The 57,671-nt window shown below is 50.2% G+C and carries 49 protein-coding genes and 2 tRNA genes (2 of these 51 only partly in view); 45 read left to right on the forward strand and 6 right to left on the reverse strand.

The genetic code is table 11. The features are described from left to right. The 25 genes from C7E00_RS06350 to C7E00_RS06470 form a co-directional block, all read left to right on the forward strand. Nucleotides 1-2,189, forward strand: the 3' portion of a protein-coding gene (locus tag C7E00_RS06350) for a YfhO family protein (RefSeq protein ID WP_105303495.1). 388 nt of this gene lie to the left of the window's left edge; 2,189 of the gene's 2,577 nt are visible here — the last part of the coding sequence; its start codon lies off the left edge, out of view; its stop codon occupies nt 2,187-2,189. Nucleotides 2,190-2,243: 54 nt separating this feature from the next. Continuing rightward, nucleotides 2,244-3,173, forward strand: a complete 930-nt coding sequence (locus C7E00_RS06355) for a glycosyltransferase family 2 protein (RefSeq protein ID WP_105303496.1) — start codon at nt 2,244-2,246, stop codon at nt 3,171-3,173. Between the two features lie 18 nt (nt 3,174-3,191). After that, nucleotides 3,192-4,010 carry a hypothetical protein gene (locus tag C7E00_RS06360; RefSeq protein ID WP_105303497.1) on the forward strand — a complete coding sequence of 273 codons (819 nt, stop codon included), beginning with the start codon at nt 3,192-3,194 and terminating at the stop codon, nt 4,008-4,010. 2 nt (nt 4,011-4,012) lie between these two features. Continuing rightward, nucleotides 4,013-6,139: an LCP family glycopolymer transferase gene (locus C7E00_RS06365; protein ID WP_105303498.1), complete on the forward strand. Its 2,127-nt coding sequence runs from the start codon at nt 4,013-4,015 to the stop codon at nt 6,137-6,139. A gap of 129 nt (nt 6,140-6,268) precedes the next feature. Further along, nucleotides 6,269-7,171, forward strand: coding sequence for a glycosyltransferase family 2 protein (locus tag C7E00_RS06370; RefSeq protein ID WP_105303499.1), 903 nt, complete (start codon nt 6,269-6,271; stop codon nt 7,169-7,171). Next, complete coding sequence (locus C7E00_RS06375; RefSeq protein WP_105303500.1) at nt 7,168-9,231, forward strand: hypothetical protein; 2,064 nt, start codon at nt 7,168-7,170, stop codon at nt 9,229-9,231. The genes C7E00_RS06370 and C7E00_RS06375 overlap by 4 nt, the downstream gene beginning before the upstream one ends. A 17-nt stretch (nt 9,232-9,248) precedes the next feature. Further along, the gene (locus C7E00_RS06380) at nt 9,249-10,160 is read left to right on the forward strand and encodes an NAD-dependent epimerase/dehydratase family protein (RefSeq protein ID WP_167836495.1); all 912 of its coding nucleotides are present in this window, start codon (nt 9,249-9,251) and stop codon (nt 10,158-10,160) included. After that, nucleotides 10,157-11,329: a UDP-galactopyranose mutase gene (glf, locus tag C7E00_RS06385; RefSeq protein WP_105303502.1), complete on the forward strand. Its 1,173-nt coding sequence runs from the start codon at nt 10,157-10,159 to the stop codon at nt 11,327-11,329. The genes C7E00_RS06380 and glf overlap by 4 nt, the downstream gene beginning before the upstream one ends. A 68-nt stretch (nt 11,330-11,397) precedes the next feature. Then, the gene (locus C7E00_RS06390; protein ID WP_105303503.1) at nt 11,398-12,846 is read left to right on the forward strand and encodes a flippase; all 1,449 of its coding nucleotides are present in this window, start codon (nt 11,398-11,400) and stop codon (nt 12,844-12,846) included. Further along, entirely contained in the window at nt 12,839-13,825 is a 987-nt protein-coding gene (locus tag C7E00_RS06395) for a glycosyltransferase family 2 protein (RefSeq protein ID WP_105303504.1), read from the forward strand. Before C7E00_RS06390 ends, C7E00_RS06395 begins: the two co-directional genes overlap by 8 nt. A gap of 3 nt (nt 13,826-13,828) precedes the next feature. After that, complete coding sequence (locus C7E00_RS06400; protein ID WP_105303505.1) at nt 13,829-14,896, forward strand: glycosyltransferase family 2 protein; 1,068 nt, start codon at nt 13,829-13,831, stop codon at nt 14,894-14,896. A gap of 90 nt (nt 14,897-14,986) precedes the next feature. Continuing rightward, on the forward strand, nt 14,987-16,120 hold the full coding sequence (gene rffA / locus C7E00_RS06405) for a dTDP-4-amino-4,6-dideoxygalactose transaminase (RefSeq protein WP_105303506.1): 1,134 nt from the start codon (nt 14,987-14,989) through the stop codon (nt 16,118-16,120). Nucleotide 16,121: 1 nt separating this feature from the next. Beyond that, nucleotides 16,122-17,066, forward strand: a complete 945-nt coding sequence (locus C7E00_RS06410; protein ID WP_105303507.1) for a glycosyltransferase family 2 protein — start codon at nt 16,122-16,124, stop codon at nt 17,064-17,066. Then, the gene (locus C7E00_RS06415; RefSeq protein ID WP_105304885.1) at nt 17,053-17,409 is read left to right on the forward strand and encodes a DMT family transporter; all 357 of its coding nucleotides are present in this window, start codon (nt 17,053-17,055) and stop codon (nt 17,407-17,409) included. Before C7E00_RS06410 ends, C7E00_RS06415 begins: the two co-directional genes overlap by 14 nt. Next, nucleotides 17,402-17,752, forward strand: coding sequence for a DMT family transporter (locus C7E00_RS06420; protein ID WP_105303508.1), 351 nt, complete (start codon nt 17,402-17,404; stop codon nt 17,750-17,752). The genes C7E00_RS06415 and C7E00_RS06420 overlap by 8 nt, the downstream gene beginning before the upstream one ends. An 11-nt stretch (nt 17,753-17,763) precedes the next feature. After that, entirely contained in the window at nt 17,764-18,177 is a 414-nt protein-coding gene (locus C7E00_RS06425) for a GtrA family protein (protein WP_167836496.1), read from the forward strand. 21 nt (nt 18,178-18,198) lie between these two features. Further along, complete coding sequence (locus C7E00_RS06430; protein WP_105303509.1) at nt 18,199-19,881, forward strand: HlyD family efflux transporter periplasmic adaptor subunit; 1,683 nt, start codon at nt 18,199-18,201, stop codon at nt 19,879-19,881. After that, nucleotides 19,874-20,608, forward strand: a complete 735-nt coding sequence (locus C7E00_RS06435) for an ATP-binding cassette domain-containing protein (protein ID WP_105303510.1) — start codon at nt 19,874-19,876, stop codon at nt 20,606-20,608. The genes C7E00_RS06430 and C7E00_RS06435 overlap by 8 nt, the downstream gene beginning before the upstream one ends. Then, the gene (locus tag C7E00_RS06440) at nt 20,601-21,803 is read left to right on the forward strand and encodes an ABC transporter permease (RefSeq protein WP_105303511.1); all 1,203 of its coding nucleotides are present in this window, start codon (nt 20,601-20,603) and stop codon (nt 21,801-21,803) included. Before C7E00_RS06435 ends, C7E00_RS06440 begins: the two co-directional genes overlap by 8 nt. A 46-nt stretch (nt 21,804-21,849) precedes the next feature. Next, the gene (locus tag C7E00_RS06445) at nt 21,850-22,815 is read left to right on the forward strand and encodes a glycosyltransferase family 2 protein (protein WP_167836497.1); all 966 of its coding nucleotides are present in this window, start codon (nt 21,850-21,852) and stop codon (nt 22,813-22,815) included. Then, a complete protein-coding gene (locus C7E00_RS06450; protein ID WP_105303513.1) occupies nt 22,782-24,368 on the forward strand; it encodes a polysaccharide biosynthesis protein in 1,587 nt (528 codons plus the stop codon). Before C7E00_RS06445 ends, C7E00_RS06450 begins: the two co-directional genes overlap by 34 nt. Beyond that, complete coding sequence (locus C7E00_RS06455; RefSeq protein ID WP_105303514.1) at nt 24,365-26,317, forward strand: LamG-like jellyroll fold domain-containing protein; 1,953 nt, start codon at nt 24,365-24,367, stop codon at nt 26,315-26,317. The genes C7E00_RS06450 and C7E00_RS06455 overlap by 4 nt, the downstream gene beginning before the upstream one ends. Continuing rightward, nucleotides 26,317-27,693 (forward strand): NAD(P)/FAD-dependent oxidoreductase, encoded by a 1,377-nt coding sequence (locus tag C7E00_RS06460; RefSeq protein ID WP_105303515.1) that lies wholly within the window; start codon nt 26,317-26,319, stop codon nt 27,691-27,693. The genes C7E00_RS06455 and C7E00_RS06460 overlap by 1 nt, the downstream gene beginning before the upstream one ends. A gap of 359 nt (nt 27,694-28,052) precedes the next feature. Beyond that, nucleotides 28,053-29,414 carry an RNA-guided endonuclease IscB gene (gene iscB, locus C7E00_RS06465; RefSeq protein ID WP_105303516.1) on the forward strand — a complete coding sequence of 454 codons (1,362 nt, stop codon included), beginning with the start codon at nt 28,053-28,055 and terminating at the stop codon, nt 29,412-29,414. 31 nt (nt 29,415-29,445) lie between these two features. Further along, the gene (locus C7E00_RS06470; RefSeq protein ID WP_105303517.1) at nt 29,446-31,935 is read left to right on the forward strand and encodes an LTA synthase family protein; all 2,490 of its coding nucleotides are present in this window, start codon (nt 29,446-29,448) and stop codon (nt 31,933-31,935) included. Here the strand turns inward: C7E00_RS06470 and C7E00_RS06475 are convergent. Next, a complete protein-coding gene (locus tag C7E00_RS06475; protein WP_105303518.1) occupies nt 31,929-33,374 on the reverse strand; it encodes a glucosyltransferase domain-containing protein in 1,446 nt (481 codons plus the stop codon). The two genes, C7E00_RS06470 and C7E00_RS06475, sit on opposite strands and share 7 nt — an antisense overlap. Before the next feature lie 96 nt (nt 33,375-33,470). Beyond that, a complete protein-coding gene (pta, locus tag C7E00_RS06480; RefSeq protein ID WP_105303519.1) occupies nt 33,471-34,478 on the reverse strand; it encodes a phosphate acetyltransferase in 1,008 nt (335 codons plus the stop codon). A gap of 139 nt (nt 34,479-34,617) precedes the next feature. Between pta and C7E00_RS06485 the strand changes: the two genes are divergently transcribed. Beyond that, nucleotides 34,618-36,402: a DUF3329 domain-containing protein gene (locus C7E00_RS06485; RefSeq protein ID WP_105303520.1), complete on the forward strand. Its 1,785-nt coding sequence runs from the start codon at nt 34,618-34,620 to the stop codon at nt 36,400-36,402. Nucleotides 36,403-36,515: 113 nt separating this feature from the next. On the opposite strand, the gene C7E00_RS06490 is transcribed toward C7E00_RS06485, so the two are convergent. Together C7E00_RS06490 and C7E00_RS06495 are read right to left on the reverse strand one after the other, a co-directional pair. Next, a complete protein-coding gene (locus tag C7E00_RS06490) occupies nt 36,516-37,685 on the reverse strand; it encodes a hypothetical protein (RefSeq protein ID WP_105303521.1) in 1,170 nt (389 codons plus the stop codon). Beyond that, nucleotides 37,670-38,692 carry a phosphodiester glycosidase family protein gene (locus C7E00_RS06495; RefSeq protein ID WP_239928537.1) on the reverse strand — a complete coding sequence of 341 codons (1,023 nt, stop codon included), beginning with the start codon at nt 38,690-38,692 and terminating at the stop codon, nt 37,670-37,672. Before C7E00_RS06495 ends, C7E00_RS06490 begins: the two co-directional genes overlap by 16 nt. A gap of 95 nt (nt 38,693-38,787) precedes the next feature. On the opposite strand from C7E00_RS06495, the gene C7E00_RS06500 reads away from it, so the two are divergent. From C7E00_RS06500 to gltS, 10 genes are all read left to right on the forward strand, one after another. Continuing rightward, nucleotides 38,788-39,594: an HAD family hydrolase gene (locus C7E00_RS06500; protein WP_167836498.1), complete on the forward strand. Its 807-nt coding sequence runs from the start codon at nt 38,788-38,790 to the stop codon at nt 39,592-39,594. After that, nucleotides 39,591-40,412: an aldose 1-epimerase family protein gene (locus tag C7E00_RS06505; RefSeq protein WP_105303523.1), complete on the forward strand. Its 822-nt coding sequence runs from the start codon at nt 39,591-39,593 to the stop codon at nt 40,410-40,412. The genes C7E00_RS06500 and C7E00_RS06505 overlap by 4 nt, the downstream gene beginning before the upstream one ends. 2 nt (nt 40,413-40,414) lie before the next feature. Beyond that, entirely contained in the window at nt 40,415-42,343 is a 1,929-nt protein-coding gene (locus tag C7E00_RS06510; RefSeq protein WP_105303524.1) for an LTA synthase family protein, read from the forward strand. 89 nt (nt 42,344-42,432) lie between these two features. Continuing rightward, nucleotides 42,433-43,158, forward strand: coding sequence for a glucosamine-6-phosphate deaminase (nagB, locus tag C7E00_RS06515; RefSeq protein ID WP_105303525.1), 726 nt, complete (start codon nt 42,433-42,435; stop codon nt 43,156-43,158). A gap of 64 nt (nt 43,159-43,222) precedes the next feature. Then, complete coding sequence (trxA, locus tag C7E00_RS06520) at nt 43,223-43,537, forward strand: thioredoxin (RefSeq protein ID WP_105303526.1); 315 nt, start codon at nt 43,223-43,225, stop codon at nt 43,535-43,537. 115 nt (nt 43,538-43,652) lie between these two features. Further along, a complete protein-coding gene (locus C7E00_RS06525) occupies nt 43,653-44,441 on the forward strand; it encodes a hypothetical protein (protein WP_105303527.1) in 789 nt (262 codons plus the stop codon). Nucleotides 44,442-44,649: 208 nt separating this feature from the next. Further along, nucleotides 44,650-45,978 (forward strand): MATE family efflux transporter, encoded by a 1,329-nt coding sequence (locus tag C7E00_RS06530; protein ID WP_105303528.1) that lies wholly within the window; start codon nt 44,650-44,652, stop codon nt 45,976-45,978. A 135-nt stretch (nt 45,979-46,113) separates the two neighbouring features. Then, the gene (locus tag C7E00_RS06535) at nt 46,114-46,752 is read left to right on the forward strand and encodes a uracil-DNA glycosylase family protein (protein WP_167836499.1); all 639 of its coding nucleotides are present in this window, start codon (nt 46,114-46,116) and stop codon (nt 46,750-46,752) included. A gap of 23 nt (nt 46,753-46,775) precedes the next feature. Continuing rightward, entirely contained in the window at nt 46,776-47,729 is a 954-nt protein-coding gene (locus tag C7E00_RS06540) for a TAXI family TRAP transporter solute-binding subunit (RefSeq protein ID WP_105303529.1), read from the forward strand. After that, nucleotides 47,729-48,901: a sodium/glutamate symporter gene (gltS, locus tag C7E00_RS06545; protein WP_105303530.1), complete on the forward strand. Its 1,173-nt coding sequence runs from the start codon at nt 47,729-47,731 to the stop codon at nt 48,899-48,901. The genes C7E00_RS06540 and gltS overlap by 1 nt, the downstream gene beginning before the upstream one ends. A gap of 45 nt (nt 48,902-48,946) precedes the next feature. Here the strand turns inward: gltS and C7E00_RS06550 are convergent, their stop codons facing one another. Further along, entirely contained in the window at nt 48,947-49,156 is a 210-nt protein-coding gene (locus tag C7E00_RS06550; protein ID WP_105303531.1) for a helix-turn-helix transcriptional regulator, read from the reverse strand. Further along, nucleotides 49,153-49,647: a hypothetical protein gene (locus C7E00_RS06555; protein WP_105303532.1), complete on the reverse strand. Its 495-nt coding sequence runs from the start codon at nt 49,645-49,647 to the stop codon at nt 49,153-49,155. Before C7E00_RS06555 ends, C7E00_RS06550 begins: the two co-directional genes overlap by 4 nt. Before the next feature lie 299 nt (nt 49,648-49,946). On the opposite strand from C7E00_RS06555, the gene C7E00_RS06560 reads away from it, so the two are divergent. The 9 genes from C7E00_RS06560 to C7E00_RS06595 form a co-directional block, all read left to right on the forward strand. Beyond that, entirely contained in the window at nt 49,947-50,486 is a 540-nt protein-coding gene (locus tag C7E00_RS06560) for a helix-turn-helix domain-containing protein (RefSeq protein WP_105303533.1), read from the forward strand. A 27-nt stretch (nt 50,487-50,513) separates the two neighbouring features. After that, a complete protein-coding gene (locus C7E00_RS06565; RefSeq protein ID WP_105303534.1) occupies nt 50,514-52,091 on the forward strand; it encodes an ABC transporter ATP-binding protein in 1,578 nt (525 codons plus the stop codon). Then, entirely contained in the window at nt 52,088-52,876 is a 789-nt protein-coding gene (locus C7E00_RS06570; protein WP_105303535.1) for an ABC transporter permease, read from the forward strand. The genes C7E00_RS06565 and C7E00_RS06570 overlap by 4 nt, the downstream gene beginning before the upstream one ends. Next, nucleotides 52,876-53,688 (forward strand): ABC transporter permease, encoded by an 813-nt coding sequence (locus C7E00_RS16460; protein ID WP_239928538.1) that lies wholly within the window; start codon nt 52,876-52,878, stop codon nt 53,686-53,688. The genes C7E00_RS06570 and C7E00_RS16460 overlap by 1 nt, the downstream gene beginning before the upstream one ends. Further along, complete coding sequence (locus tag C7E00_RS16465) at nt 53,663-54,778, forward strand: ABC transporter substrate-binding protein (protein ID WP_239928539.1); 1,116 nt, start codon at nt 53,663-53,665, stop codon at nt 54,776-54,778. Before C7E00_RS16460 ends, C7E00_RS16465 begins: the two co-directional genes overlap by 26 nt. A gap of 71 nt (nt 54,779-54,849) precedes the next feature. Next, entirely contained in the window at nt 54,850-57,132 is a 2,283-nt protein-coding gene (locus tag C7E00_RS06580; protein WP_105303536.1) for a glycoside hydrolase family 9 protein, read from the forward strand. Between the two features lie 87 nt (nt 57,133-57,219). Next, nucleotides 57,220-57,293: transfer RNA gene (locus C7E00_RS06585), tRNA-Cys, on the forward strand. 16 nt (nt 57,294-57,309) lie between these two features. Continuing rightward, nucleotides 57,310-57,393, forward strand: a tRNA-Leu gene (locus C7E00_RS06590). A 50-nt stretch (nt 57,394-57,443) separates the two neighbouring features. Beyond that, on the forward strand, nt 57,444-57,671 hold the start of the coding sequence (locus C7E00_RS06595; protein WP_135358178.1) for a hypothetical protein. Its footprint extends 1,308 nt past the window's final position; only the first 228 of its 1,536 coding nucleotides appear in the window; it begins with the start codon at nt 57,444-57,446; its stop codon lies off the right edge, out of view.

Consider the following 57,671-nt stretch of genomic DNA (forward strand, 5'->3'; position numbering starts at 1 on the left):
CCCGGATCACGGGATCGCTGATCATGGCATTTTCCGGCTGGATGATGTACTGGATGCATTTCTATAATTACCAGGAAGCCTGGGTTTATCTGACCATTCTCCTTTACAGCATGGAGTGCCTGATGGAAGGAAGGAAGAAGTGGCTGTTTCCGCTTATGATCTTTCTGATCCTTCTTCTTGATATCTACTTTTTCTACATGGCCTCCTGGCTGATTCTGTTTTATCTGGCTACCCGTTTCCGGATGAGGCAGGGAAAACTGACCTTCAGAGCACTGCTGAAAGATCTGAAAGAGCCATTTCTCCTGTATCTGCTCGGAATCGGGCTCGGAGCGTTCATTCTGATTCCGGAAGCTTATGAACTGCTTTCGGCAGGACGTGTTTCTTCCAATATTCCGAAACTGCTGAAAGATCCCTCCAACCTGCTGGTCAATCGCCATGGTCTGTTCCGGCTGCTGACAGCACTTTTCTCGCCAGTCGGAAATGACTATGACTATAACCTGTTCTCGACTCCATTCGATGAGAAGAGCATGCATTCTTATGCCCTCTATATCTACAGCTTCATGCTTTATCCATTGCTGCTGCCTCAGGTTAGGAAAATCTCTTTCCCCGGTAAGAAAGCATTGCTTCAGATGCTGGGCATTCTGTGCGTCTTCGCATTGATTCCGGATTTCTATATCCTGCTGAATGGAAATATCACCGTCCGCTGGTGCTTCTTCTTCATCGTTTTCCAGGTGATCCTTTCTGCCGAACTCCTCGATCAGGAAGAGCAGCTCGATCCTGTTCTGCTGAAGAAGTCCTGTGCCGGGGTGATCTTGCTTCTGCTCTGCTTTTCTGCGATTGGATTGTTCGGGAAAACTGCTTCAGCGATGAATCAGAAAGGGATCCTGTGGATTGTTCCATGCCAGATCCTGCTGGTGCTCGGATATACCCGGGCCCTGAATCAGAAAAAAGGGAAGAAGGGATATCTTCTCGTTATTCTTGCTGAATGTCTTCTGGTCTGTGCCTGCCGTCTGGTTAACGGCACTTCTCTGACGGTGAAACGTGGCGAAGCTGCGGAACAGTATGAAAACGCAATTGCAGATACGGAAGTCTATGACCGGATTCAGAGACAGGATGACGGCTTCTATCGGATCGTCACGGATGATCCGGCGGCTGAAAACTATCTGGTGCCGATGGCAAAGAATTTCAGGTCCGTGTCGTTCTATAACGGCGTTTACAACCGGGCGAATGATAACTACTATGACCGCAGGATCACCGGAACCTGGTTCATTCCGTATTGTCCTTCCAAATTCCTGTCGTATTCGATGTTCGGAACAAAATATCTCGTTACCTGGCGAAGCGATTCGTTTGTCCCATTCGGATATCGGAAAATCATGGAGTATGACCAGAACTGGTACGAGCCGGGTACACCGGTCACTGTTTACGAAAATGAGCTGGATATCGGTCTTGGCTATGCAAGCGCTGATACCTGGAGTGAAGCAGATTCTGACAGTCAGGATAAGTCGGTTCAGGATTTCCAGATTCTGACGGGAATTCTGACCGGGCATTCCGGAAATCATTATCAAGAGAATCCTGTCTTCCGGAAAATCGGCACAGATGTGAACAATGAAGCCATTGACTATGAAATCATGGAACCAGGAACTTTATTCTTTGATTACAGCCAGACAAAGCCTGACAGCAAGGGCTCCGTTGAGCTCTGCAAGGATGGAGCGCAGATTCTGTACCAGGAGTTTCAGGAATACGGTTTCTATGCTGTGCATGTGACAGAAAAAGCTGATTCAATCGGAATCTACTGCAGAAATGCTGCCTTTGAAAATGAACCGGTTCCATGCAATATCTACTGGATCAGCGACAGAGACCTGGAACAGATTTATCAGAATGTTCAGAAAGCAGACCGGATCACTTCTGCCAGGGCAGATTCCTTCACAGCTTCCGGAGATATCACGATCACGAAGAAGAATGAGATTCTCGCAACCACCATTCCTTTCAACAGAGGGTGGCAGGTCTATGTGGATGGCGTGAAAACAGATTATCAGATGGTCAATACTTCTTTTATCGGATTGCCATTAGCAGAGGGAACGCATCATCTGGAATTCGTATTTATTCCGCAGGGACTGAAGACCGGGCTCACCATCAGCATTTCCTGTCTGATTCTCTCCATCCTGCTGATGATCCGCAGGCGAAGATGAGGTTTGTTACTCACTGAGGCGTGTAATATAATAGAACCGTTTTACGGAGGTTTTATGAAAGCTTTACTTTCGGTCGTGGTTCCCTGCTATAACGAAGAGGAAACAGTAGACCTGTTCTACAAAGCAGTAACAGAAGTGCTGAATCAGATGGAGATGGATCACGAGATCATCTTCGTGAATGATGGTTCCCGCGACCATACCCTTGATAAGATGCTCGCATTATATGAAGCTCATCGCGGGGAAGTAAAGGTCGTCAATTTCAGCCGGAACTTCGGCAAAGAAGGAGCTCTTCTTGCTGGCTTGAAAGCCGCGAGGGGGGACTATGTCACGGTGATGGATGCAGATCTTCAGGACCCTCCGGAATACCTTCCGAAGATGTTCGAGCTCATGGAGAAGAATGGCGACGATGTCGTCGGAACCAGACGTGTCACCCGCAAGGGGGAACCGGCGCTTCGTTCCTGGTTTGCCAGACAGTTCTACAAGCTGATCAACCGGTATACGGAAGTCGAGATTGTTGACGGTGCCCGTGACTACCGTCTGATGACCAGGCAGGTCGTTGACTCCATCCTTTCCCTGAAAGAATACGGAAGATTCTCAAAGGGACTGTTTGTCTGGGTGGGCTATCAATGCGAATACCTGGAATATGAGAATGTTCAGCGCGTGGCTGGCGAGACGAAATGGTCTTTCTGGAAACTGTTCCGCTATGCGCTGGACGGCATCATCGAATATACGAATGCTCCGCTTCGCGTTGCCGCATGGGCAGGGGGAGCATTGTCCCTTGTCATGGCAATTGAGCTGATTGTTCTGCTGATTCTTTCGCTTGCCGGAAAGAGCATCACCGGAACTGCTCTCACGATTTCTCTTGTTCTGTTCCTCGGAGGAGTGATCCTGCTTGCCCTTGGGATTATCGGAGAATATCTTGCTAAAACGTATGATGAAGTACGGCATCGGCCGAACTACATCGTCAAGAAATTCTATGAATAAGCCATTCGGAGGTAATGAATGACAGATAGACCTAACCAGACTTCTTCCGGTGCCCGGAAAAAAGTGCGGAAAATCGATCCGGTGAAGAAAAAGCACCGGAAGATGAATCAGCGCATGATCCTGACTCTGCTGATTGTTTCAGCAGTCACGATTGTTGCATTTGTGTTCAATATCATCAATGTTGCACGCCGAACCACTTCCTCTTCTTCTGAAACAAATACCTCGCTTTCTTCGAATACCGATCGTTCGATGAAGAATGATCTGTATGAAATCGGAAATAATCCTACAGACTTTGAAAAGCAATGTTTCCAGGAGCTGAGTGATGCGATGCAGGGAACCGATCAGAATACATACGCAACCGCATTGGTAAAATGCTTTGTGTCAGACTATTTCACGTGGACCAACAAAGACGGAAACTATGAAGTAGGCGGTCTGCAGTATATTTTCGGAGAGAAATACACGACCTTTGAAGAATGGTCCCGCTACAATTACTACGAAAACATGGATCTCTATATCAGCCAGTACGGCAGAGAGAATCTGCCTGAGGTTACTTCCATCACGACTGAAAAGGATACGTTTCAGACGGATGACTATACGATCAATACGATTGATCCGGCACAGACCTATCCATGCTACCAGGTGCAGGTATCCTGGACCTATACGATGGGATCTTCCCTGAATGCGTCTGATTTTGTGAACGACATGCGTTTTCTCGTAGTTGATAACGATGGCAGAATGGAAATTGCAGAATTCTATGATATGAATTCCGTCAATGCCTGGGAAGCAGCCAACGGAACAAGCAGCAATGCAGAAGCGACTGCTTCTGCGGAGGGCTGATCATGACAAAAAAGATGAAAAAAACAGATCAGACCAGATTCCGCCGGGACATGACGCAGACGAATCTCATCATCACGATTCTTACGGTTCTCACCAACCTGCTGGTCATTTACACGATGATGAACAGTACCAGGTTTTCCAGCCTTTCCAAGAAGGACTTCATCCTTGTAAATGTGCTTTGTCTTATAGTCCTGCTCGTGATGAACGCTGCGGTGATGTATGGCATTCGCAGAAAGAAGAAGACCGTCTATATCACCGGGATTGTTCTGATGTGCGTGTTCCTTGTCATCGGCGCCTATGGCACGTATGCAGTGACGAGAGTGAATTCCAGTGTCAACCGCATCACCAGCACGACTACAACGGAATCTGTATCAACTTCCCTGGTGGTTTACAGTGAAACGGGAACGCAGGAAATCACTGATGTGAGCCAGCTGGATGGGAAAACCGTAGGCTATGCGACCGGAACCAATACCGCCGAACTCGGAAAGAATCAGATCAGTGCCAAAGGCATCAAGGTCAATTATGAGGAGTTCACGGACTATTCTTCTGAACTGCTCGCATTGTTCAACAGCGAAATTCAGTGTGCCATCCTGCCGACCAATTATCAGAGCATGTTCCAGAATGAAACCAGCCTGGCAGATCTGCTTGCCAATACGGCTTCGATTCTCGACTTTGAAGATAAGGTCACGGTGGAAAATGACAGCGGTTCCGATATCGATATCACGACGACTCCGTTTACGGTTCTTCTGATCGGAAATGCAGATGGTCTCTCCGATACGCTGATTCTCTGTTCGGTTAACCCGATTTCGATGAAGGTCACGATGACTTCCATTGCCCGTGACTCCTATGTTCCGATCAGCTGCTACAATGGAGCTTCTTCGAAAATCAATTCTGCTCATGCGGTCAGTGTTGGCTGCACGATTCAGACGGTTGAAGATCTGACTGGTGTCAACATTGATTACTATGTCGATACGAACTTCCAGGGCGTGGTGGATATCGTCGATGCGCTAGGCGGAATCGTCGTGAACTCGCCGCTGGAATTCGTCGGTCAGACTTCTTCCAGCACCCGCGGAACCTATACAGTGTGGGTTCCGGCAGGAGATAACGTGCTGCTTAATGGCGAACAGGCACTTGCCTTCGCCCGGGAACGGCATGCATTCGCTACCGGAGACTTCGCTCGTCAGGAACACCAGCAGGAAGTCATTGAGGCAATTGTCCGCACGATTCTCAGGACCAGAGACATCAATACGTTCCTGAATGTGCTAGACGCTGCCGGCGATAATATTCAGACCAATCTCTCTGTTGAGCAGATGACAAGCTTCGTCTCCTATGCGCTGCAGAAGACCAACCGCTACTACGACAGCGAGCATCCGGAGAATGTGTTCAATATCCAGTCCGGCCGGATTACCGGATATAACTCCGGGCTCTGGGATGAAAGCCTTCAGATTTCTCTTTCGATCGTCCGGATCTGGCAGGGAGCACTGGCAGATGCCAAGGCAGTCATTGAACGCAATATCGATATGACGACTGCCATCACGCCGATGACGAGTGTGCAGTGGTCCGCAAACTGGATCTTCGAAATTCCTGCAATCTGCCAGGAAACCTATAACGAAACAATGGTTCAGGATACCATGCCTACTACCCTCGGAAATTATGTGGGCAGAGACATCGGAACCTTGCAGTCCTTCTGCAATTCCTATGGTCTGACGCTGAATATCAGCTATGTGCAGGACAGCAGTCAGGCAAATGGCGTGATCGTTAACCAGGATCCTGCGGAAGGAACCGCGATTGACAGTATTTCGGCAGTCAATGTGACGGTGGTGGACAACTCGGCTGCGGCAACCCCGACGCCGACGGCAACTCCGGATACAACAACTGAAGAAGGCTGCAGGATTTCTGGAATGTACTGGTATAACAATACCTGCAATTCCTCTCCGCAGGAGACTGCAACCCCAACGCCTTCTCCGACATCTACACCGACTCCTTCCACGCCAGAGCCGACGCCAGAGCCGACGCCAACTCCTTCAACCCCAGAGCCGACACCGGTACCACCCTCGGCTCCGGAGCCTACTCCAACCCCTTCAGATCCTCCTGCTGGTCAAAGTACAGGAAATGAAGAGAACAATTAAAAAGGCACCAGGTTCCTGATTCATGAAAACAGAGCAGATTCTCCGGATTCCGGGAGGTCTGCTCTTTCAGAATGCATGGTTCAATGATTCTCACGAAGAGCCGCGCAGTCATGGTAAAATAGAGGCAGTATGAGTAATAAGAAAGTTGCAGTGCTGATTCCGTGTTTTAATGAAGAGCTGACCGTGGCCAAGGTGGTCAGTGATTTCAGATCGGTTCTTCCGGAAGCAGAAATCTATGTCTACGATAATAATTCCACCGATCGTACTTATGAACTTGCAGAGAAAGCAGGAGCGATTGTCAGGAAAGAAGAACATCAGGGAAAAGGCAATGTCGTGCGGACGATGTTCCGCGAGATTGATGCGGATGCCTATATTCTGGTAGATGGAGATGATACGTATCCGGCCGAAGAAGTTCACGTTCTGCTCGATCCGGTTCTGAATGAAGGGGTGGATATGGCTATCGGCGACCGCTTATCTAACGGAACATATTATTCAGAGAATAAGCGTGCCTTTCATGAATTCGGAAACAACATGGTCCGCGATCTGATCAATCATCTGTTTCATGGAAACATTCATGACATCATGACCGGATACCGGGTCTTTTCAAGACGCTTTGTCAAATGCATGCCGATTCAGTCGGATGGGTTTCAGATTGAAACGGAAATGTCCGTATTTGCGCTGATCAGCAAAATGAAGATCCGGGAAGTCCCGATTACGTACCGGGATCGTCCGGAAGGTTCTTTTTCCAAGCTGAATACGTATAAAGACGGCATGAGGGTGCTTCTGACGCTGTTTGATCTGTATAAAAACTACCGTCCGATGTATTTCTTCTTCTGGTTTTTCCTGTTTTTCCTGGTGCTCGGCATCATTCTCAGCACGATCGGGAGCCAGCTGGCAGGGAGTACTCTGATTGTGATTGCAGCAGTGATTCTGATGTCCGGCATCATTCTGGATGCGATCAAGAATCAGGCACTTCAGAATCTGAATGAAGTAATTCTCGCGTATGGAGAGCGGAAGGAACATCGCTCATGAAACTGATAGCTGCATCGGTTCTGATTCTGTTTCTATTGTTTGAAGGACTCGGAACCTGGCTTGGAGATCGGCTGAACTGCACAGTGGGAAAGTTCGGAGCTCCCTATGGGGCTGCTGCTTTTTTTGCGCTGATTGCGATTCTCTATTATCCGATAGAGATCCTGCATGGTGATTTCCGGATCCTGTTCTGGGAAACGGTTCTCGTGGTTCTGTTCATGCTTTATTGCACGATCCGTTCCTGGAAGACTGTGCTGGAACATCTTAAGAGCAGATCTTCTCTCTGCCTGCTTATAGGGGCAGTGGCCTTCTGCTTTGTCTTCTATCATTGCTATGTGGATCTCGAGTTCTCGGATGCGACGATGTATCTCGGATACATTTCTCAGGATATCGGCAATGCGCAGATCAATCTGTTCAACCCCTATACCGGAGTGAGCGGAAAAGAATGGGATTCCCTTTATCTTTATCAGGCATATTATCCATTCGTCAGCGTTTATATCTGCACGCTGAATCTGACTGCTGGTGCGTTCAGGATGGGGCAGGTGGAAACTCTGAAAGCAGCTGTATGGGGAATGGGCATGCTGTATCAGCTGGTCAGCACCGCACTTCTGATCAATATCACCACGCTCCTCAAGACGAAGAATATCTGGCAGAAACGCGTGCTTCTGTTTTTTGGAATGTTCTATCTGAATCTCTACTACTGGCGGGTAGTTGATGCCTGGTATGGAAATACCTGGCGAACATTATTCCTCACGCTGCTGATGGTCTCGGTCTATCGATGGATCGCAGGCGAATTCACAGACTCTGATGCGAAGAAGATTCTTCCGGTCATCAGCTTTGCCGGCATCGCATGCTCAAGCTCCTATCTCTTTATCTCCTTTGCGCTGCTCTCGATACTTGCAGCATATCTGTTTCTCAGAAAAGGGGAGAATGTCTTCCAGCAGATGTCGGTCTATGTCATCCCGCTGGTCGTATATGCCTGCGTGATGCTTACGCATCAGACGTCTGCTGCCTACCTGATCATGTGCTTCTTTACGGTATATTATTTCCTGCTTTTCACGAAGCAGAAGTTCCGTGATCTGCTTCATCGCCTCGATCTCTTCATCGAGAAACATGCCAGACTGATCTTCGTGATTCTGATTCCATGCTTATGCATGGGCTATTCGCTTTACCTGCACGTTGCACATCCGGAATTCCTGTATGACTATGATTACTTCTTCCGGAATCATCAGGATGTGGACATGGTCAAGGACTATTTCTTTGTCTACAGCACCTGGCTGGACAATCTGATCAATGTGCTGAGGTGGATCGGCGTCATTCTGCTGATTCAGAATGCAGTGAAGCCGGAAGATCTGTATCTGAAGGTCAGTGCGCAGCTGATGATTCTCGTGTTCATGAATCCGCTGGCAACTCCTGCTATTGCGGCAGCCATCGCTTCCAACGTGTTCTACCGGGCGTGGGAAGTCATGTTCAACCCATTCACGGAGCTGTTTCTGATCAATCTGCTATTCCAGCATCTCAATGCATGCAGGCAAGGACGTTTTCTGCAGATATGTCTTGCCGGCCTCCTTCTGTTTGTAACGATTGATACGAATGTTCTGGCGCTTCGGGGAGATGGAAACGCTTCCTATGGGTTCTATGTGTCCCATGCGGGGGATACGGATCCTCTCTCGAAGGTGACGAAAGATGAAGCAGAAGCGATTGATGCTCTGAAACAGTTGCTCGGAGAAGAGGCTTATTCCGGCACTCAGCCGATCATCCTCTCTCAGATTGAAGCGACCCGTTCCTATCTGCCGAATGTGATTCAGCTGATCACGCCGCGGGATACGTATTATACCGATACCCGAGTCAATGAAGATCTCTATCAGATCGCAAGACGGCATCATCCATGGGACGAAGTAACTGAAGCCCCTTATGAAGAAACCGCCGCGCTGCTGAAACAGTATCAGGTTCAGTATGCGGTAGTCAGATACTGGGAAAACCCGGAGTATGATGCAGCCCTTTCGGAATGCGGAACCAATATCTATCAGAACAGCACGATCCGGATCTATCAGATCAGTTAAATGAGAAGGAAAAACAGATGGAAACAGAACAGAAACAGAGAGTGATTATTCTCGGTTGCGGATATCTCGGATACAACCTGTATGCACTGCTGAAGGAGACATTTCCGACAGAAATCTGGGGCATTGACAGTCCTTATGTTTCAAAGGTGCTTGATTTCACGGAAGTCGATGCATTCAATCCGGATGAGATGGAAGCCCTTGATTTTCGTGATGCAGTCATTATTGATGCGATCGGACTGGTCGCTAATAATGCGGTCAGCGAGAATGAGGAGATGGCCCTGGATGGCATTGCCGGAAATTACCGGAGACTGCTCAGAACGCTGAAGAGGGGCGGAGCAAAGCGTTTCCTGTTCTTCTCTTCGGGAGGAACGGTCTATGGCAACAGCCTGAAGCCGATCTCAGAAGAAAGCATTCTGCATCCGATGACGCTGTATTCCCGCAGCAAGACCCGGGAAGAAGAAGTCATCCAGGAATCTGATCTGGATTATCTGATTCTGCGTCTTTCAAATCCGTATGGCGGCTACCAGATCAGCGGCAAGCGCCAGGGAGTGATTCCGATTCTGATCCGGAAAGCGTATCAGAATGATCCGTTTGAGATGTGGATCGACGGAGATTCCATCCGTGATTACTTCTATATCACCGACCTTGCCCAGGCCATCAGACTGCTGATTCTGAAAGAGATCAGCAGGGAGATCATCAATGTCGGTTCCGGCATCGGCACGAGCCTCAATGAAGTGATTCATCTCGTCGAAGAAACTACCGGACACCAGATTCACATCGTTCCCAAGAGCAGCGATGTGCCGGTCGTCAAAGCCATCGTACTGGATATCTCAAAGCTTGAAAGGCTGACTGGCTATCAGCCTTCTGTCTCCATGCAGGAAGGCATCGCCATGGAGAATGAACGGATCAGAGGGGAGTTAGGATTATGATTTATGATGCAGTGATTGTCGGCGCAGGGTATTGCGGAGCAGTGACCGCAAGATGCCTGGCAGATTATGGAAAACAGGTCCTGGTTCTCGAGAAGCGGGACCATATCGGCGGCAATGCGTATGACTATCTGGATGAGAACCAGGTTCTGCGCCATCAGTACGGACCTCATATCTTCCATACCGATTCCAGGCAGGCAGTTGACTTCCTGTCCCGGTTCACGGACTGGTTTCCGTATGAGCACCGGGTGCTCGGCTATATCGAAGGAAAGCTCGTTCCGATTCCATTCAATCTGACTTCCATCGAGATGCTGTTTCCGAAGGAGAAGGCAGACCATCTGAAGCAGGTGCTCATCGATGCCTATGGCATGGATCATAAAGTGCCGATCCTGGAGCTGAGAAAGAACGAGGATCCGGAGATCCAGGAACTGGCAGATTATATCTTCGAGCATGTCTTCAAGTACTATACGATGAAGCAATGGGGATATACGGCAGAAGAAATCGATCCTGCCGTTACCGGCAGAGTGCCGGTACTCGTCTCTTATGATGACCGGTATTTCCGCAATCAGTATCAGCAGATGCCGAAGAAGGGCTATACCGCCATGTTCCAGCGCATGCTGAATCATCCGGGCATTCATCTTGAACTAGGAACCGATTCTTCCGCTCGCCTGAAGATTGATCCGGAAACAAAGAAGGTCTTCTTGGACGGCCAGGAATATCAGGGAACTGTGGTCTATACCGGCCTGGTCGATGAGCTTCTTGACTGCCGGCTCGGCGAGCTTTCCTATCGGAGTCTGGAATTTGATGTCGAAACGAAAGACGGAGACTATCAGCCGGTTACCACCGTGAATTACCCGACCCCGGCAGAACAGCATCCTTACACCAGAATTTCAGAATACAAGAAGATGATGCTGCATCCGCCAGTCGGCAAGACCACGATTGCCATCGAATACCCCTATGCTTATGACCGCCATGGGAAGAAGGGCAATGTACCGTATTATCCGGTCTTCACCGAAGCATCGAAGCAGCGCTATCAGGACTATGTGAACCTGATCCAGGGAATTCCGAACCTGCATCTGCTCGGCAGACTGGCTGAATACCGGTATTATGATATGGACGCTGCCGTCGATGCAGCTCTGGAACTATCCAGAAAACTGCTGGCAGAAGGATGAGGACATGCATCCTTTTGCCCCGATCGCGTGAACGAGTATAATAACAGTCATTGAAGAAAGAAGACTGCATGGATAGAAAACTGATCAGAAACTACCTCTACAATGCCCTGTACCAGATCGTCAAGATCATTCTTCCGATGATTCTGGTGCCATATACGGCTGTCCATATCGGCGAATCGATGCTCAGCATCTATCAGTACGCCGGCTCGATCATGAACTGGTTCATCCTGTTCGGCATCCTCGGCATCAATACCTACGGAAACCGGCAGATTGCCAAAGTCCGGAACAATAAGGAAGAACTTAACCGGACGTTCTTTGAGATCTTCTATATGCAGCTGCTGGACATGATCGTGGCCATGGCAGCGTTCTATCTGTTCATCCATTTCTTCGTCACGGAGAATAAGTTCTACTATGAGCTGACCGGCCTTACGATGATTGCCTCGATGCTGGACATCACCTGGTTCTTCTATGGGGTCGAAGACTTCAAGAAAGCAAGCATCCGCAACATCATCGTCAAATGCCTTGGCGTCTTCCTGATCATGACGCTCTGCAAGACTCCGGACGATCTCTGGATCTATATCCTGATTAACGTGGGGGCAGAACTCGTCGGCCAGGGAATCATGTTTGCCCAGCTGCACCAGTACATCACCTTTGAGAAAGTATCCATCAAGGATGCCTACCGGCATCACTTCAAGGCGACCTTTCAGCTTTTTGTGCCGACCATCGCAATCTCCGTTTATACGATGCTGGATACGACGATGCTCGGGGCGATGTACAGAAATCTGGATCATGTTGCCTATTACAATACATCCATGAACATCGTGAAGATGTTTCTGACCCTGATCACCAGCATCGGCTCAGTCGTCCTTCCAAGAGTCACGAATGTCTATTACAATGATTCTGACGGGGCAGACAAAGCTCAGCATCTGATCTCCGTGACCATGAAGATCGCCTGCATGCTGGCGCTCCCGATGTGCTTCGGCATGATGGCAATTGCCCCGAACTTCATCAGCTGGTACATTCCGCAATGGCCGATCGTTGCCGATCTGGTCATGCTTGGATGTCCGATCATCATCTTCATCTCGATGTCGAATGTCACCGGCACGCAGTACATGGTTCCGACCGGCATGTATTCGCAGTATACGAAGTCCGTGGTTGCCGGCTCGATCGTGAACTTCTGCTTCAACTTCATCATGATTCCGAGATATGGAGCCTATGGCGCCATCATCGGCAGCCTCATTGCGGAATTCTCAGTCATGTTCATTCAGCTGCTCATGATCCGCAAGAAAGTGCACCTGGGCTTGCGGAACAGAAGCTATGTCATCTATATCGCCGGGGCACTGCTGATGTTTGCGGTGGTCTATGCCATGAACAGCTTCCTTCCGAGAACCATTGCCGGAACCCTGCTTCAGGTTCTGACCGGCATGGTCATCTACTTCTGCGTCCTTTACTTCTCGAAAGAAGAATTATGCCGCCGGGTGCTTTCCAAAATGAACAGGAGAAAGGCAGATGCCTGAAATCAGCGTCATCATCCCAGTCTATAACGTTGAATCCTACCTTCCGAAGTGCATTGATTCTGTACTGAATCAGACCTGGAAGGACTTTGAGCTGATTCTAGTCAATGACGGCAGTACCGACCGCAGTCTTTACATCTGCAGATCCTATGCTGAAAAAGACACCAGGATCAGAGTGATTGACAAACCGAATGGCGGCCTTTCGGATGCTCGCAATGCAGGCATGGAAAAAGCTTCAGGAACTTATATCGATTTCATCGACAGCGACGATTTCGTCGAGCCGGAACTTCTGGAAACCTGCATCAGGAAGTTCCATGAAACGGATGCTGATATGGTGCTGTTTGACTACTATCAGTACCATATGGCAACCGGAGAAAAGGAAGTCATTTCCAATCCTTATTCCGATACAGAGAATTATTCGCTTTCTGATCACCCGGAGCTGATCACGAAAATCAAGAACTGCGCCTGGGGCAAGATGTATCGTCTCTCTTTGTTCCGGGATAATCACATCATCTATCCATGGGGATGCTACTACGAAGATCTCGGAACAACTTACCGTCTGCTGTTACGGGCGAAGAAGATTGCCTTCATCAATGCTCCTCTTTACGATTATCTTGTGGACCGTCCCGGCAACATCACTTCTGAGTTCAGCTGGAAGGCTTATCATGTCCTGGACATGATCAAGATCACGCTGGATGATTATAAAGCCCGCGGCGTGTATGAGAAGTATTATGAAGAGCTGAAATATCTGGCAGGGGTCAACATCACTGAATGCCTGCGCAAGACCAGGACCTGCACGGATACTGCGCTTGTCAGCAAATATATCCAGGTCTGTTTCTGGTTTCTGAAGACCAACTGGCCGGAATACCCGAAATGCAGGTATCCGATCGCAAAGAACCGCAGCGACTGGATTTACCTGAGAGAAAATCGGCTCCGCATGTATCTGAAACTGAATGCACTGCGGCATAAGAAAGAAGGTTAATCTATGGCAAAAGCAACAGTTATCGTTCCGATCTACAATGTCGAGAAATACCTCCGCAAATGCTTTGATTCGCTTCTGAACCAGACCTCGGATGATTTCATCGTCTATGCTGTCAATGATGGCTCCCCGGATCATTGCGATGACATCATTAAAGAATACTGCAGAAAATATCCTGAGAAGATCAAAGGAATCCGGAAAGAGAACGGAGGTTACGGATCCGTGCTTCAGGTCGCAATCAAGGAAACCAGAACTCCGTATTTCCTCGTCTGCGATCCGGATGACACGCTGGAGCCGGAAGCGATGGAAACACTGCTCAGCTTAGCTGCAGTAGGGGATGCGGATATCACGATCGGAGCCAAGATGGTCACTTATGAAGACAGCACCATCAAGGAATATGACTGCAGCTACAACCGGGACTTCGTCCATCTGAAGTCCAATACGGTTTATAACTGTGACCAGGAGAACTTCAATGACCTGTTTTTCGTGAATCCGAGTCCGCATGCCAAGCTTTACCGTACGTCTCTTGCCAAGGATATTGTATTCCCAGAACATGTCGGCTATACGGATAATATGCTGTTCTACTTGTCTCTGCTCAATGCGGAGAAGGTGATCTATACGGAGAAGCCATTAGCCAACTACCTGATCAACCGCAAAGGCAATTCGATGACAGATGTCAGCTTCTCTGCCATGAATGGTCAGATCCGGGTCTTCAAGTCCATTCTGAATGAAGCAGAACGGGCCAAGCATCATCCGGATATCTTCTATTACCGGATGTTTGAAAGCTTCAAATTCATGCTGTATCAGATGAATCGCCTGAACTGCACTGCAGACCAGTATGATGAAACCCTTGATTACCTGCAGACCTATCTGAAGAAACTGACGCCGTATGAGGCGAAGATTCGTCCGTATTATGAACGCTTCAGCAAGACGAAAATCATCGAGAAGCTGCGTGATTATGCTCTGATGAATGAGAAGCATTCCGAGCGTGCATACGCCGGCATCAAGAAACGGATGATGGAAGAATTCCGGAAGCATCGTCCGCAGGCAGAAGAAAACCAGCAGAAAGCCTGATTCTTCAGCAAGGATAATTCTTAAGATTTCCTTTGTTTCCGGGCAGAAAACAGGAATGTGATAAGATAGAACACGAATCAGAGGGAACAGATGATTAGTTTCAATGTGCCGCCTTGTACAGGCGATGAATCAGAATATGTCACGGAAGCGATCAATTCGCATAAGATCTGCGGTGACGGTCCATTTACGAAAAAATGCAATGAATGGATGGAGCAGCGGTTTCATGCGCAGAAAGTAATGCTTACTACCAGCGGAACTTCTGCTCTGGATATGGCAATGCTGCTGTGCGATCTGAAACCAGGCGATGAAGTGATTCTGCCGAGCTTCACATTTTCGAGTACTGCAACTTCTGCAGTTCTGTGCGGGGCGAAGCTCGTCTTCGTGGACATCCGCCCGGATACGATGAATATCGATGAGACGAAGATCGAAGCAGCAATCACGGAGAAGACGAAAGTCATTGTGGCGGTTCATTATGCCGGAGTTGCCTGCGAGATGGATACAATCATGGAGATTGCACATCGCCATCATCTGCTGGTAGTGGAAGATGCGGCTCAGGGGGTCATGTCTTCCTATAAAGGGAAGGCACTTGGCACGATCGGAGATTTTGGCTGCTATTCTTTCCATGAGACGAAAAACTATTCGATGGGTGAAGGCGGAGCCATTGTCATCAATCATCCGGAATACAATGAACGTGCAGAGATTCTGCGGGAGAAAGGAACGAATCGCTCGAAATTCTACCGCGGCCAGGTAGATAAATATACATGGGTTGATTTCGGCGACAGCTATCTTCCAAGCGAACTGAATGCAGCATACCTCTATCCGCAGCTATTGAAAGCAGATGTAATCAATGAAGATCGTCTGCATTCCTGGAATGTCTACTGGGATGCTTTTCAGCCGCTTCAGGAAAAAGGATTGCTGGAACTGCCTCATATTCCGGAAGGATGCACGCATAACGCGCATATGTTCTACGTGAAGCTGAAAAATCTGGATGAGCGTACCAGGTTCATTTCCTATCTGAAAGACCATGGTGTTCAGTCCGTATTCCACTATATTCCGCTGCATTCTGCTCCGGCAGGATACAAGTTCGGCAGATTCTGCGGAGAGGATTTCTATACCACAAAGGAAAGCGAACGTCTGACGCGCCTGCCGATGTATTATCATCTTTCCGAAGCAGACCAGAAGCAGGTGATCCAGGCAGTCTCCGGTTTCTTTGAGGAGCACTGATATGGATCTTTCCATTGTGATTCCAGAATACGGGTGCAGGGAAGCACTTGGCGAACTCTACCGGAGACTGACTTCCGTATGTTCGGAAATCACTTCTGAATATGAGCTGATCTTTGTCGAGGACAGCGACCCTCAGAACAGCTGGGAAGACATTCAGAAGTTGTGCGCAGAAGATCAGAAAGTAAAAGGAATTCATTTTTCCAGAAACTTTGGTCAGGAACGGGCAATTACCGCCGGTGTTGATTACAGCAGCGGCAGTTATGTGGTCGTGATGGATTGCGACCTGCAGGATCGGCCGGAAGGAATCACGGAATTATATCAGAAAGCCAAGGAAGGATACGATGTCGTATTCGTCCGCCGCATTGATCGGATTGACAGCCGCTGGACCATGTTCTGGTCCCATCTGTTCTATCGGGTCTATAATCGCTTTTCTGATGACAACTATGATCCTGCTGTCGGCAATTTCAGCATTGCCAGCCGCCGCATTGTTGATCAGTTCTGCCGGATGCGCGAAAAGAACCGGGATTATATCATGTTTCTCCGCTGGCTTGGCTTCCGCACCACGGTGATCAATGTCGAGGCGGATGAACGGGCAGCAGGTAAGTCTTCCTATACCTTTCATAAAAAACTGAAGCTTGCAGTAGAGACTATTACTGCCCAATCCAACAAACCGCTCTGGATTTCGGTTTATCTCGGAATGATCTTTGCAATGTTCTCTCTTCTGGCAATCATTTATCTGGTGATCCGCCATTTTGCGGATGGCTCTTCTCCGGAAGGCTGGGCAAGTCTTCTGATTGCTGTCTTCCTGATGGGAGGTCTGATGCTTGCAACGACCGGGATTGCCGGAATCTATATCGGCAATATCTTCAATGAAGTGAAAGACCGTCCTCTGTATGTCATTGAAGATCTGAGAAATCTGGATGGGAAATCTCATGAAACGCGCTAAGATCTATCTGTTTCTTCATCTTCTGCTGGCTCTCTATTCGATCAGCAGCGTGCTGTCCAAGCTTGCTGCAGGAGAGCCTTTTCTGAGCCCGCGCTTCTGTCTCTGCTATCTCGGCATCATTGCATTGCTTGGCATCTATGCCATCGGCTGGCAGCAGATCATCAAGCGGATTCCGCTGACCTCTGCCTATGCAAACAAGGCTGCTTCAGTCGTCTGGGGCTTTATCTGGGGAATTCTGTTCTTTCAGGAACAGATGACGATCGGGAAGCTGGCAGGACTTCTGATGATCGTGGCAGGGATCGTTCTTTATTCCTATGCAGATCAGGAGGGCGCAGATGAATAGCACACTCTATGATTCGATGTTTCTTCTGATCGGAACCTTTATCAGTGCAATCTCCCAGGTTCTTCTGAAGAAATCTGCCATGAAGACTTACAGCAGCCGGATCAGGGAATACCTCAATCCGGAAGTCATCACTGCTTACGTGATCTTCGTCATTTCAACTTTTCTTTCCATTCTTGCCTACCGCGGCATTCCGCTTTCTCTTGGGGCAGTTCTGGAAACGACCAGCTATGTCTATGTTACCTGGTTCGGTGTGAAGATCTTCCATGAACGCCTCAGTTTTCGGAAGATCGCTTCTCTTGCTTTGATTATCGGCGGGATTATCGTATACTCACTGCTAGGCTGAGGAAATAGATTATGAAGAAACTCTACGAAAAATACAAAGACGTATTCTGGTACCTCGTATTCGGAGTACTGACGACAATCATCAATATTGTGTCGTACTGGGTATGCGCCCATCCGCTTGGCATCCCGACGGTGCCAAGCACGATCATTGCCTGGATCCTTTCGGTTCTGACCGCATATCTTACCAACCGGAGCTATGTCTTCCATAGCGAAGCAACCACGAAAAGCGAAATCCTGAAGGAAATCACTTCGTTCTTCGCCGCCCGTCTGGCAACCGGCGGTCTGGATCTTCTGATCATGTATGTCTGCGTAGACCGCATGGGCATGAATGACGTAATTGTCAAATTCGCGTCCAACGTCATCGTCGTGATCCTGAACTACATTTTCAGCAAGCTTCTGATTTTCCGTCATAAGAAACAAGCCTGAAGTGCAGGCGGAGGATAAGCAATGAAGAAATTCTGGCAGAAACACCATAAAGGAATCATCATCGCAGTCATAGCGGCTGCGGTTTTTCTGAAACTGGCTTCCGGCTCTTCGTCTTCTATGGCCGCCTATTCCACTGCGACCGTAACCCGCAGGGATATCACGACTTATAACAGCTTCATCGGCACCGTGGAACCAGTCACGGAACGTTCGGTTGTTCCGAAGGTTTCCGGTACGGTCTCTCAGGTTCTCGTCAGGAACGGAGACTCTGTCGTGAAAGGACAGACCATTGCAGTGCTGGATTCTTCTGATGCAGAATACAGTCTTGAAGTTGCTGAAGCGACTGCTGCTCAGACGGAAAAAGCAAATAATCAGTCTGTCCAGGATGCCATCACTGCTTACAACAATTATCAGAGCGATCTCAATAATGGTCTGAACAGTTCTCTGCAGGCTGCCCAGGCACAGAAAGATGCAACCTACGGCCCTTATAAAGATGCCGAGAGTGCGTATAATTCTGCCGTTTCAGCAAGAGAGAAAGCAATTTCTTCTGCTTCTGCCCAGAAAGATGCTGCCCAGGCAGCTTACGATGCATTCATGAATGATCCGGCCAATCAGACGGCGATCACGAATTATAGCAATGCGGCTGCTCAGCTTGCCGTGTTGCAGTCTTCTCTGGATCAGGCAGATCTGAATCTTGCAAATGCAAATACAGCTCTTCAGAGTGCGGACGAAGCTTCTAAGCCTGCTGCCCAGGCTGCCTATGATACGGCAGCGCAGGTTCAGAGCGAGGCCAAGACTGCCTTTGACCAGTACAAGAACGTCAGCTATGATCCTGCCAATAATGCTTATCAGCTGATCTTCAAGCAGATGACAGTACTGCAGACTGCTCTGGATTCTGCAAATGCTGCATATTCAGCAGCTCAGTCTACTGCTGCAGTTGATGCCGCAAAGGCTGCCTATGACAAAGCATACTCTGCCTGGGACCAGGCACGAATCGGATATGATTCGGTCGCTTCTTCGGTGCAGCAGCAGCTCGGCAATCTTGAATCTTCCGTACAGCGCGCCGCGACCGCAGCAGACAGCACAGTCAGCGACCTGCAGATTGAACATCAGAAAGAATCACTCAGCGACTACACGCTGACTGCCCCGATGGATGGAACGGTAACTGAACTGGCAGTAAAGGAAGGAGATGCCTGTGTGACGGGTACTCCTGCTGCAGTCATTTCCAATCTCAGCCATATGGAAGTATCTATCCGTGTAGATGAATACTCTGTGCTCAATGTCTCGGAAGGCAGTCCTGTCACGATCTATATCGATTCGATCGGAAAGTCCTATCCGGGAACGATTTCCTCCATTGATGAGAAAGCAACGGTGCAGAGCGGAGTTTCCTATTTCGGAGCGACCGTTGAATTCACTGCTGATTCCGATGTGAGATCCGGTATGAGCACGGAAGTGCGTCTTACCAATGCAGATGAGAAGCAGGTGCTTTCTCTGCCGGCCGATGCCGTTAGCTACCATTCTGACAATACTGCTTATGTCCTCGATGAGAACGGACAGGAGAAAGCAGTGACCATCGGCGTATCGGATGGAGATTATGTTGAGATCACGGATGGTCTTTCGGAAGGAGATATTGTCCGCTATATTCCGAGTGTTTCTGATCCGATGAGCGATATGACTGTTTCTTCCGGAGATAGTTCTGATGAGTGAGGCAGAACTGCAACTGGCACCATTCATTCAGCCTGATCAGGAAGTCATTCTCCGCATGCATGGCATCACGAAAGAATACCGGATGGGAGAAGAAACCTCTGTCGTTCTGAAAGGAATTGACCTCGAAGTGAAGAGGGGAGAATTCCTGGCAGTATTAGGCCCCTCTGGTTCCGGCAAGAGCACTCTGATGAATATCATCGGCTGTCTCGATACCCCGACCAGCGGAGACTATTACCTGAATAACCGCCACATCGCTGCGATGAGTGAAAAAGAACTGGCAAGAATCCGTTCAAAGGAGATCGGATTCATTTTCCAGTCCTTTTATCTGCTCCAGAGGGAAACCGCACTTGAAAACGTAGAACTTCCGTTAGTCTATGCCGGAGCATCTGAGAAAGAATGTGAGAAACGCGCAGAAGAAATGCTGAAGCGGGTAGGCCTGGAAGATAAGATGGATCATTATCCCAATCAGCTCTCCGGCGGCCAGCAGCAGCGCGTCGCCATTGCCAGAGCAATCGCCAACAACCCATCGATTCTGCTGGCAGATGAACCTACCGGTGCTCTGGACCAGAAAACTGGCGAGCAGGTGATGGAGATTTTCAAGGAACTCAATGCAGAAGGGAGAACCATCATCATGATCACCCATGATGCCCATATTGCGTCTCATGCAAAGAGGATTGTGAGAATTCTCGATGGCGAACTCAGCGAAGGAGGTGTGGAAGATGCGTAAATCAAGCATGATCCGCCGCAGCATCCGCATGTCCTTTGCCAATATCAGGAATAACCGGATGCGGTCTTTTCTGACGATGCTCGGCATCATCATCGGCGTCGCTGCTGTCATTGCCTTGGTCACGACCGTATCAGCCGTCACTTCCTATATGATCGGGAGATTCTCTTCGATGGGAGCCGGCATGCTGGAAGTATCGGTGCCAGGAACCGTTCTGAAGCCAGGACTTACGGAAAATGATCTGAATGAACTTTCGGCAATCGATAATGTCGCCAGCATCTCTCCATCTGTCAGCGTCGTTTCCCAGGTTGCAGCAGATGGAAAGGTTTCTGACAAAGTCAGCGTGCAGGGCAAGAATGAACAGTACTTCCTGCATAATGAAGGACTGGTAACCTCAGGCAGAGCGCTGTTCGTCTCAGATATGCAGAATGATGTCAAGGTATGCGTCATTGACAGCACCTGCGCAAAGACCTTCTTTCCCGGTCAGAATCCCATCGGTCAGGAAATCCGCATCACCGGAGTGACCTATAAAATCGTCGGACTCTGCGGTTCTTCTGATAACCTGATGGGAACGATGACCATCAGCAACGATGATGCGGGAACGATCTATATTCCATACCGCAATGCGCTGACGATGAATGGCACGAATGCCATCACGAGCGTGGATCTCTATGTCAGCGATACGAGCATGATGGACGAGACCGAAGACAGCATCAAGCAGCTATTGAACAATACCTTCAATCAGAACAAGAATGCGTTCTATATCTTCAATATGGAAAGCCTGCTCAGCACGATGAATACGATGGTCTCGATGATGACCACGATGCTTGGCGGCATTGCCAGCATTGCTCTTCTGGTCGGCGGAATCGGCATCATGAACATGATGCTGGTAACCGTCACGGAACGCACGAAAGAAATCGGTCTTCGTAAAGCATTGGGAGCAGAACCAGGCGTGATCCAGCTGCAGTTTCTGCTGGAATCGATCATCCTTTCCGTAACCGGAGGCGTGATCGGCATTGCCGTCGGAGAACTGCTGTCTTACATTGCCTGCCAGCTGATCCATACCAAGTTCATTCTGAATCCCGGAGCGATTGCCTTAGGCTTCTTCTTCTCGCTTGCAGTAGGCATTCTGTTCGGCTGGGCACCTGCCAGAAAGGCAAGCCAGCTGAATCCGATTGATGCCCTGCGGAGCGAATGAAGCACTGTGCTATAATGAAAACTGTCTTTTTCAGGCTGGAGAACACATGAAGCTGACCGTCATCGTACCCATCTACAACGTGGAACAGTACCTGCCTCAATGCCTGGACAGCCTCGCTGCCCAGACCGCTGAAAACCTGCAGGTCATTTTGGTCAATGACGGCAGCACTGACCGCAGCGGCGAGATTGCTCAGCGCTATGTAGACCGGGATCCGGGCATGTTCCATCTGTGCCATAAAGACAATGGGGGATTGTCTGACGCACGCAATTTTGCGATTCCGTTCGTACGCAGCGAATATCTGACCTTTCTGGACAGCGATGACTGGGTCGAACCGGAATACTATGAGAAAGCCATTGAGCTGATGGACCGCGAGAAATGCGATATCTGCCTGGCAGATATCGAGTACTGGTATAAAGACCCGGAAAAACGGTTTGTCATGAAAGGGCTCAGCAGCTGGAAAGCGGATACGATTCAGAAGAAAGCACTGCTTTCTCCGCTGTTTGCCTGGAACAAGATCTACCGTTCCGAGCTGTTCACGGAAGATCCGATGATGCGCTTTCCGCTGCGCACCTGGTATGAAGACATCCCGGTCACGACGAGACTGCTGGCATCAGCAGAGAAGATCGGATATCTTCCCGGCGCGATGATTCATTACCGCCAGCGGGAAGGGTCTATCATGGCCAGCACGAGCGATCCGCGCCTGGCGCAGATCTTCACTGTGCTATCTTCGATGCGCGATCACTTTGAGACACTTGGAATCGATCAGAAGTATCATGACGAACTCGAATACCTGCATGCCGAGCATCTGCGGCTTTATGGCATGTTCCGCTTCATCCGCTCGGATCGCGAAGCAGAATACTATGAAGAAAGCGAATCTGTCATGAACAGCTGCTATCCGAACTGGAAGCAGAATCATTACCTGAAGAATCTGAGCTGGAAGAACCAGATCTTCTTACGCTGGTATTCCTGCGCCACGAGATGGATCTTCGATCCGATCATCAAGAGAAAATAGGAGAGCACGTTACGTCCCGTACAAGATATTCTTTCTACAACTTCCTGGTAAGCACCTTAGCGGCTATTATCCTGCCTTTAGTAGGATTCATCAAGGTCCGCTTTTTCAAAGACCTCTATGGCAGCGATGTCAATGGTCTTCAGCTCACCATCGCGCAGTTCATTACCTTTCTGAATATCTGTGAGCTGGCCTATTCCCTTGCGTTCCGCCAGCTTCTGTATCATCCGCTTGCCGATGGCGATCATGAACGCGTAAAAGAAATCTATCATGGCGCCGTGAAGGTATTCCGCATCACCGGCTGTGTCGTGATCGCTGCATCGATTGCGGTTTCATTGCTGTTTCCGGATTTCAGCGAGTCGCCTTTCAGCTATTGGGATACGGCGGGAACGTTCCTGCTCATGGCACTGCCATATGGCATCAGCTATTTCCTGATGGGCCCGAACTTTGTCATCATGGCCGATCAGAAAGAATACAAGATCAATATCTGGATTCAGAGCATTGCAATTCTGAGAATGCTGGCAATGGTCATTGCCATTCTTCTGAAGCAGCCATTCCTCTGGATGCTCATCATCGAAGCCTTCAATATTCTCGGCTCCAATACGCTTGCCCGTCATATCGCCCTGAAAGAATATCCATGGCTGAAAGAAAAGCCTCAGCAGACAGATGATTCCTCCTTCCGGAAGAAGGCTGGCTATGCGGTTGTGCAGCGCCTTTCCGAACTTGCAACGACGCAGACCGACAATATCGTCGTCTCCGGCTTCATGGGCTATACGATGTCTTCTGTCTACGGCATTTACAGCTATCTGACCGACAACATCGGCAAGATCACGCAGTCCATGGTGCAGTCGCCGATGAACAGTTTCGGCAACCTCTTTGCGGAAAAACAGGCTGACAGCTACCCGGTCTTTACCGAGTTCTTCAATTTTTCAACTTATATTTCCACGGTGGTTGCCACCGTCATCTTCATTGTCATGCCTCAGTTTGTTCCGGTATGGATGGGCGATCCGCTTTACAATGCCTCGATTCCGATCTGCTTCCTGTTCGGACTGAATATCTTCTATGTCACGATGCGTCAGCCGGTCATCATTGCCAGAGATGCCAACGGCCTTTACGTGAATGCGCGCAACAATGCCTACCTGCTTGCCATCGTGAAGATCGTGCTTTCCATCCTCCTGGTTCAGAAGCTAGGCTTGCTTGGCGTGGTCATGGCAACGACGATTGCATACTGGGGAATTGATTTCACGTATAATCCAGGCCTCGTTTATCGGAATGTGTTCCATCGTTCCGTAAAGGACTATTACTTCATGGTTCTCAACCGTCTGGCGGTTGCAGGCCTGATCGGTGCATTCGGCTTTGTCATCTGGAATCGCTTCTTTGCGGCAGGCTCCATCACGGTGGTCCGCCTGATTCTGAATATCGTCATTCTCGGCTTCCTGATTGCCGTGATCACCACGGCGGTCTACTGGCTGCTGTACCGCAGTTTCCGCAATCTCTATGTTCGTCTCAAGGGGGTCCTTGCCCGCAGAAGACAGCAGAAGAAGGAAGGCAGATGAAGTTCCGGTCAGTCCTTCTTGCAGCGTTGATTCTCGGCTGCTTTTCCTGTGCTCCCTCTGCTTCTGAGACGCTGCTGTCCGCAGATGAAGAAACGGATGGATTATGGTCCTATGATACGATCTGCGCAGAGACTTATGAGGCAGAGATTGCCAGTGAGAGATCCTATACGATTTCCTTCTGGATCCGTCCGGAAAACAACTATCCGGACACCTGCATCTGGTCTCTTTCAAATGGCGAAGAGACGATCACGCTGACCGGAAGCGGCTTCAGCAGCGAGACCTTCTCCGGTCTGACGTTATCTGATTCTGATGGAAACTGGATTGTCGCAGATGGCGGAATCACGGTTTCCACAGATCGCTGGAATTATCTGGTGTATGTCGTGAAGGGGAAGAAAGCAGGGATTTTTCTGAATGGCGAGGAAGCTGCTTCCGGAACGTTTCATGGTTCTCTGTCTGATGCAGTTCTCTCGTTCGGGAAAAATGATCAGGGACTTGAACCCATGGAGGGAAAGCTCTCCGATCTGAGAATCCGTCCGAAGGCAGTTTCTGCAGAAGTGATCAGGCAGGAATATGAATCTGCTTATGCCTCTGTGCTGCTTGATACGATCTCGATTCCTGATGCAGCACATCTGGAACGGGATCTCTGGTTCGTGGATACAGAGATCGAAGGTTATCCTCTCACCTGGAAGGTGGAAGAGAATGATGTCCTGGATGACAGAGGGATCCGCAAGGATACAGAAACCGGCGGAGATGCGGTGGTACATGCGTCCATCCGCACGGAGCAGAGCCAGGCAGAGAAAACCTTTCAGATCCATGTGGATGGCAATGATCCCAGAACTCTGCTGGAACAGGATGCCGCTTCGCTGGATGCGGATATCGAAGGCGTGCTGTTCTCGAAGACCGTTCTTCCGGAACAGGAAAAGAATGGCAGCACCATCTCCTATTCCATGGTTTCCGGGCATGCGGAATTCTCCGGCTCTGAGCTGGTCAAGACCTCGGACCAGGAAAAAGAGAATGTGGTATTTGAAGCAAAGCTGACCAGAGAAGATCTTTCTATGAGCAGGACATATTCGGCTGTTCTCCTGGACGAGGCATACGGATATGTGATGAGCTATTTCAATGGCAATCTCGGCAGCGAGAAGGGATCTCTCGCCTTGAGCAGAGATGGCCTTTCCTGGAACAAAGTACGCGGTGTCACCATTGACACGGACCTCGGCAGCGGCAGAGTCAGGGATCCCGATCTTGCCAGAACCAAAGACGGAAACTTCGTGCTTGCAGCAACTGAGGGTGCGGACAATCCTTCGATTTATCTGTTTTTCAGCAAGGATCTGATCACATTCAGCCAGCCGGAGCTTGTGCTTGTATCAGTCATGGATGATGGCATCGGGACGGACGGAAAACGAGCCTGGGCACCGGAAGTGATTTATGACAATGAAGCAGATCTTTATTATGTGTATTACAGCGATCCGCATGATGACATGGGGAAAATCTATCGGGTGACCAGCAGGGATCTGCATACGTTCTCCTATCCGAAAGTGCTGCTGGATACGGGATATCCGGTAATCGATCTGACAATATTTCCGATGAATGGAGCTTACTGGATGATCTACAAAGATGAGCGGCCGGGAGCACTGACCATCTATCCTGGCTATTCCGGATCTCTGGAAGAAGGGTTTCTGAAGGTGCTGGACTGGAAGTATCTGATCCATGAAAGACCGGTGGAGGGACCTGCGGTCTTCCAGGATCTGCAGACCGGAGAGTATCATATTCTCGTAGATCAGTACAGCGATCATACCTTCCTTGCCGGAAGGTTCCGGGATCTTTCCTATGACTCGGAAATTGACTGGTCAGATACGGAGCAGCTATCGCTTCCGGAAGAGGATGTGCGGCACGGATCGGTGATTCCGATTACGGAACAGGAATTTCATGCGCTGGAAGGAGTATCGTGATGGAAAACTATGATGCAGTGATTATCGGAGGCGGGATCGGCGGCCTGATGCTGGCCTATCGGCTGATGGAGAAAGATCCGTCCATGAAGGTGATGATTCTGGAAAAGGGCAGAAAGCTTGAAGAAAGGCAGTGCCCGATCGTTGCCGGAAAAACGGAACGCTGCGTGAAGTGCGTTCCATGTGCAATCATGGAAGGCATGGCAGGAGCAGGGGCCTTTTCTGATGGAAAGTACAATATCACCACGGAATACGGAGGCTGGCTGCCGGACTTCATGGACCATAGGAAAGTCCTGGACTACATTGAGCAGGCAGACCAGGTGCTGCAGAAGTTCGGTGCAGATAATGAGCGCTATATGCCAGATAATGAGCTGAAGACGTTATGTCTCCAGCATGATCTGCATATGCAGCAGGCGGAAGTGAAGCATCTCGGTACGGATGCCAACTACGGAACGATGCTGAATCTGATCCATGATCTGGAAACCCGGGTCACCATAAAGACCCTTGCCGAGGTCACAGACGTCAATCGCGAAACCCATTGCGTCACCTATGTTTCGCAGGGCTCTGAAAAGCAGGTGACCGGAGAGAAGATCATCTTTGCGGTCGGCCGCATCGGCAACAGGATGTTCGAAGACTGGTGCCGGAAGAACGGCATTGCGATGTACAACAATCAGGTGGATATCGGGGTGCGGGTGGAGCTTCCCTATGAGATCTGGGAGAGATTCTCCAGCCGGATCTATGAACCGAAGATCTATTACAAAGCAGGTCATTACGGAGATACGACCCGCATGTTCTGCTTCAATGAACGCGGCTGGGTAGTTACGGAAAACAGCGATGGCGTTCTGACCGTCAACGGCCACAGCTACAAGGATCCTGCCAAGCGTTCTGATAACAGCAACTTTGCTCTATTAAGCAGTACGCATTTCACAGAGCCTTTCGATCAGCCGGTCGAATATGCCAGAGATATCGCTGCCCTTGCAAATAAGATCAGCGGAGGCTATGTGCTCGTTCAGCGGCTCGGAGATCTGGAGTCCGGCAAGCGTACGACCGCAGCACGGCTGGCTAGCAGCTCCGTGCACCCGACGCTGAACGCAGTTCCAGGAGATCTTTCTCTCTGCATGCCGAAGCGTCAGCTGGATAATATCGTGGAGACGCTCCATGCCCTCGACCAGGTTTCACCGGGAACGGCAAATTATGATACCCTGCTTTACGGCGTGGAGTGCAAGTACTATAGTGCCCGCCCGGCCTGCAGGAACTTCGAACTGGAAAAGGCACCTGGCATCTATGCCATCGGCGATGGGGCAGGCTTTACCCGTTCACTTGCCCAGGCAGCCGCAAATGGACTGATTGTCGGAGATCTGCTGACAGATCATTCGTGAAAGTCGTAAAATAATACCGTCAACTACCCCGCCTAAGTCCTAGCGGACTATAGACGGGGCTTGGAAAGGCTACTACAGCTTTTCGAGCCTGGTTGATTAGCCTAAGTGCTTCGAGCACTACGTTGCTGCTGTGCTACGTCTGGATGCTCCACAAGTCCAGACCTCTTGGGATCTGCTGCTAAAAACCTCTGAGAGGTAGGAGGCGTACAGCAGATGTATTCGACCAGCGGACAACATTGGCGAAGTGGACCACCGTTACTGCGATCTTCGTGATCGTAAGTGCGAGATGCTGCAGGTCTTCAGGACTGCAGAAAGCGTAAGTGCCCCTAACGGGGCAAAAAGAAAGGAGGCATCAGCACATGTCTGTTGCGGTTATCAGCAACACCGGCATCCGTCTGATGCCGACAAGTGAGTATCGGGCACGGCATCTTCTCAAAGCGGGTAAAGCTGTCATTGAGCAATACCGTCCGATCTTCACGATCCGGTTAACCGACCGGGAGAAGGGGAAAACACAGCCGATTGAGTATGCCTGTGATACGGGCTACCAACATGTCGGCGTATCCATCAAGTCTGAAAAGCACGAATTTGTCCATGCACAGTACGACATGCTGAGCAATGAGACAGAGAGGCATAACGATCGCCGCAAGTATCGTCGTACAAGACGGAATCGCAAGCGGTACCGGAAACCTCGGTTTGACAACCGGTCCAGAAAGAACCAGGAGATGGCGCCTTCCCTGCGGCATCGCAAGGAGAACCAGATCAACCTGTTCGAATCGTTCTGCAAAGTTATGCCGATCACCTCGGCGACATTCGAGATGGGCAAGTTCGACACCCAGCTTCTGCAGGCAATTGCAGACGGTAAGCCGCTCCCGGAAGGGAAGGACTATCAGCAGGGATTAAAATATCTGTTTCAGACCGAACGGGAAGCAGTGTTCAGCAGGGATCACTACACCTGTCAGGTGTGCGGTAAATCTGTCAAAGATGGCGTGATTCTGCATACGCATCACATTGGGTACTGGAAGGGATATCGATCCAATCGAATTAGCAATCTCTTAACAGTGTGCGAGCACTGCCATACGGCAAAGAACCACAAGCCGGGCGGTGCACTCTGGGGTCTGGAGCCGCAGAGCACCAATCTGGCCGCGGCAACCTATATGAGTATCGTGCGCTGGGCGATATATCGGGAACTGGTTCTGAAGTACCCAGAGATTGATATCCATATCCAGTATGGTGCAAAGACATCTGTAACCAGAAAGTCGCTGCATCTTGCAAAGACGCATGCGAACGATGCTTACTGCGTGGGTTCTCTGCATCCAAGGCATCGGACAGCAGAGCTTATCTATCAGAAGAAGCGCCGCAACAACCGGATTCTTGCGAAGTTCTACGATGCAAAATACATCGACGTTCGGGACGGCGCCAAGAAGTCCGGCGCTGTGCTCTCATGTGGACGGACAAATCGCAGGGAGAGCCGAAGATCGGACAAGAATCAGCGCATCTACCGGGGAAAGAAGTGCTCTTCCGGACACACATCAGTTCGGAAGAATCATTATGTCTATCAGCCCGGCGATACGATTGTGTTTCACTCTCAGAGGTTCATTGTCAACGGCTCCCATTGCAAAGGGGCTCGCGTAATTCTAGACACAGGGAAATCAGTCAAGGCGACTGATTTGACATGCATTAAAAAGGAAGGAGGATGGCACTTCCTCCCCGCCCAAGCTTAACAGCTATGGACGGGGTATCCGCGCCTATAACATGAATTCTGAGAAGGGGCAGAATCGCATGGTTTCTCATCGCAGATTGATGCGCAGCATTCTGACCGCAATGATTCTGATCACTGCGGTTCTTTTGTCGCTGCTTCCCCGGAACCAGAAGACGATGACCATAACTGCCGGAGACGATACTGCGATCGATGACCTTGGCTTTTCGAGCACGCTGCCGTTTGAGCAGGAGTCTGATTCTATGCTCTCGATCCCCTTATCGGACCCGATCAGCGCAGAAGATTCGATTTCTCTATTGACCTCTTCTGATTCTTCCTATTCCGTCTCAGTTTCCTACCGCGGGCTGCTTCCTTATACGAATACATTCCGCAATTCCGAGCTCGGAGTTTCGGAACGCCTGATTTCGGAGACTCCGGAATTTACGATCCCTGACGTCTCTTCTCTTGCAGAGACGCTCCGGTATTACTATGACCAGGGGTATCTGCTGTTTCTTTATACCGAAGATGACTGCTATGCAGGCTGGGATCAGGCGCTCGGATCATTTCTGGAGTCAGCAGGGGTACCGCACGCAGATGCGGCCGACTTTGCCAGTCCGCTGCTGATTCTGATCTATGGGGATCAGGTTCATGAGAAAAACGGAGACGAGGCAGCAGATGTCACCTACAAGGTAGGCGACCATCATCTGGAAGGCGCCACGGTGAAATCCCCGAAGGGCTATTCCGTCACCATGACCTCGATCAAGCTTGACGGAAAGGAAGTCAGCGGTAATTTTCAGGGACTCAATGTCGTCATCTATGATCCGGTTTCAGCAGAACTGATTGATTCTCTGGGGTTCCGTATGGACGGAATCCGGACGGAAGGCATGCACGCAGATACGGTCTATGACCGTCAGATCCAGATTACCTTCGATTCCTGGCTGCTCACGCAGCTTCAGCGCGTTTCTGACGGGTTCAGGATCTATGATCTGATTCTGATCTGGGGTTCTGCAGTTCTCCTGGTCCTGCTGGTTCTGGATCTGACAGCTTCTTCGAAGCGAGCAGCCTGGATTGAGACTGAGATAGCAGAAGCACGGATCTCTGCAATCCGCAGCGTGATCTATACCGTACTCGTTCTGATGGGGATTCTGGTTCTTTCAGCCATCCTGTTTCTGAACGGACAGGGTGTGAAGTATTCAAGCCTGATCTGGCATACGGCGGCGAATGAACTGCTCTTTTCGAGACTGGTTTCCATCGAGCTTGCGGCTCTTTCCGGAGGGCTGATTCTGATGATCCTGCTTCGGAAACAAGCGAACAGAAACAAGCAGAGACGCGGGCTCGCCTTATCGGTTCTGCTTCTTTCAGGAACGGTTGCGCTGACTGCTTCCTTTTCAGAGTCACAGAGTCTGATTTCCTTCTTTTCCTCAGAGAGCCTTCAGGATCCGCTGTATGAAGAAGTCTATGTGAACCCGGATACTGCCACAATCGTATTCCCGAAACAAAAGAAGAATCTGATCTATCTCTTCCTGGAATCCGCTGAGGTGACAGCGGCAGACTATGCCTCCGGCGGGGGCCTTCTGGATAATACGATTCCGGAACTGACGGAACTTGCGGAAACCTATGATGATTTCAGCGGAACCGAAAAGATCCTGAACGGGGCTGTTCTGCTCAAGGACAGTACCTGGACTTCGGCTGCGATGGCAGCGCAGACCTCCGGACTGCCGCTGCAGGAGAGCATGGCCTATATCAATAACGGCATCGCGGAACAGATGATGCCGGGAGCCGTGACGATCGGAGATCTGCTGAAGCAGAATGGCTATCAGAATGCCGTGCTGATGGGCAGTGACGGAAACTTCGGGAATCGGAATACGTATTTCACGGAACATGGCAATTACGAGATCCTGGATCTGAACACGCTGAAAGAAAGGGGATGGCTGCCGGAAGAATACAAGCAGAACTGGGGCTTTGAAGATTCCAGGCTGTTTGAGTTTGCAAAGCTGGAAGCAGAAGAACTGGCTGCTTCTGATCAGCCATTCAATCTGACGCTGCTGACAGCGGATACCCATTATCCAAGCGGCTATCTCTGCAGCGACTGCCCGGATCAGTTTGCAGAGAAGTATGCCAATGTGACCGCCTGCAGCTCGAAACGAATTGCCGAATTCGTATCATGGGTCCAGGAACAGGAATGGGGAAAAGATACTGTGATCGTGATCAATGGCGATCACTGCTACATGGGTACGGATTATTATGACTACATTCCTCATGACTATCTCCGCAGGACTTATACCTGCATCATCAATTCTTCGAAGGAAGAGCCTTCTGAGCCAAGAACCTACAGCACGATGGACCTGTTTCCGACCACCTTATCTGCCTTAGGATGCACGATCCCCGGCGGCAGACTCGGACTTGGCACAGATCTGTATTCCGATGTTAAGACCTTGCTGGAGATGAATACGATTGAGACATTGAACCATGAGCTTTCCATGCACAGCACGTTCTATCAGAAGGAGATTCTCCGGTATTACACGGCGCATGCGAAAGATCAGTGAAAGATCACGAGAATATAGGAGTCATTTGCCCGGATCGTGAATTCCGAGGATTCTGATACCGTCGCCAGATCCTGCTCACTCCAAGACGACAGATCGGCGTTTCCTTCCTGTTCATACGGATAGGAATAAACCGGAAGATTCCAGTAATTGGAGAATTCATATTCGCTCCATTCCCATCCTCCTCCAAGCGTCTCTGGAACGAGTCTTGCAAGGATGGGGTAATGGGATTCCATATTCCGGATGACGGGGGAATACCCGATGGATCCGGAAAGCTGAAGACCGCGGACATGATCTGAAGATAAGAGATGATTCTGTTCCAGCGTGCTGATCAGAACCGAGGATTTCATCCGGCTGTACTGTTTCTGTGCAGATAGGGCGTTTCCATAGGTAAATGCAAACAGGAAGCAGCACCAGGAAAGCAGCAGAGCGCCTGGATTCCAGTCCGGAATCTCGGCAGTAACCGCAAGCAGAGTCAGAAGCACGAAGAATCCGTAAAGTGCTCTTGGTTTCAGGATCGGTTCGTTCAGGACAAGATAGAATCCATACCACAGGGCCATGCATGCAAGAAGGATGAGAAGACTGAAGAGCACGGAGCCAGCTTTCTTTTTCTGTGCAGATATTCTGAGTTCTCCGATGATCCAGCCGGCTGCGATCAGCAGGACCGATGCTTTCCATATCGGATTCAGATCGCTGCGGATCTGCCCGTACAGCCTGGAAAGGTTGCTGAACAGGGAAGGGATCAGAGAAGAAAGAGATATGGTCTCTGTGGGATACCTGCTTACCTGAAAGCGCATGATGAACCGGAATACCAGAAGACTGAGCGCATATGCAAAAAGGGAGGTGACCAGGAAGGACCTCTTTTCAGCATCCTCTGGTCCGGTCCTCTTCAGGATCAGAAACAGAACCATCATCGGATAGATCCCCGCGGAGGCCTGATAGGTCATGCACATCATCAGAAGAAAGATCACGGATGCGAGAAAAAAGGATCTTCTGTCTTTCCGGAAGGAGAACGGAAGAATCGAGAACAGGATGGAACAGGCCATGAAAGGACTGTCAAACTGATAGGATAGACATTCCAGAAAATACGGATTCAGTCCGAAGGGAATCAGCAGAAGCACTCTTAACAGCGTGATCTTTTCTTCCGGAATAAACAGATTGAGCAGAAGGATTCCGGAGATTGCGAGAATCACGCAGGCAGCCATCTGGGGCAGGGGAGAAAGATCCGACAGCCTGAGATTCGCATTCATCAGAATCGAGAGCAGTTCGGAGACATATCGGCTTTCCTGCGTCCACCCGCGGTTTCCGAGCAGGACTCTGCCGAGATCATCTCCATAGCTGAAATCTGCGCGCAGGATTGCTGAAATGCCAAGCAGATAGATACAGGCTAAGAGAAGGGTATACTTTCTCAATCTGCGGGAAGAAAATAGGTTTCTGATCATGAACAGGCTGCTCCGTTTCTGCAGTCTATTATACGGACAGGAAGAAAAAAAGAAAAAGCATGCAGGCAGCCCTGCACGCTTTCGTGAAGAAGGAAATCACTTTGAAGCCAGCTGAGCCTGGACTGCAGTGATTGCGACGACACCGACGATGTCTTCATAAGAGCAGCCGCGGGACAGGTCGTTGACCGGCTTTGCAATGCCCTGCAGCATCGGTCCGTAAGCCTCAGCTTTCGCCAGACGCTGAACAAGCTTGTAGGCACTGTTGCCGCAGTCGAGGTTCGGGAAGACGAGGACATTTGCCTGACCGGCAACCGGGGAACCCGGAGCCTTGGAAGCTGCGACAGACGGAACGATTGCTGCATCGACCTGAAGCTCGCCATCGCAGACAAGCTCCGGATACCCTTCATGAGCAGCCTTCACTGCATTGACGACCTTGTCGACCAGAGCATGCTTTGCAGAACCCTTGGTGGAGTGGGAGATGAACGCAACCTTTGCCTGACCGCCGACCAGCGACTCATAGGACTTCGCAGAATCTGCCGCAATCGCAGCCAGCTGCTCGGAATCCGGGTCCTGGTTCAGACCGCAGTCCGCAAATACAAAGGTACCATGGTTCCCGTATTCGCAATTCGGCACATCCATGACGAAGAATGCCGAAACCAGCTTCGCACCCGGAGCCGTACGCAGAATCTGCAGAGCCGGACGCAGGGTGTTTGCAGTGGAATGGCAGGCACCGGAAACGAGTCCGTCTGCTTCATTGTTCTTGAGCATGACCACACCGAAAGTCGTATGGTCGCCAAGCAGTGTCTCTTTTGCCTTTTCCGGGGTCATTCCCTTAGCCTTGCGCAGTTCATAGAGCAGGTTTACATAGTGATCGAGCTCAGCGCAGTTTTCCGGATCGACGATTCTCGCTCCGGAGACATCGACACCATACTTTGCTGCATCTGCCTTGATTTTCTCTTCGTTTCCGATGAGGATCAGCTTTGCGGTTCCTTCCTTGAGAACCTGAGCAGCAGCTCTGAGCGTACGCTCATCTTCTGATTCCGGAAGGACAATGGTCTTGACGTCCTGTCTTGCCTTTTCCTTGATTCCTTCAATGAATGACATAATCTTCTGAAACTTCCTCCTTTTTGTTCCGAGCTTATTGTACTCTATTTCGCACACAAGACTGAGATAAATTCACAAATCAGCGAGCAGTTTTCCGGCCTTCTTCCATGCAGTATAATGGGGAAAACAGGAATCTGATATGAAACTGCACGAAAAAATCCGTACCTATTTCAGATCTCCGCTGCACCGCGTCATGGCTCTGACGGTGATCCTTCTCCTGATTCTGAATCTGCTCGCAATTCCGACGAGCGATGATTTCCGTTACGGCGTGAACAGCGGCATCGCAGATATCATTGCAAGAGAGATCAATCAGTATTTCACCTGGACCGGGAGATCCGTAGCGCATCTGATGGCCAGAACCTTTCTTTCATTTCCGAAACCATTCTTCGATCTCTGCAACTCCATCTGCTATGCTTATGTGATCTGGCAGCTGAATGTACATGGAACCGGAAATAAAGAACAGGTTTCTCCAGTTACCTATGCCATAACTGCACTGCTTGTCTTTCTGACGGTTCCGGTGTTCGGACAGACCGTGCTCTGGGAAACCGGGGCATGCAACTATCTATGGACTGCTGCGATTCTGCTGTCGTTTCTGCTCGTCTACCGCAAGGAACTAGAACAGCCGCAATCGCATCGCCGTTCCTTTAGCATCGGAATGATCTTTGCAGGAATCGCAGCCGGCTGGACGAATGAGAATTCCGCCGGGGCAATGATTCTGATCGTCATGGTCTTCATGGCAGTCATCTTTCATCGGAACCGGAAGCTTCCGCTCTGGATGATCACGGGACTTGCCGGGGCACTGATCGGATTTGTGCTGATGATTACCGCTCCGGGAAACTTCATCCGCGCAGCTGATTTTCCGGTCACGAATACACTTGCTTATCGGATTACCCATAATCTCACGGATGTCATCAAGGTTTTTGCAGAATATCCTGGTCAGATTGCTGAATGGATTCTGTTCGGCATTCTGTTTGCATTCGCTGATCAGAAAAAGCGCAGAATCGCATCGCTCTATGCCTTTGCATCAGCAGCAGCTGTCTGTGCGATGTATTTCACGCATATGCCGATCCTGTATGATCGCTCGATGTTCGGATCAACCTTGTTACTGATCATTGCAGATCTGATTCTGCTGGGTTCCACAATCCAAAAGGGGATCGTTCCGGCGGCAGAAAAAGCCGTCTTGGCAGGTCTTTGCGTGCTCAACTTCTTACGCTATGGCTATACGTGCGCAGACCTCGGCTATACAAGATATCTGTATGAAATCCGGGAAACATGGGTAAGAGAACAGCAAGAAGCAGGAAACCTGAACCCGGTTGTTCCGATGATCGGCAGCGAATTCCTGACTTCCTATAATCCGATGTACGGATTGAGCGATCTTGTCGTATACCCATCCGGTCCTGACAATCAGGCATATGCAGAACTGCATGGCCTGGAATCGGTTGTCTCGACTGCTTATTCCAAGTGGGAGAGGATCTATGAACATGGTGATCCGGAATACATGAATCTCACGGAACTGATTGACTATGTTTCTCTGCTTCAGAAGTCGGAAGATAAGCTGGTCCTGATTACCTGCAGCACCTTGTCAGAGAAAGATGCGTATCTGAAGGCGGCCTTTGAACCGCTCGGCATCAGCTGGAATGGCAATACGAACGGATGTTTCCTGCTGTATCACGGCAATCTGCTGGTCAATACCGGGAAGGATTCCTTGTATCTGGAGGAGAATATTGCCGGTCACTATATCTACCTCTCCAGCAGCGATGATCCGTTATATTCCGATATCACCGTGGATTCCGTTGAATACACGAATGATCATGAAGGCATCAGCGTCGTCGTTTTCGATACGGAGACCGGAACCGTATGCGATTCCGTCACCTGGAACAGCGATCACGGAACCTATGGCGTACGCAGCTACGAAGAATCCTGATTGAATGACCTGTTTGCAGCTCAGCTGTTTCCTGAGCTGCTTTTTTCATGTCGTCGATCAAAAAAGATGACAGCCTTCCGTCTGAGGAAACCTGTCATCAATCTGGTGTGTTTCTATTCCGTTCCTGCTGTCGGAGAAGCAGTTGCTTCTGCAGCAGAATCTGCAGACGGATCTGCTGTATCTGAAGAATCCGAGCTGATGTTGTAGATTCTCGTTGCTTTCCAGGAACCATTCTTGCGGATGAAGTAGATCTGGTAGTTGCAGTCACTGGACCTGGATCCATTCTCATTCGTTGCGGTCTGCGTGAACGAGATATCTCCGAGGAATGCATCATCACCTAATGCAATCACATCATAGACTTTGATATCCATGATCTCATTGGAATAATGCGTGCTGAAGAATTGGTTGTTGAAGGCAAGCATATCCTGATAGAAGCTCGTGCTTGTATCCAGATGCTTTGCAAAGCTGTAAAACGTGCCATCTTCCGTGATCCAGTTGCTGTAGGCAATTGCTGTATCCTGAAGCTCCTGGGAGAATTCTTCGAGCTGATCAGCAGTCGGAGCCTGGCCGATATAATACTGTAAAGAACTGTAATCCCGGACGGCGATATCTCCGGATTCCAGGGTAAGATCCGGTTCCCGTACCAGGTTTTCCACCGTATATCTGGTGACAGAAGGCAGAGCTTCTGTCTCCGATTCCTCAAGTTCTTCGAAACAGTAGGGGATATGGCTTTCTTCATCGGCATAGTCCGAAGTTATCTCAATGCCATTGATGGAGAATGTGCTGCCATCCAGGACATCGAACGAATATGCTCCGCCTGATACAAGCGTCCGGACTTTCCAGACCGGAGAACCTTCCGGTTTCTGGCATTCCAGAGTTCCGACTTTCGTCTGCTGGTAATACACATCATAGTAGCGGTAGCCGGAATTCGAATCGATCGACATCAGCGAGAATGCACAGCCGCTTGCCTTCACATTTCCGTATAGGGTAAGCAGATAGCTTGTGACTGCTTCTTCCGAATTGAATTCTGTGAAATACGTGGAATCCGTTTCGTAGATCGCATCCCATTCCCGGTCCTGTACCTGCTGCATATAAGAGCGCATTGCACCGGTCACACTCTGCTTCTCATAGCGTGCCAGCCAGAAATACAGATACCCGAGACCCACTGTACAGATGAATACCGTCACCAGGAACACCCCTAAGAGGCTCCTATAGAATCTGACCCCGATCGCAGCCCGGCGCTGGTATGATTTCGAAGGTTTTTTCCTCACTTTACCAGCCATGCCGTAGGTACGCTCCTGTCTCCGTTCATGGAAACCACACTGTTGATGATTTCCCCGTTATAAACCATGACGGAAGAACTTCCGCCATCCAGATTCGCCGCCGTGATTGCGCCGTATTCCAGCATGATATCCGTGCAGTCCTGATAGGTAGCACCGATGGAATCCGGCTGCCGTCCGTCAATGACCAGCAGAAGAATCGATCCGTCTGCTGTCTGTCCAATGACGGTACGCGGATTCAGGCCGCCGCCGGAACCGGTCTGCGGATAGGCATGACCATCTGCGACTAACGGAGGACCGAACGAAACTGCATCCGTGATGCCCCATTCCAGGGCCTGCGAAGCCGTCATATACCCGGCAATCAGGTGTTTCTCTTTATTGAATCCGATCAGACACGGATAATCATCATCACTTCCGTAGACGATTTCGCCATTCTTGATGACAACCTGCTGAGGGATGGAACCATCTCCCTGATTGTTCTCATCCTCGAACCCGCCGCCATTGATACCGGCAACTGCTCCATAGTAGTTCACATAGTCCAATACGCTGTAGCCTGCAGCTGTATCACCCATCTCGCTGTTGATGCCGAGTACGATGCGGTTCGGGTCTCTGACAATCATGAGTTTTCCGGAATACGTTCCGCCATGGATATCGATGACCTGGATATCGTCTTTCTCATCTTCCGGAATGACCCATTCCGTATTATCTGCATCCGTCACTTCTGCCTGCTGCGGCGTTCCGACCGAGTTCTGAGCAAGAATCTGCGTAATCTCTTCGTCCGTGAATAATGCATTGATGATGGCTTTGCCTCTGCGCGTTTCCCACATCGTTGAGACAACCATGTCAGAAACCGTAGGAGAAGGACCCTTCAGAACGATCAGAAGGGCAATATATGCTGTAATCATCACCGTGATCGCAACCGTCAGCACCATCAGCAGCGTCTGTCTGCTGATCCGCTTGATGCTGGCCTTGATGCGCCAGGTTGTTTTCTTCTTCTTTTTCTTACTCATGGCCGTGAAAGAAGAGCACATCAAAAAACACAATGGAAATGCTCGGATTGATTATAGCATATCCGGCTCTTTGCCCATGTTATAATCAGAGAATCATGGAAAACAGGAACGCAGTCAGGCTGCTAGCCGCAGACCTAGATGGAACACTTCTCAATGATCAGAAAGAACTGCCCGAGGGACTGAATCAGAAATTATCACAGCTGAAGGAAAAGAAGATCGCCTTTGCGGCCTGCACGGGCAGGCAGATCACCAATGCAATCCATGCGCTGAAAGGTATTTCTGAAGGCTATTATCTGATCGCTGAAAACGGCTCCACCATCACGCATGGGGAAGAAGTTCTGAAGTCCGTCACGATGAGCAGAGCAGATATCGAACGGATTGTCTCCTTTGTTCATACGATGCCCAATGCCGCATGCATGTTATCCGGATCGAAATCCTTCTATGCCGATGCCTGGGGCATGTCCTATCTCAATCAGCTTCCCTATGCGAAATACTTTCTGATCCGGGAAGTGGAAGATCTGTTCTCCGTTGATGATCCGATCTGCAAGATCACGCTCTGCGATCTGGACGATCCGATCAAGGATGCCGCAACGATCATGAAGCCCCTGGCTGAAGACTATGAAGTCTCTCCCTCCGGTGACAGCTGGATTGATATCAATGTCAAAGGAGTCAATAAAGGAGCAGGGATCCGCTTCCTGCAGCAGTATCTCGGCATTTCAAAAGCAGAAACGATCGTGATCGGAGACAGCGGCAACGATGTGCCGATGTTTCATGAAGGCTATGCCTATGCGATGAAAAATGCTGCTCCTGCAGTGCAGAAGCAGGCAGACGAAGTCACGGAACTCGATAATAATCATGCAGGAGTCCTGCAGATCATCAATACACTTACGGAGGGGTTATGAGCACATTTGAACTGAAGAACGAACTGGCATCTGTTTCGATTTCGGAACACGCATCCGAAATTCACAGCTTCAAGCGAACTGACAGCAGCTTTGAGTACATGTGGCAGGGAGATCCTGCCTTCTGGTCCGGAAGGAACCCGACATTATTTCCGATGGTCGGAAGCACCTGGGACAAGAAGATCCATCTCAATGGAAAAGACTATGTGATGGGCAATCATGGCTTTGCCCGCCATGCGGACTTCACCTGCGTGGAACACAATGATTCCAAGGCAGTCATGAAGCTTTCGGACAGTGAAGAGACCCTGCAGCAGTATCCATTCCATTTCACGCTTACGAATACGTATGAACTGAGTGGTGCTTCTCTGACTATCACTTCAGAGGTCACCAATGAGAACGATGTGATGATGCCGTTCAACTTCGGCTATCATCCTGCCTTCAATTGTCCTTTAGAAGGAGACTGGGACGACTGGTGCATCCAACTGAATCACCCGGAAGAATTCTCCAGCGGCGACTTCCATATGCATGGCGGCCTGGATATTCCGCTGGATCGCGCATTGCTGGCAAAAACCATCATCATCCCTTATCCGAAAAGCACGGAATTCACGCTGACGGATGGCAGACATGGCGTGAAGGTTCATGCCGAGAAGTATGAATGGGTTGCTTTCTGGTCTCCGAATGCGCCATTCGTATGCATCGAGCCATGGCACTCCCATACGGACTTCACGAAAGTCAGGGTGCCATTTGAACGCAGGGAAGGAACGATCCGGCTCAAGCCTCATGAAACCTGGAGGACCTCGATGTCGATCTCGGTATTCTGAGCATGCGGCTGTCGAAATCAGGCAAAAGGGCAATCCGGTATCTCCTGATCGAACTTGCCTATACGTTTTTCAATGTATTCTATTTCCGCTTCGTCAAGCAGACTTATTCCGTCAGCACTGCTTATGAGGCCGAGCTGTTCTCGATCTATCTGCTCATTGCGATCTTTCTGATCTGGTTTCTCGGGCCGATGCTGAACCGCTGGTTCATGCTTCTGTACGGAGAAATCTTCAATGCCTACCTGATTGCGCAGACGTGCTACCGGAAGGCGTTTCAGTCTTATTTCCGCTTCAATACCGTCGCCGATCTTCTGAGCGAGGTGTGGGGTGCCAGAGACAGTGCGGCAGAATTCGTCAGCAGGCAGGACATTGCAGTTCTCGTGATCTATCCTGCGGTTACCATTCTGTTCATTGTGCTCTATTTCCTGTTTGAGCGGAAAGTTTTCCGGTTAAGGGCAAGACTTCTGGCAATGGCAGGATCCTGCCTGCTGTTCTTCCCTGCAGCAAAGCATTATGAAGCTTACCAGGGCATGATTGAAGCGGCCCGGGCAGAGGAGGACGGCTTTCAGGAAAACCTGACCGACTACTATATCTATAATGTCATTCCGAACTCCAACCAGTTCGTCGAAAAATTCGGGCTGATTCCTTTTGCCTATCGCGATGCACAGACGTTTCTCAATAAAAACGTGACCGGAAAGGAAGAAAAAGCAGAGATAGAGCAGTTCCTTTCACAGCGGAAAGAACAGGCTGCAGATGATCATACCGGAATCTTTGCCGGAAAGAATGCGTTCTTCATCCAGGCAGAATCCTTCAATAACGCAGCTCTGGACGAAGAACTGACCCCGACCTTATGGAAGATGTACACCGAAGGCATCCGGGTCCAGGGCTTCAATACCCCGGCACTTCCAGGTTCCACGAGCGATACGGAATTCATGGCCAATACGTCGCTGATTCCATCCAGCCAGGGCCATGCGGTCTGCTATACCTATCCGACGAATGCCTATGTGACTACACTCCCGGGCATGTTCACGAATGCGGGCTATCAGGCTTATGCCTACCACAATAACTATTCGACCTACTACAACCGTGCAGTCACGATGCTGAATTTCGGCTATCAGGAGTTCTACGACAGCTATCGGATCGGGGTTGAAAATGAAGCAAGTGACTCGGAAGTCATGAATGTGCTGAAATGGATCTATGCAGAGAATGAGGATTCATGGATGGCATACTGGATTACCTATTCCGGCCATCAGCCATATGATTCTGAAACTTCTCCCGGTGTCACTGCTGAAAATCTCGCCAGAGTCAGGGAGAAATATCCGGATCTGGAAGACGCTTATGCCATCTATCTCGCGAAGAACATGGATCTCGATCAGTGTCTCACAGACTTCATGCAGGTGCTCTCTGATGCCGGCAAGCTCGACGATGTCGTGTTCGTCCTGTTCGGAGATCATGAGGCCAAAGGCCTGAACTTCTACAGTGACGGAAACTTCTATCAGGAAACCGGAAAGAAATATGAAGATTCCTATCGCTATACCGACCTGTATTTCTATAATTCTGCGGCAGAACCGGAAGTCTATGACAAGGTCGGCACTGTTCTGGACCTGGTTCCTACTGTAGCAGATCTATGGGGATTCTCGATCGATACGAAGACTATTCTCGGAAATAACCTGTTTGATCCGGACTACCGCGGCTTCTTCTTCAGCGAATGGGATCGCTGGGAGACCGACGACTACATCTGGGATTTCATGAACAACACGTATACGTTCCGTCATCCATACGATGAAGCAAAGGCTGCCGAGGAGATGGCCTACTACACGAAAGAGAAGCAGATCTCCGGAGAAATCCTCGAACTCGACTTCTTCGCCGACGGTTCATACGGGCCTTCGGTTTCAAATTATGAAGACGATGAAGAGGAAACCGGGCAAAGCTGACGAAAACTGTACGAAAATAACCCGAAACGTCAAAGACGTACTCCTGCAACCGTGCTAAGATCATGGGTGCGAAAAGCAGGGAGGAAACTATGTTCAATATTATCGTTAAAAACAATTATGACGAAGTCAGCCTGGAAGCTTTCAAAGTCATGCAGAAAGCCCTGAAGAAAGAGAACCCGGTTCTCGGACTGGCTACCGGTTCTTCACCGATCGGACTCTATCAGAACATGATCAGGGATCACAAGGAAAATGGTACGGACTACAGCAAGGTTCTGACCTGGAACCTTGATGAATATGTAGGCATTCCTCGTACCCATGAACAGTCCTACTGGACTTTCATGCACGAGAATCTCTTCAACGGCATCGGCATCCCGGATGCCAATGTCCATGTACCGAGAGGCGATGTCGAAGACGAAGAAGCAGAATGCGCTGCTTATGAAGAATCCATGAAGGGCCATACCATTGACCTTCAGGTACTCGGCATCGGTACTGATGGTCACATCGGCTTCAATGAACCAGGCGCATCCTTTGATTCCCTGACCCACTTGATGGATCTCAAGGAACAGACCAGAAAGGACAATGCCCGCTTCTTCAGCAATGATATCAACCTCGTTCCAAAGCGTGCCATCACGATGGGACTGGCAACAATCATGCGCAGCCGCGCCATTGTGCTGATTGCGACCTCAGAGCACAAAGCAGACGCAGTCTTCGGAATGATCCGCGGGGAAATCACCGAAGAGTGCCCGGCATCCATCCTGCAGAAGCATCCGGATGTCACAGTCATCCTCGATGAAGGCGCCGCCTCGAAGCTCTGAGCATTTCATTTGGAAAAACCAGCGGGTTCTGGAATAATCATCTTGCAAGGAGGTTTTAATACCAATGGTTAAGAAAATTGAATCTAGTGAAGAATACGATTCCGCGCTGAAGAATAGCAAGTCTGTCTTCGTTGACTTCTTCGCTGACTGGTGCGGACCGTGCAAGATGGTCGGACCGGTTGTCGACAAGGTCTCCGAGCAGTATGACGATGTGACCTTTCTGAAGGTCAATGTCGATGACTTCCCGGATATTGCACAGCGCTACGGCATCATGAGCATCCCGACGCTGCTGGGATTCCGCGATGGCCAGCTGACTTCCAAGATCATCGGATTCCAGCCGGAAGCAGGCATCAAGGACGCCGTCGAAAAGATCCGTTAATCAGAAGACAAGAGATGGAGCGATTCATCTCTTTTTCTTTCCTCCTGCAGAACATCCTATGGATTTGTGCGGGGAGTTCTCCCTTTCTCCTTCTAAATAAGAAGAGAGAAGGGAGATGAATCTTCTGAATACTGAAATTCTGAATTATGCCATCCTGTCCTCCTTTGCAAAGCAGAAAGCCCCGGGCAGTCCGCACCCGATCGCAACCGCATTGGAGCAGGAAGAAACGCTCTCAAGACTGGGTGAAGCTGCTATTCTGCTGAACGAGATGGACTGGCATCCGTGTCTGATCGGATGCGGAGAACTTGCTTCTTCTGTGCTCTATGCACTTTATCATTGCGGTCTGCCCCTGAAACGGCAGGAACTGGCCGAGACTTGTACCTGGATCGGAATGAATCGGGCAGAAGCAGACCGGCTCTTCTATGAGCTATGGATCGGGCATGAAGAATCCGGTACTTATGGAATTCTGTCTGATCGGTTATCGGAATCCATCGCCAGAGCGATCTTCACGCTCTACGGGCCGAACCGGTTTCATTCGTCTGATTCCGGAAGTGTGAAAGACGGCATCCGCCGGATGGGCACTGTCCTCTCGGAAAAGGATTCTGCCTTTGCGCAATACCAGGCAGAGTGCTCCTTCGTGCTGGCCTTCTGCAGAAACCTTTCGGAAGAGATGGAAGCGCCTGTCTCGTTCCAGGAGGCTGCGATGCTGCTTGCCTCGCTGAAAGACCATGCATTCACGGAAGAACCACTGTATCCGGAAAATGCCTGTGCTGTTCTTTCCTGCATGGTGCAGGAGATGTACCGGAGTCTTCCAGGCTTTGAAGGAGCTTCTTCCAGGAAAGAAAACGGGCTTTCGGAGACCGAGCGCATCCTGACTGCGCTCCATCGCGACTATTCGCTTTGAAAAGGGCTTTCTGATACGGTTTTTTTGAATCTTTTCGAAAAAACAGTTTGAATTTTCAGACCGGTACCTGCTAGTATGAGTGTGCGCTGAATGGCGCACGATCATTAATCCGAATCTTATGAGACGTATAAAAATCGGGGCAATGCCCAGAACCAGTCTTGCTGGTTCCGGATGAATATACGTCTTTTTTATGATTTGGAGGCTATGAATGGAAGGTACAAAACAGAACAAGATGGGCGTCATGCCCATGGGGAAGCTGCTGATGCAGATGTCGGTTCCCCTGATGATGTCACTGCTGATACAGTCGCTCTATAACATTGTGGACTCAATGTTTGTCGCCGGCTATTCGGAGGAGGCACTGACAGCGACGACGCTGGTATATCCGGTGCAGTTTCTGATGATTGCGGTCGGGGTCGGCACCGCTGTCGGTATGAATGCACTGCTCTCAAGGCGCATTGGACAGAAATGGACAGAGGAAGCCTGTCAGGCGGCAGGAACGGGCCTGATCATCGTTCTTGCCGAGTCGCTGGTGTTCTGCCTGCTTGGTGTGTTTGCCAAACAGCAGATTGCCGCGATGCTGACGGATGATCCGGATCTGATGCGTGCATGTCTCTCTTATCTTTCAATCAACCTTGTATGGTGCTGGGGCCTGTTTCTGCAGACCTATGCGCAGCGTCTGCTGCAGGCGGTCGGCGATACGGTTCTTTCGATGATCTCATTGATTATTGGAGCAGCGGTAAACATTGTGCTGGATCCGATTATGATTTTCGGCTATTTCGGCTGCCCGGAAATGGGGGTTGCAGGTGCCGCGGCGGCTCTGCTGTTCAACCGCTTCCGCAACCCGGTGATCCATGTCCATCTGAAAGGCTATGTATTTCGCTGGCAGGATGTGAAGGATAATTTCCGCGTCAGTTTTCCGACCATCATCATGCAGGCAATCGGTGCCTTCATGAACTATGCCGCCAACTGGATTATGCTCGGCGTATCGTCAACGGCAGTTGCGACGTTCGGTGTTTATTACAAGCTTCAGAATTTCCTCATGATGCCGATGAACGGGCTGAGACAGGCTGCGATTCCGATCGCGGGCTACAACCTTGGCGCAGGCAATGGAGACCGGATCGTTTCCCTGAAGCGGATCCTGACACGTTCGGCGATTGTATTTGCTCTGGCTGGGACGGCTGTATTCATGGCAGTTCCTGCGCAGCTTCTGTCGCTGTTTTCGGCGTCAGGGGAAATGCTTGCCTATGGTTTCCCGGTGCTTCGCATCATCAGCGTGACATTCGTTTTTTCAACCTTGACGATTGCGTGGGGCTATCTTGGTTCGGGACTTGGCAATGGCGTCATCAGTATGATCGCCGGCTTCCTGCGTCAGCTGGGAATCCTGATTCCGCTGATGTATGTGTTAACGAAGTTTGCGGGTCTTCCCTGGACATGGTTTGCCTTCTGGGCGGCGGAAGGAGCTGCATTTCTCTATACACGACGTGCAATACAGAAAGAAGTCACTGCGAAGGCAGAAGAGAACGCATTCATCTCCTGACAAGCAAGGCCGCAGCCGTAAGCATTGCTATGGAATTTATCAGTGACTATTGAAATTGCTAATATCCTGCCTGTTTGGTAGCATCTTTCCTATACTGAGCATGCTCAAAGAGCAATGAGATTAATGGAAGTGTGAATGATGATGATGAATGAAGATGCAGCTGAATTGCTGAAAACAAGCATGTTGGATCTTGCAGCCTGCGCAGATGGTGAGCCGAATGTGGTTCCTGCTGCCTTCAAGGATGTCACAGCAGACGAGAAGCTGCTTGTCGGTGACGTGTTTCTGGAAATAACCCTGAAGAACATCCGTTCGAATGATGGGAAAATTGCCATTTCCGTCTATAAGGTTGAGGAATCTCTGATCCCGTTCCATGATGCCTCGGGCAGGACACTGATGGAATGGCTTGGCATGGATCCGGAAACGTTCTGCGGACCATATACTGGTATTCTGCCGATGGATTTCTATGATCCCGGCAAAGGAAAAAGCGGAGACCTTCCGCCGCGTTCGTTCATCGCTGAAACGTACCATGCGGATTTGCTGGCGCTCATGCTGCACATGGAACTGACAATTCTGATCGGCCGCTATGCGTGTTTCTATTCTCTCAAGGACAGACAGAAACAGAATCTTACGGAAACGGTGCGGCATTATGCGGACTATCTTCCACGTTTTTTCCCCATTACGCATCCACGCCTCCTGAATCAGTACTGGCGCAGGAACAATCCGTGGTTTCTCAAGGAAAAGATACAAGCCCTGGACAACGGGTATCCAGGATAATGTATAACAGATAGCGGGGGGGAATGAAGATGAAACGAGGGATCACAGCAGCATTGCTGGCTTCTTTGCTGACAGGCTGTGTCAGCAGGCAGACTATTCGCTTTGGGACGGCGGATTCAAGCGGACTTTATTACGCTTTCGGAACGCTGCTGAGTGAAGCAGCCAATGAAAATGACAAAAACTATACGCTCCAGGTCAAGGAGACGTCGGGCAGTGCGGCCAATATCCGTCTTCTTTCCGAAGGCTATATCCGGGTGGGAATTGCCCAGAGCGATGTCACCAATGAGATGTATTACGGCGAAGAACTGACGGGGGACTCTGACAATGCCTATCAGGGATATTCCGCTGTCGCATCGTTATGGACGGAGGATGTGCAGATCGCTGTTCTGAAGAATTCTGATATCGAGAGTCTCGATGATCTCGAAAACAAAACGGTATCCATCGGACAGGAAGACAGCGGAACCGAGCGCAACGCCAGACAGATTCTGTCATCCGTCGGTCTGCAGAGCGGCAATATCCAGATGGAAAATTATGATTACAGCGACGCAATGAGTCATCTTCTCGATGGAAGTATTGACGCGATGTTCATCACTGCCGGAGCCCCGGTACAGATCTATGCGGACAATGCTTCTGCGATTCGCCTCCTGTCGCTGTCCGATGATGAAATCGAACGCATCCGCAACACCTTCGACGGTTATGTGGAAGCGACGGTTCCCGCCGGCACCTATGAAGGAATGTCCGAGGTCAGAACCCTGGGTGTAAAGGCAGTGCTGCTGGCGTCCGATGAGGCACCCGAAGATGCGGTATACGGCATGTGCCGCGTGCTGTTTGACAATATTGATGACATCGGAAAACAGATCGGGCTGCGCGAAGAAATCACGAAAGAGACGGCGGTGGAAGGAATTACGATCCCGTTCCATGCCGGTGCCGAGAAGTATTACAAAGAGAACGGTATCTCTCTCGGGGGAAATGAGTGATGTCGGTTTATCTCGATCAGTATCAGACGCTTGCCGTTGCGGTGGCGGTGCTGTTCTTTGGACAATGGCTGTGCAATCGTGTGAAGTTTCTGAAGACGTTCTGCATTCCGGCACCGGTTGCGGGCGGCTTTGTGTTTGCGATTCTTACAACCATTCTGCATGTGACGAATCTGATGGATATTGATTTTGATGATTCGCTGCGGGAAGTTGCGATGGTGTTCTTTTTTACATCGGTCGGCTTTCAGGCAAATCTCAAGGTGCTGAAGCAGGGGGGGAAGGATCTGGCTGTGTTCCTGGTTCTGGTGATCTTCCTGATTGTGCTTCAGAATGTGATTGCGGTTGGCGCTGCTTCCGCCATGGGGCTGTCCCCATTGATCGGCCTGACGACCGGATCCATTCCGATGGTCGGCGGCCATGGGACGGCCGGTGCCTTCGGACCGGTGCTGGAAGACTTTGGCGTCAGCGGTGCGACCACGATGTGTACAGCGGCCGCAACCTTCGGCCTGATTGCAGGTTCCTCCATGGGCGGGCCGTTAGGCAATGCGCTGATTCAGAAGAACCATCTTTCGCCGAAAACGGAGGAAGGTGAACAGGTGAAGAAGGAAGAAAAGCTTTCCCTTTCCGATTATGCGCCTGCGGTTTACCAGATTATTCTTGCGGCGGGCATCGGAACGGTTCTTTCGTGGCTGCTTTCCAGGACGGGGATGACCTTTCCGGTGTATATCGGTGCCATGATTGCGGCGGCAGTGTTCCGCAACATCAGTGAATACACGCATTCGTTCACCATTCATATGGATGAGATCAATGATTTCGGCAGCCTGTGTCTGTCGCTGTTTCTGGGCATCGCGATGATTACTCTGAAATTCTGGCAGCTGGCGGATCTTGCGGGACCGCTCGTACTGCTGCTGGGCTGTCAGACCGTATTCATGTTTGTATATACACGTTTTGTCGTGTTCCGGCTCATGGGCGGCGATTATGATGCGGCTGTCATTGCGGCGGGTGTCTGCGGCTTCGGCATGGGCGCAACGCCGAATGCGATGGCAAACATGTCTGCCATTACCAACCGCTATGGCAATTCGATTAAGGCCTATCTTCTGATTCCGATTGTGGGCAGTCTGTTTGCGGATTTTATTAATTCTCTTGTTATTACCGTGTTTATAAACCTGTTCTGAAAATAGGGAGATGTTCCTGAATTGATCTCGTTGCTGGAAGAAAGGCTAGGAACGTCGCGAATCCGGGTCCCAGAAAAGATCGTCCAGTGTTTTGCCCAGAGCTTTACAGATGGAGATGCACAGCCGGATCGTAGGGTTATAGTCGCCCTGTTCGATGGCATTGATAGTCTGCCTGGATACGCCGACAAGATCGGCCAGCTGCTGCTGGGATAGATTTTTTTCTGTCCTTGCGGATTTAAGTCTTAGGTTTTTCATTGATCCTCGTCATTCATTTTTCTGCTGGAAAGAATTGCTGCGGCAAAGATGATGAGAAACAGTGTCCCCGTGATGATATCGGTGTTGTTGATGGTGAGGATTCCTTCCGGAAGCCCTTCCTGCAGAATCTTTGTAATTCCGATGAAGAAATTGGTGACGCCGAGGATGCATATGACGAGTGCCCATCTTTTCCAGCTTCCGGAAATGCCGAAGAAGACACCTTTCCAGATGGAATAGACGACATAGATACAGATCATCAAAGAACTGACCGTAATCAGGGCAAAACTGCCGTCCATCGGAAGAAGGCGCAGATCAAGCAGAAATGACGCCGCAAACCCGGCAAGCACACCGGTAATCAGTGCATACTTATAGGCAGTTGAGCGAACAGCCGTTTGCCGCTCATCATACGTGACCGGTTTCTGGCCGCGCATAAAATACATCAGAAACAGAAGGATCACAAACGGTAGTGCAAAGCCGGCAAGATATTTCATAACAGTCCTCCAATATGTCAATTATAGCTGACATCTACAGAATAGACGCTGTAGTTCGAAATGTCAAATATATTTTACATTTTTCAGCTCGGTCAGGAACAGGGAAGGAGCTGAAGGCACTTGCGGGTGCTTTTTAAGATGAAATTCTCTGCCTCCGACAGGGATGAGAACCTCGGTTTATAATTACTAAACAATTTGTTTGAAATTGTGTTGATTTTTAACAATGCTCGGATATAATGTTCCTGTTTCGGAATTGCAAACCGATTGTTTACTGATGTTAAACAGAAAGGAGCAGGGGGATGGATATCGGAAAAAGGATCCGGCAGCTGCGGATTCAGAATGACCTCACACTGGAAGAACTGGCCTCACGGACCGAGCTGACCAAGGGATTCCTTTCCCAGCTGGAACGGAATCTTGCGTCTCCATCCATTCAGACGCTCGAAGACATCACCGAAGCACTCGGCACGAATATGTCCAAGTTCTTCGCGGAAGAAACAGAAGAACAGGTCATATTCGGCCCTGGCGATGAATTCACGGATGAACGGGATCAGGAAACAGTGCACTGGATTGTCCCGAATGCCCAGAAGAACAAGATGGAACCGATCATCGTCGATCTGGAGCCGAAGGCCAAGACGGAAATCATCGATCCGCATGAAGGAGAAGAATTCGGATACGTGCTGGCGGGAAAGATCTATCTGTGCCGCGAAAGCCAGCGAAAGGGGCTGGCCGTCCGGAAGGGAGAAAACTTCTACATCCGGGGAAACGAAGCGCATTTTCTTGAAAACAGGGCAGACAAGCCTGCCCGTGTGCTGTGGATCAGCACACCGCCGATTTTCTAAATCATCAGGAAAAGGGGAAGAACAGCTATGGCAAAGAAACTGATTCAGATTCAGAACGTGGTGAAGACATTCGACAAGCAGGTCGTACTGAAGGGGATCACGCTGGATATCTATGAGAATGAATTCGTCACGCTTCTCGGTCCTTCCGGCTGCGGAAAGACCACACTGCTGAGAATTATCGCAGGATTTCTGGAACCGACGGAAGGCCATGTGATCATGGATGGCGAGGATATTGCCGGGGTTCCTGCCTATAAGAGAGATGTCAATACGGTATTCCAGCACTATGCGCTGTTTCCGCATCTGGATGTGTATGACAATATTGCCTTCGGTCTGAAGATCAAGAAACAGCCGAAAGATATTATCGATCAGAAGGTCATGCGCATGATCTCGCTGGTCGGACTCGAAGGATTCGAACATAAGGATGTCACCCTGATGTCTGGCGGTCAGCAGCAGCGTGTCGCGATTGCCAGAGCACTGGTCAATGAACCGAGAGTGCTTCTGCTGGATGAATCGCTGAGCGCCCTGGATAAGAATTTAAGGAAAGAGATGCAGCTGGAACTCAAGGAAATCCAGCAGGAAGTCGGCATTACCTTCATCTTCATCACCCATGACCAGGAAGAGGCACTGACCATGTCCGACAAGATCGTCGTCATGCGCGAAGGCGCGATCGAGCAGATCGGCACGCCGACTGAGATCTACAACGAACCGGTTAATGAATATGTCGCGAAGTTCGTCGGCGATTCGAATATCATCGACGGCAATATGAAACACGACCGGCTGGTTTCGTTTGATGATGCAGACTATGCCTGCGTGGACTACGGCTTTCGGGAAAACGAACCGGTGGATATCATGATCCGTCCCGAAGACATCAATATCGTCGAGCGCAATAAGGGCCTTCTGAATGGCGAAGTGAAGTCGGTTCTGTTCAAAGGCGTCCACTATGAAGTCGTTGCCGAGACAAGCTCCGGTACGTCCAAGACAGTCACGATGCATGTCACGAAGGAACGTGATGTGGTCAATGAAGAAGCCCATGAGCGCATCAGTGCGACTTCATTCCTGATGGACGTTGAAGATGTTCCGAATCTGACCGACAGCGAGATCATTGCCCGGGCCAATGCCCAGGCGTGGAACGATGATGACGAAGATGTCTCCCTGACCAAAGTCGAATATGATCTGAAGCCGGAAGTGGGTGTATACAAATGCACGTTCTCAACCGAGAAGGGCACCAGCATCACGATCAACATCAATGTCGTCAAGCCGAAGGCAGTCGAGGATATGTCCAACGAGGAATCCATCCAGGCATTCGACTTCTACCGCTCCGTGGATGAAATCAAGGAATCTGTTGCTTTGGATACGGATCTCATCCGCTGGGCAGATGCCTATGCATGGAACATGGAAGACAATTCCAGAGTCGAGATCTGGGATGTGAAGTATGACTTCGACGATGAGAACATCACCGAAGGCGACTACCCGATTACGTTCAGCACCCAGGGCCGCGAGCTCAAGGTCGAGACGACCGAGAAATTCGAAGTCGGTCAGAAAATCGGCCTGAAGTGGGACCCGGATGATATCCATGTCATGAAGAAGATGGAGAGCAGCTTATGAAGTCTTTCAGCAAGATGGTTTATCCGTATGCAGTCTGGATGATCATCATGATTATCGTGCCGATGCTGATGATTGTGCTCTATGCCTTCACCACGCAGGGCAACGATGTGCTGACCTTCCAGTTCACTTTATCAAATTTCGCAAGATTCTTTTCCGACAATGTCTTTCCGAGCGTTCTGTGGCGCAGCCTGAAGATGGCGGTCATCACGACGCTCATCTGCATCCTGATCGGGTATCCGGCAGCGTATGCGATGGCAAAGTCCAAGCCGCATAGCCAGGCTGTCATGGTCTTATTGATCACGCTGCCTATGTGGATCAACATGCTCGTGCGTACGTATGCATGGAAGGGCATCCTGTCCGATTCTCCGCTGTCTGCAGAAGCACAGGTCTATATCGGCATGGTCTACAACTTCCTGCCGTTCATGATCCTGCAGATCTATACCGCCCTCAGCAAGATCGATCCGGCTCTGATCATTGCCGCCCACGACCTTGGCGCTAATGACCGTGAAACCTTCCGGACCGTGATCTTCCCGTTAAGCATCTCCGGAGTTATTTCCGGAATCACGCTGGTCTTCCTGCCTGCGGTTTCGTCCTTCTTCATTCCGAAACTGCTCGGCGGCGGAAGATTCGTGCTCATCGGAAACCTGATCGAAGACTACTTCATCTCAACCGGAGACTGGAACTTCGGTTCTGCAATCTCCATGATCATGGCAGTCATCATCCTGATCTCCATGTATGTCATGCGCAGATTCGATAAGCAATCCCATGAAGAGGAGGCCGACTGATGGAACACGAAACCAAAAAAGGCGAGAAATTCTATCTGTTTCTGATTCTCCTGTTCTTCTATCTCCCGATCTTCTATGTAGTGCTCTTCAGCTTCAACAGCTCGAAGTCGCTCTCGCATTTCACCGGCTTCTCGCTGCGCTGGTATGAACGCATGTTCAGCGACCGCACCATCATGAATTCCATCGGCTATACGGTACTCTGCGCCGTGATCGCAACCGCTGTCTCCACTCTGGTCGGAACGATCACTGCGATCGGCTTATCCAAGAGCCGCAAGACGCTGCGCGAAGCAGTCACCCAGGTCAACAACCTGCCGATGCTCAATCCTGACATCGTCACAGCCATCGGCTTCATGCTGTTCTTTACGTCGCTCAGGATTCAGACCGGATTCACCACGATGGTGCTTGCCCATATCGCATTCTGCATTCCATATGTGATGCTGTCAGTGACGCCGAAGCTGAGATCTCTCGATCCGAATACGGCTGAAGCAGCCCTGGACCTTGGCTGCACGCCACTTCAGGCAGTATTCAAAGTCATCATCCCGCAGATCAAAGACGGCATCATTGCCGGTGCGCTCGTTGCCTTCTCGATGTCATTCGATGACTTCGTCATCTCGTTATTCACGACCGGCCCGGGCATCAGCAACATCTCGATCTATGTCTATTCGAACGTCAAGCGCATCAACCCGACCATCAACGCATTATCTGCCATCATCGTCTATGTCATCACGATCGTTCTGATCATTGTCAATGTGGTTCCCGCAATCAGGGATAGAAAGAAGAAAAAACATGAAAACGAACTGGAAGCTCATTAAGCTCCTGCTGGCCGTCGCGATGCCGGCGGCTCTTCTGACCGGGTGCGGAAGCTCCGGCACAGCTGTGGAAAATGTCGGCGATGCAGAAGAACTCTTCGGCTGCAGCGTCATCAATGTCTACAATGCCGGCGAATACATTGCCGACAACGTCGTCCCGGATTTCGAGAAGATGTACAACGCAACCGTCAACTATGACGTCTTCGAATCCAACGAAATCATGTATACGAAGCTCATGGGCGGCAGCTCCTATGACGTCATCGTTCCTTCCGACTATATGATCGAGCGCATGATCAGCGAGAAGATGCTGCAGCCGATCGATCAGGATGCGATGACGAATCTCGATCAGATCAATCCGGACGTCCTGGAAAAGCGCGAAGCCTATGATCCGGGCGGAGTCTATTCCGTTCCTTACTTCTGGGGCTCGGTCGGACTGGTCTACAACAAGACGGTCGTCGATCCGGATCTCATCAAGCAGGAAGGCTGGGACATCCTGCTCGATGAACAGTTCAAGGGCAGAATCTATGCCTATGACTCTCAGAGAGACATGTTCATGATCGCCTTCAAAGCCCTCGGCTATTCCATGAATACGGATGACCCGGATGAAATCCAGGCAGCCTATGAATGGCTCCAGAACATGAATGAGACCACATCTCCTGCCTATGTGACCGATGAAGTCATTGACGGCATGGCAAATGGCGATATGGACATCGCTGTCATGTACTCCGGCGATGCCGCATATGTCCTCTCTGAAAACCCGGATATGGACTATATCGAACCGGATCAGGGAACAAACATCTGGTATGATGCGATGGTCATTCCTGCCAATGCAGAATGCCCGGGTCTGGCAAATGCGTTCATCAACTACATCACCGACTACAATACGGCCCTTGCTAACAGCACCCAGGTCGGCTATACAAGCCCGAATCTGCAGGTCATGAATGAGCTTTCCTCCGAAGACGGCGATTATTATGAGAACAGCGCCTATATCCCGAGAGAAGGCTATGACAAGGATGAAGTATTCCATTACAATGCAGAACTGACCCGTCAGCTGGCCGATCTCTGGACCAGAGTCAAGATGTCAGTCAACTGATCATTCTCTGATCACTCCTGGTATCATTCGTTGCCAGGAGTTTTTCCATGTTCTGATGGTATAATCAACGCATGCCGAAAAAAAACCTGAACCTGAACGTCAGAAAACTCATCCTTGCCCTGATCGTCATCGACCTGATCATCGCGGGCATTGTCCTGATCCGTCACTATAACCGTCCGGCAGTTATTGCCAATACTTCTTCTGCAGTCCCTTCCGAAACTCCTTTCCCAAGTCCATCTCCGAGTCCATCCGTGACTCCTATCTCTTATGAAGCACTGATTGCTCCAGCTTATACGAGTTCTTCCAGCAAGCTTTCTGCTCCGGATAATACGACCGGTTTTTCCTCCGGCTGGACGGTTCAGACATCAGACGACTCTGTTTCCTCATCCCTGACCTTTGACACTGACACGATCACGATCAATTCTCCCGGTACTTCCTATGAAGATACATTCTTCTTCCGGGATGGCATTCCGCTGCAGCAGGGTGCAGACTATACGCTGTATTTCAACATTTCTTCTACGGTGAACCGCAAGGTTACCGTCGTGATCCAGGACCTTTCTTCAAATTCAGCTGTGTTCACGAAAGATCTTTCCGTGACCGGCGATCGGACGTATCAGGAGCTCTCGTTCCATCAGAGCGGATCCACAACCTTCAATGCCAGAATTACCTTTCAGATCGGCAATGACGGCTCTTCTGAAATGCAGGGAGTCCATACAATCACGATTGACGGAATCCGTCTGATCTCTTCAGTCAATACGGAAGCGATCCGCGTGAACCAGGCCGGCTACCCCGCTTCTGAAGAAAAGAGATGCACATTCATCTATGATGCCGGCGATCTGTTCGACGTCGTCAATGCAGAAACGAAAGCGATCGTATATTCCGGGGCCATCGAGAATCAGAAACAGAATGAAAGCACCGGCGAAGTCAACGGGTGGGGAGACTTTTCTGCTGTAGACGAACCAGGCACGTACTATATCCGGTCCCAGATCGGCATCGTCTCCCCGACATTCACGATCTCCGCAGATCCGTATGCGGATCTCTCGGTCTCTCTGCTGCATATGCTTAGCCTGCAGCGTTGCGGCATGGAGATGTCAGAAAGCTGGGCAGGGGATCTTGCCCATGCGATCTGCCATACTGAAACGGCGATGCTCCTCTATACGGACCAGACCGTGGATGTTTCCGGCGGCTGGCACGATGCAGGAGACTACGGAAGATATACGAAGACCGGTGCCAAGGCTGCCTATGACCTGCTGCTGTCGTGGATGCTGAATCCGGATCTCTTCAATGACGCTTCCGGGGGGCCGGATTCCGGCAATGGCATTCCGGACATTCTAGACGAAGCCCGCTATGAAATCGACTGGCTGCTGAAGATGCAGGAATCCTCCGGAGGCGTCTATGCAAGGGTCGTTTCTGAGAGCTACCCGGGCGATACCGTCAAGCCCGAAGACGATCATCTGCCGCTGATCCTGATGCCTGCCGAAACCACTTCTGCCGCAGATGCCGGCGCTGCTTATGCACTGGCTTCCATCGCATTCCAGTCCATTGATCCGAACTATTCTGCTAAGTGCCTGAGTGCTGCCGAAAAAGCCTACAGCTATCTGGAAAAGAATACCGAAACTACGATCATCACGAACCCGGATGGCTATTCCGCCGGCCAGTATCTTGACAGCACCGATCATGATGCCCGCTTCTTCCTTGACATCGCCTTATGGAAAGCTACCGGAAACAGCAGCTACCTGCAGGCAGCCTCTGCTCAGTACGCTTCCGACTCTGCCTGTGCAGAAGGAGCATCCTGGAAAGACAATGGTGCCTATGGCGCCTTCCTGTTCCTGACCACCCCCGAGGCAGAAACTGCCGATGCCGCTCTCTATCAGAACCTGCTTGCTTCGCTGACTGCTCAGGCAGAGCGGCTATCCGGGATTTCTTCTGATAATGGGTACAATACCGCCCTTGCGGAGTATTCATGGGGCAGCAATTCCATTGCAGCGGGGGAGGGGACGATCCTGGCCATGGCTTGGTCCATCACCGGCAATCAGACTTACCGTAATGCGGCCATGGAACAGATCAGCTATCTGCTTGGCCGCAACAGCCTGAATATGTGCTTTGTCAGTACCTTCGGGAGCTGCAGTCCTTCTCATCTCCACAGCCGCATTGCCAATTCCGAAGGCACGATTCTGCCTGGTGCGTTAGCTGGCGGGCCGGATAGTTCAAGGGAAGATGATGTCACCCAGGCATTATCTGCAGATCTTCCAGCCGCAAAGGTTTACGCGGATGACTATGGGGCTTATTCCGTGAATGAAGCAGCAGTCTATTACAATTCCGCCTTCCTGTTCCTATTGAGCCAGATGCGCTGATCTGCTCATGCAGGAATTGAGGGCTCTCTTTTCGTTGCTTTTTGAAAACTCTTTTCGTATAATAAATGAGCACCAAAAATTACGGATGGTTCCTTAGCCAAGTGGTAAGGCAACAGACTGCAACTCTGTGACCGCCGGTCCGACTCCGGCAGGAACCTCCATTTTTTTCTGAAAGCTGGGGATATGGCGGAATCGGCAGACGCAAAGGACTTAAAATCCTTTGGTGGCAACACCGTGCGGGTTCAAGTCCCGCTGTCCCCACTTTTTTTATCGCTCAGAACAGGTATACTGTCTTTATTATGGCGGAATTGATGATACGGACTACCCTGATCACGCTGGCAGTGATCGTGATCTCGGAAGGAGCCGGCTCCTGGTTTGAAAGACTGCTTGGCATCGATCGGAAGGGCTTTTCTGCTCCGATCGGCTTTGCCGTGCTGATGGCGTGCCTGCAGGTACTTGCCTACCCGGCACAGATCGGAAACTGGTCTTTTCTGTATCTTCTGCTCGTGACGCTGATCCTCTTTGCTGCAGCGATCTGG

It is taken from the genome of Anaerolactibacter massiliensis (genome assembly GCF_900290205.1).
Lineage (GTDB): Bacteria > Bacillota_I > Bacilli_A > Erysipelotrichales > Erysipelotrichaceae > Bulleidia > Bulleidia intestinalis.

Excerpts from the sequence above, each read along its gene's own strand:
- C7E00_RS06355 (WP_105303496.1), top strand. The coding sequence starts at position 2,244 with ATGAAAGCTTTACTTTCGGTCGTGGTTCCCTGCTATAACGAAGAGGAA.
- C7E00_RS06360 (WP_105303497.1), top strand. The coding sequence starts at position 3,192 with ATGACAGATAGACCTAACCAGACTTCTTCCGGTGCCCGGAAAAAAGTG.
- C7E00_RS06365 (WP_105303498.1), top strand. The coding sequence starts at position 4,013 with ATGACAAAAAAGATGAAAAAAACAGATCAGACCAGATTCCGCCGGGAC.
- C7E00_RS06370 (WP_105303499.1), top strand. The coding sequence starts at position 6,269 with ATGAGTAATAAGAAAGTTGCAGTGCTGATTCCGTGTTTTAATGAAGAG.
- C7E00_RS06375 (WP_105303500.1), top strand. The coding sequence starts at position 7,168 with ATGAAACTGATAGCTGCATCGGTTCTGATTCTGTTTCTATTGTTTGAA.
- C7E00_RS06380 (WP_167836495.1), top strand. The coding sequence starts at position 9,249 with ATGGAAACAGAACAGAAACAGAGAGTGATTATTCTCGGTTGCGGATAT.
- glf (WP_105303502.1), top strand. The coding sequence starts at position 10,157 with ATGATTTATGATGCAGTGATTGTCGGCGCAGGGTATTGCGGAGCAGTG.
- C7E00_RS06390 (WP_105303503.1), top strand. The coding sequence starts at position 11,398 with ATGGATAGAAAACTGATCAGAAACTACCTCTACAATGCCCTGTACCAG.
- C7E00_RS06395 (WP_105303504.1), top strand. The coding sequence starts at position 12,839 with ATGCCTGAAATCAGCGTCATCATCCCAGTCTATAACGTTGAATCCTAC.
- C7E00_RS06400 (WP_105303505.1), top strand. The coding sequence starts at position 13,829 with ATGGCAAAAGCAACAGTTATCGTTCCGATCTACAATGTCGAGAAATAC.
- rffA (WP_105303506.1), top strand. The coding sequence starts at position 14,987 with ATGATTAGTTTCAATGTGCCGCCTTGTACAGGCGATGAATCAGAATAT.
- C7E00_RS06410 (WP_105303507.1), top strand. The coding sequence starts at position 16,122 with ATGGATCTTTCCATTGTGATTCCAGAATACGGGTGCAGGGAAGCACTT.
- C7E00_RS06415 (WP_105304885.1), top strand. The coding sequence starts at position 17,053 with ATGAAACGCGCTAAGATCTATCTGTTTCTTCATCTTCTGCTGGCTCTC.
- C7E00_RS06420 (WP_105303508.1), top strand. The coding sequence starts at position 17,402 with ATGAATAGCACACTCTATGATTCGATGTTTCTTCTGATCGGAACCTTT.
- C7E00_RS06425 (WP_167836496.1), top strand. The coding sequence starts at position 17,764 with ATGAAGAAACTCTACGAAAAATACAAAGACGTATTCTGGTACCTCGTA.
- C7E00_RS06430 (WP_105303509.1), top strand. The coding sequence starts at position 18,199 with ATGAAGAAATTCTGGCAGAAACACCATAAAGGAATCATCATCGCAGTC.
- C7E00_RS06435 (WP_105303510.1), top strand. The coding sequence starts at position 19,874 with ATGAGTGAGGCAGAACTGCAACTGGCACCATTCATTCAGCCTGATCAG.
- C7E00_RS06440 (WP_105303511.1), top strand. The coding sequence starts at position 20,601 with ATGCGTAAATCAAGCATGATCCGCCGCAGCATCCGCATGTCCTTTGCC.
- C7E00_RS06445 (WP_167836497.1), top strand. The coding sequence starts at position 21,850 with ATGAAGCTGACCGTCATCGTACCCATCTACAACGTGGAACAGTACCTG.
- C7E00_RS06450 (WP_105303513.1), top strand. The coding sequence starts at position 22,782 with ATGGATCTTCGATCCGATCATCAAGAGAAAATAGGAGAGCACGTTACG.
- C7E00_RS06455 (WP_105303514.1), top strand. The coding sequence starts at position 24,365 with ATGAAGTTCCGGTCAGTCCTTCTTGCAGCGTTGATTCTCGGCTGCTTT.
- C7E00_RS06460 (WP_105303515.1), top strand. The coding sequence starts at position 26,317 with ATGGAAAACTATGATGCAGTGATTATCGGAGGCGGGATCGGCGGCCTG.
- iscB (WP_105303516.1), top strand. The coding sequence starts at position 28,053 with ATGTCTGTTGCGGTTATCAGCAACACCGGCATCCGTCTGATGCCGACA.
- C7E00_RS06470 (WP_105303517.1), top strand. The coding sequence starts at position 29,446 with ATGAATTCTGAGAAGGGGCAGAATCGCATGGTTTCTCATCGCAGATTG.
- C7E00_RS06475 (WP_105303518.1), bottom strand. The coding sequence starts at position 33,374 with ATGATCAGAAACCTATTTTCTTCCCGCAGATTGAGAAAGTATACCCTT.
- pta (WP_105303519.1), bottom strand. The coding sequence starts at position 34,478 with ATGTCATTCATTGAAGGAATCAAGGAAAAGGCAAGACAGGACGTCAAG.
- C7E00_RS06485 (WP_105303520.1), top strand. The coding sequence starts at position 34,618 with ATGAAACTGCACGAAAAAATCCGTACCTATTTCAGATCTCCGCTGCAC.
- C7E00_RS06490 (WP_105303521.1), bottom strand. The coding sequence starts at position 37,685 with ATGGCTGGTAAAGTGAGGAAAAAACCTTCGAAATCATACCAGCGCCGG.
- C7E00_RS06495 (WP_239928537.1), bottom strand. The coding sequence starts at position 38,692 with ATGAGTAAGAAAAAGAAGAAGAAAACAACCTGGCGCATCAAGGCCAGC.
- C7E00_RS06500 (WP_167836498.1), top strand. The coding sequence starts at position 38,788 with ATGGAAAACAGGAACGCAGTCAGGCTGCTAGCCGCAGACCTAGATGGA.
- C7E00_RS06505 (WP_105303523.1), top strand. The coding sequence starts at position 39,591 with ATGAGCACATTTGAACTGAAGAACGAACTGGCATCTGTTTCGATTTCG.
- C7E00_RS06510 (WP_105303524.1), top strand. The coding sequence starts at position 40,415 with ATGCGGCTGTCGAAATCAGGCAAAAGGGCAATCCGGTATCTCCTGATC.
- nagB (WP_105303525.1), top strand. The coding sequence starts at position 42,433 with ATGTTCAATATTATCGTTAAAAACAATTATGACGAAGTCAGCCTGGAA.
- trxA (WP_105303526.1), top strand. The coding sequence starts at position 43,223 with ATGGTTAAGAAAATTGAATCTAGTGAAGAATACGATTCCGCGCTGAAG.
- C7E00_RS06525 (WP_105303527.1), top strand. The coding sequence starts at position 43,653 with ATGAATCTTCTGAATACTGAAATTCTGAATTATGCCATCCTGTCCTCC.
- C7E00_RS06530 (WP_105303528.1), top strand. The coding sequence starts at position 44,650 with ATGGAAGGTACAAAACAGAACAAGATGGGCGTCATGCCCATGGGGAAG.
- C7E00_RS06535 (WP_167836499.1), top strand. The coding sequence starts at position 46,114 with ATGATGATGATGAATGAAGATGCAGCTGAATTGCTGAAAACAAGCATG.
- C7E00_RS06540 (WP_105303529.1), top strand. The coding sequence starts at position 46,776 with ATGAAGATGAAACGAGGGATCACAGCAGCATTGCTGGCTTCTTTGCTG.
- gltS (WP_105303530.1), top strand. The coding sequence starts at position 47,729 with ATGTCGGTTTATCTCGATCAGTATCAGACGCTTGCCGTTGCGGTGGCG.
- C7E00_RS06550 (WP_105303531.1), bottom strand. The coding sequence starts at position 49,156 with ATGAAAAACCTAAGACTTAAATCCGCAAGGACAGAAAAAAATCTATCC.
- C7E00_RS06555 (WP_105303532.1), bottom strand. The coding sequence starts at position 49,647 with ATGAAATATCTTGCCGGCTTTGCACTACCGTTTGTGATCCTTCTGTTT.
- C7E00_RS06560 (WP_105303533.1), top strand. The coding sequence starts at position 49,947 with ATGGATATCGGAAAAAGGATCCGGCAGCTGCGGATTCAGAATGACCTC.
- C7E00_RS06565 (WP_105303534.1), top strand. The coding sequence starts at position 50,514 with ATGGCAAAGAAACTGATTCAGATTCAGAACGTGGTGAAGACATTCGAC.
- C7E00_RS06570 (WP_105303535.1), top strand. The coding sequence starts at position 52,088 with ATGAAGTCTTTCAGCAAGATGGTTTATCCGTATGCAGTCTGGATGATC.
- C7E00_RS16460 (WP_239928538.1), top strand. The coding sequence starts at position 52,876 with ATGGAACACGAAACCAAAAAAGGCGAGAAATTCTATCTGTTTCTGATT.
- C7E00_RS16465 (WP_239928539.1), top strand. The coding sequence starts at position 53,663 with ATGAAAACGAACTGGAAGCTCATTAAGCTCCTGCTGGCCGTCGCGATG.
- C7E00_RS06580 (WP_105303536.1), top strand. The coding sequence starts at position 54,850 with ATGCCGAAAAAAAACCTGAACCTGAACGTCAGAAAACTCATCCTTGCC.